The following is a 45,631-nucleotide window of genomic DNA, read 5'->3' on the forward strand; positions in this document are numbered from 1 at the left end:
CTATCGCACCCAAGTTCGTCGCAGGTAACCACTATGGTGGCGCCATGACGCTGCGACAGATCGACGCAACCGAACGCAGGGCTCGCCTGGCCGCACGACACTGCCTCGCTCCGGACTTTCGCGCGAAGGATGCCGTCGAGGCCGCGACCGGCATGGTCTGCCTGCACGGCACCGACCCGGCGACCGTCTATCTGTCGGCCTGGGCGCGCGTCGACGATTTCCAGGTCTCCGACCTCGACCGCGCGCTCTACGTCGACCGTTCGCTGGTCAAGCATCTCGCGATGCGGCGGACGGTCTTCGTCTTCCCACGGCACGTTCTGCCACTCGCTCAAGCCGGCGCGAGCAACCGGGTCGCGGCGGTGCAACGACGCAGCGTGGCCAAGGATGTCGAGGCCGCCGGTCTGCACACCGACGGTGAGCAGTGGCTGACCGAGGCGTGCGAGCACGTCCTCGAGGCGCTGTCCGGTGGCAGGGAAGCGACCTCCACCGAACTGCGCAAGGAGATTCCCCATATCGACAGTGCCGTCGACTACGGCACCGGGAAGTCGTGGGCCGGGAAGGTCGCCTTTGCTCCCCGCGTGCTGACGGTGTTGTCGGCGTCGGGAAAAGTGGTGCGCGCCTCCAACAATGGAGCGTGGCGAATTTCGCGGCCGAGTTGGGCCACCACGGAGTCGTGGCTCGGCGCGGAGATCGAACCGTGCACCGAGGACGACGGCGTGCGCGGCCTGGTGGAGTTGTGGCTGCGGCGCTTCGGTCCCGGCACCGAAGCCGACATCAAGTGGTGGCTCGGCTCGACGTTGAAGGCGGTGCGCGCGGCGCTTGCCGAATTACACGCGGTGGAAGTGGATCTCGGCGGACGAACCGGTTACCTGATGCCCGACGACGTGGACGAGACCCCGCGCGTTGCACCGTGGGGTGCGTTGCTGCCGGCGCTGGACCCGACGACGATGGGCTGGTTCGAGCGCGACTGGTATCTCGGTTCTTACCGGCAGGCGCTGTTCGACTCCAACGGGAACGCCGGACCCACCGCGTGGTGGGACGGACGGATCGTCGGAACCTGGTGGCAGGACGACGACGGTGCCGTCACCCTCCACCTGCTCGAGGACATCGGCGCGGAGGGTTCGGCGTTTCTCGAACAGGAAGCCGCCCGCCTCGACGACTGGCTCGGGGGTGTGCGCGTGATGCCGAGGTTCCCGTCGCCCCTGGCCAAGGAACTGTCGCAGGGCGGGGACTCCGGTCGCCGAACGCGTTAGGGACGGTCCCGCACGGCGAGCCGCCACAGCGACGTCACTTCCCGCTTGCGCGCGGCGTAGAGCGCATCCGACCGGTCCTCGATCTTGCCGTGCCGCGGCGCCACATCTCGGCGTTCGAGCACGACGAGACCGGCATCGCCGATCAGAGCGAGGAGTTCCTCGCGGGTCCGCAAGCCGAGATGCTCGGCGATGTCGGACAGGATGAGCCAGCCTTCTCCCGAGGGTTCGAGGTGCTCGGGCAATCCGCGAAGGAAGCCCCGGAGCATCACACTGTCCGGGTCGTAGATCGCGTACTCGATCGGCGATGTCGGCCGGGCGGGAATCCACGGCGGATTGCACACGACCAGCGGTGCCCGGCCCTCCGGGAAGAGGTCCGCCTGCACGACCTCCACCCGGTCGCTGTAGCCGAGCCGGTCGACGTTCGCCCGCGCGCAGGCGAGGGCTTTCGCGTCGATCTCTGTCGCGACGACCTTCTCGACGCCGCGGTGGGCGAGGACGGCGGCCAGCACGCCGGTGCCGGTGCCGATGTCGAACGCCTCGGTGAGCGAGGGCAGCGGGGTGTCGGCGACGAGGTCGACGTACTCGCCGCGAATCGGTGAGAACACGCCGTATCCGGGGTGGATGCGCGCGCCGAGGGCGGGGATCTCGACGCCCTTCTTCTGCCATTCGTAGGCGCCGATCGCGCCCAGCAGATCCCGCAAGGTGGTGACGGTGGGCTGATCGATCGGCCCGTACGCCTCGTGAACGGCCTGCCGCACGTCGGGGGCGCGTCGAAGCGGGATCGTCTGGTCCGCGTCGAACGGCACCAGCAGCATCCCGAGGATGCTCGCTCGCCGGGATTGCGTCTGCCGGTGCAGGTGGAACGCGGTGGCGGGGTCCGTCGACGTCTTGCGGGGCTTGCGCGTGGCCCGGGCGGCGACGGCGGTGCCGAGTTGGCGGGCGTTGTGGAAGTCGCCGCGCCACAACAGCGCCGTTCCCTCGCACGCCAGGCGGTATGCCTCGTCGGCGGTCATCGAGTCGTCGGCCACCCGGACCTTTTTCGGGGGCGTCGCTCCGCTGGTGGACCGCCACACCGCCGACTGCTCGGTGCCGTCCTCGGTCCAGCGGACGAACTCGGTTTCCATCGCACAACCATATGCACTGCCGTGATGTGCCCGACGACCGCACGGGCAGATGGTGACGCTGCGGACATAATGGGTGCCCATGGAGACCAGGACGCTGCCGGTGTACGAGGCCGGAGCGATCGACGTGCCGTTCGTCATCGCCGGCATGGACGAACTCGTCTCCCGCGACACGCGGTTCGAACCGCACTCACACCCCACCCACGAACTGCTGTGGAACGAACGCGGGGCGTCGAGTGTCACGGTGGGGGCACGGACCTGGACGGTGACACCGACGATCGGGTTGTGGATACCCGCCGGGCTGCTGCACTCCGGCATCACGCCCGCGGGCACGTGGTATCGCACGGCGCATTTCGGCATCGGCGCGACGCCCGCACTGTCCGAGCGCCCGGTGTCCGTCGAGATGACGCCGCTGCTCCGGTTACTGCTCGACCGTTTGACGCACGAGTCCCTCGAAAGTGAGTCGCGAGCACTGACCGAGAAGATGGTGATCGACGTGCTCGCCCCGTCGGACCAGGAACTGCTGGTGCAGATGCCGGCATCCCCGCTGTTGCGGCCGATCGTCGAGGCCGTCGATGCCGACCCCGGCGACCCGCGCACGCTCGCGGACTGGGCAACGGCGCTGGAGGTGAGTGCCCGGACCATCACTCGCGTGTTCCGGTCGGAGACGGGAATGAGTTTCGGACGGTGGACCGCAGCGGTTCGGGCACAGCGCGCCGCGATCCTTCTCGGCGCCGGTCTCGAACTCGGCGAGGTGGCCCAGATCATGGGTTATCGGTCGGTGAGCGCGTTCGGCGCGGCGTTTCGCCGAATCATGGGAAGCACACCGGGCACGTTCCGATTGACGGGGTAGCTGTCCCGAACGCGACATCGGATGTCCCGAACGCGCGATTGCGCCCGGACCGGACAAACATTACGGTTTAGGCAAACCTCACCTAATTCCCGCGGTTGCGGGAGTGTGGTCACCCCTTGCACGAGAGCGAGTAATACCCCATGCGTTCCAAGCGCTTCCTGACAGTGGCCGCGGCGGCAGTCGCGGTCACACTGGGCATGACGGCCTGTGGTTCCGACTCGTCGGAGTCCTCGGACACCGCGGCCTCCGAGACCGGACCCGGCGCATTCCCGGTCACGATCGAGCATGCCTTCGGCACCACCACGATCGACGAGAAGCCCACCCGCGTCGCGACCGTGAACTGGGCCAACCACGAGGTGCCGCTGGCTCTCGGCATCGTCCCCGTCGGTATGGCCGCAGCGAACTTCGGCGACGACGACAACAACGGCATGCTGCCGTGGGTCGAGGAGAAGCTCGAGGAACTCGGCGGCGAGACCCCGGTGCTCTTCGACGAGACCGACGGCATCGACTTCGAAGCCGTGTCGGACACCGATCCGGACGTAATCCTCGCGGCCTACTCGGGATTGACGCAGGAGACCTACGACACGCTGAGTGCCATCGCGCCGGTTGTCGCATTCCCCGAGGCGCCGTGGGCGACGTCGTGGCGCGACACCATCCTCTACAACAGCATGGGCCTCGGCATGGAAGACGAGGGCAAGGCCCTCATCGCCGACCTCGAACAGCAGATCGCCGACGAGGTGGCCTCGCACCCGGGCCTCGCGGGCAAGTCCACGATGTTCCTCACGCACGTCGACACCGCCGACCTGAGCCAGGTCAGCTTCTACACCGCCAAGGACACCCGTTCCGCATTCTTCGAGGACCTGGGTCTGTCCACTCCGAAGAGCGTCGCCGAGGCGTCGACCGGTGAGGAGTACTCCCAGAAGGTCAGTGCCGAGCGCGTCGACGTCTTCGACGATGTCGAGATCATCGTCACCTACGGCGACCAGGCACTGGTGGACGCGCTGAAGGCCGACCCGCTGCTCTCGCAGATGCCGGCTGTCGCCAACAACTCGATCGTGTTCCTCGACGGCTCCGGCCCGCTGGGCACGGCCGCGAACCCGACTCCGCTCGCTATCTCGTGGGTGCTCGGCGATTACGTCGACCTGCTCGCGAAGGCTGCCACCGGCTCACCGGAGTGACGGTAACCCAACCGGATTCGACGTCGGGCGCTCTCACCACGGGACGCCCGACGTTCGGTCGTCTGCTGTGGCTGCTGGTTCTTGCCGGTGTGCTCGTCGCGCTGACCGTGATGTCCGTCGTCATCGGTTCGCGCGACGTCGAATGGTCCGACATCCTCGCTGCGCTCGGCGGGTCGACGGACAACATCGGGCAGGGTGCCGTGGCCAAACGCATCCCGCGCACCGTGCTCGCGCTCCTCGTCGGCGCCGCTCTCGGCCTCGCCGGCGCGGTGATGCAGGGCGTCACCCGGAACCCCTTGGCGGATCCGGGAATTCTCGGAGTCAACATGGGGGCCTCGCTCGCGGTGGTCGTGGGCATGGCGTACTTCGGTCTGTGGACGCAGACGAGCATGATCTGGGTGGCGATTCTCGGAGCGGGCATCGCCGCCCTGTTCGTCTACACCGTCGGCTCTCTCGGGCGCGGCGGCGCGACACCCCTCAAGCTTGCGCTGTCGGGCGCGGCCACGTCGGCGGCCTTCGCGTCGTTCATCACCGCTGTCGTGCTGCCGCGCAACGACATCGCCGGCAGCGTGCGCTCGTGGCAGATCGGTGGTGTCGGCGGCGCGAGCTTCGACGCCGTCGGGCAGGCATTGCCCTTCCTCGCCGTCGGATTCGTGGTCTCGCTCCTTTCGGCGCGCAGCCTCAACTCGCTGGCACTCGGCGACGAGGTCGCGGCCGGTCTCGGTGAGCGAGTCGCGATCGCGCGGGGTATCGCGGCGCTGGGAGCGGTACTGCTCTGCGGCGCCGCGACCGCCATCGCAGGACCCATCGCTTTCGTCGGGCTCGTCGTGCCGCACCTGTGCCGCATGCTGATCGGGGTCGACAACCGATGGCTGCTGCCGTTCTCGGCGCTGACCGGCGCCGCCTTGCTCACCGCAGCCGACATCCTCGGCCGGATAGTGGCGAGGCCCAGCGAGATCGACGTGGGCATCATCACCGCCCTGATCGGGGCACCCTTCTTCATCTACATCGTCCGACGCCAGAAGATACGCGAACTGTGACCGCCACCCTCGATACCTCCACCTCCGGAACCGACACCGTTGCGGCAAACCGCGTTCGGCGGGGACGACGCAGACGCGGCATCATCGCGGTGCTGGTCGTGCTCGTGGCCGCCGCGTTCGCCGCGAGCCTGATGTTCGGCAAGACGTTCTATCCACCGTCCGACGTGATGCGGGTGATCCTGGGGGAGGACGTGCCCGGCGCGTCCTTCACCGTCGGCACACTCCGGATACCTCGCACGGTGCTCGCGGTGGTCGCCGGAATCTGCTTCGGCCTCGGCGGCGTGACCTTCCAGACGATGCTGCGCAACCCACTCGCCAGCCCCGACATCATCGGCATCAGTTCCGGCGCGAGCGCCGCCGCAGCCTTCGCCATCATCGTGCTCTCACTCGGCGGGTCGCAGGTGTCCGCGGTCGCGATCGTGGCGGGCCTGGCGGTCGCGGTGCTGATCTACGCGCTCTCGTTCCGGAACGGTGTGGCGGGCACCCGGCTGATCCTCATCGGCATCGGTATCGCCGCCATGCTCGACAGCCTCACGTCGTACCTGCTGAGCACGGCGGCGACCTGGGACCTGCAGGAGACCACCCGGTGGCTCACCGGCAGCCTCAACGGAACGACGTGGACCGCGACCGTTCCGGTGCTCGTCGCGCTGGCAGTGTTCGGACCGGTGCTGCTCGGTCAGACACGCAACCTGTCGATGCTCCTGCTCGGCGACGACACCGCGCAGGCGCTCGGCGTCCGGGTCGAGCGCACACGCATCGTGCTCATCATCGCCGCCGTGGGGCTGATCGCGTTCGCCACCGCCGCCGCCGGCCCGATCGCCTTCGTCGCGTTCCTGTCCGGGCCCATCGCCGCCCGCATCGTCGGACCGGGCACGTCGCTCGTCGTTCCCGCGGCCCTCGTCGGGGCGCTGCTCGTACTCGTCGCCGACTTCTGCGGTCAGTACGCGTTCGGCACCCGCTATCCCGTCGGTGTCGTGACGGGTGTGCTCGGCGCGCCGTATCTCGTCTACCTCATCATTCGTTCCAACCGCTCGGGAGGCTCGCTGTGACCGCAGCCCACACCCTCGTCGTCGAAGACCTCGAACTCGGATACGGCGGACGTACCGTCGTCGAATCCCTCGATCTGGTGGTGCCGCCGGCAAAGATCACGTGCATCGTCGGGGCCAACGCGTGCGGAAAGTCGACGCTGTTGCGGTCGATGTCCCGCCTGCTCGCGCCGCGCTCGGGGCATGTTCTGCTCGACGGCAAGGACGTGCACCGGCTGCCGGCCAAGCAACTCGCCCGCACTCTGGGTCTGCTCCCGCAGTCGCCGATCGCGCCGGAAGGAATCGTCGTGGCGGATCTGGTCGGACGCGGCCGGCACCCGCATCAACGGGTGCTCTCGCGGTGGAGTCGTGAGGACGATGCCGCGGTGGCGGATGCTCTCGCTGCGACCCACACGACCGAACTGGCCGAGCGGCACGTCGACGAACTCTCCGGCGGGCAGCGGCAGCGTGTCTGGATCGCCATGGCACTTGCCCAGCAGACCGATGTGCTGCTGCTCGACGAGCCCACGACCTTCCTGGACGTGAGCCACCAGATCGAGGTGCTGGATTTGCTCACCGATCTCAACCGGAGCCGGGGCACGACGATCGTCATGGTGCTGCACGACCTGAATCTTGCTGCGCGGTACGCGGATTACCTCGTGGCTATCGCCGCGGGTGATGTCTACGCGGCGGGTGATCCGTCCGACGTTCTCACCACCGAGACCGTGCGGGCGGTGTTCGGGCTCGACAGCCACGTGATCTCCGATCCGGTGTCGGGCAAGCCCCTGATGCTGCCGCTCGGACGCCACCACGTCGCGGAGGGCGCCACGGTCTGAGCGCTCGTTGCGCACTTAGCGCAATACTGATCTAATCACTGGCACCAGTGAAAGGATCGCCATGCTCACATTCCTGAACTCGACGGCGTTCACCGCCCTCGGCGCTCCCACCACGTGGGCGGAGGTCCTCGGTTTCCTCTCCGGTGCGTGGTGCGTGTACCTGGTGGGCCGGCAGTCCGCGCTGAACTGGCCCATCGGCATCGTCAACAACCTGGTCTGGATCTTGCTGTTCGCCACCGCCGGCCTCTACGCGGATTCGGGACTGCAGATCGTCTACATCGGGCTCGCGGTGTGGGGCTGGACCAACTGGGTGCGGGGGCACGACGGTGGGGTGCTGCCCGTGACCGGCACCAGTGGGCGCGAGTGGCTGTGGCTCGTCGGCGCGGGTATCGCCGGCACCGCCGCGCTGACCGTCCTGCTCGACACCGCCACCCCGTCGACCGTGCCGTTCTGGGATGCGGCCACCACCGTCCTCTCGCTGCTCGCGACGTGGGGCCAGGCCACCAAGCGGTGGGAGTCGTGGCTGCTGTGGATCGCCGCCGATCTGATCTACATCCCGCTCTATCTGCACAAAGGTCTCACCCTGACCGCACTGCTCTACATCGGTTTCCTTCTGCTCTGCGTACGCGGCCTCATCGCCTGGCGCAGCACCCGCGTGAGGACGCCCGAGTTCGCACGGGGGGCGTGATGTACCGGCACGCGCTCGTCATCGGCAAGTTCTACCCGCCGCACATCGGGCACCACCATCTGGTGCGCACCGCGGCACGGGTGGCCGACCGTGTCACCGTGGTCGTCATGGCGTCCGCCGCAGAGTCGATCCCGCTGGACCGGAGAGTGGCGTGGATGCGCGAGACGCATCGCGCCGACCGCGGAGTCACCGTCACCGGAATCGTGTGCGACGCCCCGATGGACTTCGGCTCGGACGCTGTGTGGGCGGCGCAGGTCGCCTGCATGCGCGCCGCGGTGCGGACGGTCACCGGCATCCCGGTCGACGCGGTGGTCTCCAGCGAGAAATACGGTGACGAACTGGCGCAACGCTTTTCGGCGACCCACGTGTGCGTCGACGTCGATCGCATCGCGTATCCGGTATCCGGAACGGCGTGTCGCGCCGATCTCGCGGGATGCTGGGACCACCTCGACTCGCCTGCCCGCGCGGGTCTGACGACGCGCATCGTGGTTCTCGGTGCCGAATCCACCGGCACGACGACGGTGAGCCGCGCGTTGTCGGAGCGCTACCGTGCCCGCGGCGGGGTGTGGGAGCGGACTCGGTGGGTGCCGGAGTACGGGCGACAGGTCACCGTGGACACCCTCGCTCGAATGAAAGAGCGTGATCCGGCCGCGTCGATGCACGCCCTCACCTGGACCGGCGACGACTTCGCGCACATCGCCGCGGAGCAGACCCGCCTCGAGGAGGAGGCGGCACGGACCGGATCACCGGTGCTTCTATGCGACACCGACGCGGTCGCGACCACCGTCTGGGAGCGGCGATACCTCGGCACGGAGAGCCGGCGCGCGTGGACGGAGGTCGCCGACCGGGATGCCCTCTACCTCGTCACCGATCACGTGGGAGTCCCGTTCGTCCAGGATGGGATCCGCGACGGGGAAGACATCCGGGCGGAGATGACGGAGTGGTTCGTCGAGATGCTCACGGCGACCGGCCGGTCGTGGGTGCTGCTCACCGGAACCCTCGCCGAACGCGTGCGGTTGGGGGAGCGGGTGATCGACCAGGCGCTCGGGCTGCGGATGAAGTTCGGCGCTCCGCTGTCGGCCGACCTGCCGTCCGGGGAGGTGGGCTGAGCCGCGGCCGAGCGTTTTGGTCAGTACACGTGACGGATCGCGTCCAGTGCATTCGTGCAGGGGATGTGGGCGGCACGCAACGCATCGACCATCCGCGACGGCGTGCCCGACGCCGTGCTGTCGAGGACACCACCGGGCGCTACCGCCCAGACGACCTCGCCGGGTTCGAACTTGCGGGTGGGGACCAGTCCCCGCTGAGGAGCAAGATCGCGCAACGCACTCCATTGCGCGACTTCTCCGGCGTCGGGATGGCCGATGAACAGCAACCGGTCGTGTGCCACGATGAGCCCTTCTTTGTTCCGCTTAGCTTCGGTAGGGATGTCGCGCCGAATGTGTTCTTCGTTACATCCGGCGTGAGACCGCGACGACAGCGGCCTCCGGCTTTGTCCCGAAACCGTCCTGCTGGGACGGCGCCGGGACATACCGTGATCCGGTGACGTGCGGTTCGACGACCCTGGACGGCCGGGCATCGTGACGGCGTGGGTGCTCCACGTCGACCTCGACCAGTTCATCGCTGCCGTCGAGGTTCTGCGTCGGCCCGAACTGGCGGGAAAGCCGGTGGTGGTCGGTGGCCGCGGCGATCCGACGGAGCGGGGTGTCGTCTCCACCGCGTCGTACGAGGCGCGTGAACACGGTGTGGGATCCGGGATGCCGCTGCGCGTCGCGGCGAAGAAGATCCCGGATGCGATCTTTCTTCCGGTCGACAAGGACGCGTACAACGAGGTCTCGGACGTGGTGATGAGCACCCTGCGCAGCTTCGACGCCGTCGTGGATGTGCTGGGGTGGGACGAGGCGTTCCTCGGCGTCGAGACCGACGACCCGGAGTCGTTCGCGCGCAGCGTCCAAGCCGGCGTTCTGGATGCGACCGGGCTGCACTGCTCGGTCGGCATCGGGGACAACATCCTCCGCGCCAAGATCGCCACCGGGTTCGGGAAGCCGCGCGGAGTCTTCCGCCTCACCCGCGACAACTGGTTCGCGGTGATGGGGGAGCGCGACCCCGCAGCACTGTGGGGTATCGGTTCTCGCACCGCGAAGAAACTCGCCGCGCACGGCATTCACACGGTCCGTGAACTCGCTGAAGCCCCGGTCGATGTCATGGCGCAAAATTTCGGGCCGAAGATCGGTCCGTGGCTGGTCGGTCTCGGTCGCGGGGCGGCCACCGCGACGGTCACGGGGGAGCCATGGGTGGCCAGGTCGCACAGTCGAGAGACCACGTTCCAGCACAATGTCGCCGATTGGGACGAACTCGCGCAGCACGTACGGCGGCTCGCTGCCCAGGCGACAGACGATATTCGTGCCGAGAACAGGGAGGGCGTCCGTGTCGGCCTGAAGATCCGGTACGCACCCTTCATCACGCACACGGCGAGCGCGCCGCTTCCCGGACCGACGTTCGACGCCGACCGGATCGGGGACGCGGCCGTCGCTCTGCTCGATCGGTTCGATCACGAACGCGAGGTGCGTCTGGTGGGCGTCCGGGTCGAAATGACCCCTCCGCGTTAGACCGGAGCGGTGAACCGTTCGGCGGGTGCGCCTTTCAGGAGTCCAGGGGGAAGAGAGCGACCCGTGAGCACGAGCAGCAGGTGCTGCGCGTCGCCGCTGACGGTGTCCCCCGATCCGTACTCCCAGTCGTGATCGTCGGCGCACAGGCGGATGCCGTCCAGGTCGGCTCCGAAGTAGCGGACACTCTCCGGTGAGACCGACCCGAGCAGCATCGCGATCCGCTCGTCCGGCACCCGCCGGTCGGCTCCGAGGGCGACGGTGATGTCGAGTCCGTGGATCACTTCGTGCCACAGCGCGGCGGAGGAGTCGCTGCGCGGTGGCTGCCAGGGATGCGCCACATTGCTGCGCAGGCACTCGAGCAGTTCGGTATCGGTCATCGCTCGCGCGTCCGCGCGGGCGCACGCGTCGGCGGCACGATCGAAGTCCCCGCGTGCCTTGAGCATGGCGAGCAGGAGCCGCGGTATGCCGTATCGGTACGGCATCGTCGTGTGCGCGACCACCTCTCGGACTCTCCATCCGCGGCACAGGGACGGGGCGCTCCACTGTTCCTCGGTGAGTTCTTCGAGCACGGAGACGAGATCGCGTCGTTCGGCTTCGACGAGCGGGTGTGCGGTCGCGGGCATGAGTGGGTCCTTCCGTCGATGGGGCCCGTACGGACTCTCTGCGTCCGTGCACGTACCGACTCGTGCGGGCGCGGGAAGTCATCGTTCGCACGAGTGACCTGCGCTGGCACACTGGGACCGGTGCACGCGCAAACCGCTCCCCGGACCAGGGGACCCCTTCGACCGGCCGAAGCAGCCGCTGCGGCGGTGTTCGGATCACTGACCGCGGTGCTGACCGTGATCACCGGATTCGTTCCGGTCGGGGTGGCGCAGGTGCTCGTGGCATTGCCGATCGCATTTCTCGCAGCTGCCGGACGGGTGCGATCCGTGGTCGCGGCCACTGTCGCGTCGGGTGTCGTGGCCCTCATCGCGGCGGGACCGTTCGCGGTGGCCACCGTGTTCGTCCTCGCAGCGGTGGGGGCGCTCGTCGGATTCGCCGACCGAAGGTGGGGCAAGTCGGCGGTGTTCGTCATCTTCGCGGGCGCCGTGCCGATCGGTCTGCTGCTTGCCGCCGGGGTGATCGGTCTGCTGCTTCTGTTCGAGCAAACCAGAGTGTTGCTGCTCGATGCGCTCGCGTCGTCGATGCGGGGAACGGTCCGGGCGTTCGAAGCCGCGGGAGCCGGCGACGACTTCGTCCGCACCTTCGAGCAGACCATCGACCTGATGGTGCGTTTGTGGTGGGTGTGGATCGGCAGCGCCGTGGTGGTCGGCATCGTCGGCACCGCTCTGCTGTGCTTCGGGATCTTCCGGCTCGTGTCGATGCGCAGCACGTGGAGTACACAGTCGGCCGAGTGGCCGTCCGGCGCCCACTCCGGTGAGCCGAACCCTCTCCCGGTGGCGCTTCGCCTCGTCACCTACCGCTATCCCGGTGCGAGCGTCGACGCGCTGTCCGACATCGACCTCACGATCGGTCCGGGCGAGTTCGTGGCGGTGGTCGGCAGGAACGGGTCCGGGAAATCGACACTCGCGCGCATCCTCGCCGGTCTCGAGCCCACCGCCGGGCTCGTCGACCGGCCCGGCCCCGTCGGCCTCGGGCAACCCGGTGGCACCGTGACGGTGTTCCAGCATCCCGAAAGCCAAGTGCTCGGCCGCACGGTCGAGGAAGACCTGCGCTGGGGAATCGACGACGTCGACGCCGAGGCGGTGCTCGCGAGGGTGGGTCTCGCCGGCATGGAGGACCGGCCCACCGAAGACCTCTCGGGTGGTCAGCTTCAGCGACTCGCCCTGGCCGGTGCGCTCGCCCGCCGCCCGTCGCTCCTCATCGCCGACGAGATCACCGCGATGGTCGACGCCGCCAGCCGGTCGGCGCTGATCGACCTGCTGGCCGAGGTTGCCAGAGAAGGCACCACCGTCGTGCTCGTGACGCATCTCGACGACGAGGCGGCTGCGGCCGATCGCGTCGTGCATCTTGCGGGAGGACGGATCGTAGCGGCACCCGCCGCGGAACCGCGTCCCGCGACGGTGGTCGCCGCCGCGCCGACGTTCCCGCAACCCGACCTCGAACTCCGCGACGTCACCTACACCTACGCGGACCGCACACCGTGGGCACACACCGCGCTGCGCGACGTGACTCTTACCGTGTGCCGTGGGGAGGGCGTGCTGGTGGTGGGTGCGAACGGCTCGGGCAAATCCACACTCGCGTGGATCATGGCGGGGCTGTACCGGCCCACACGCGGATCTTGTCTCCTGCAGGACACTCCCACGGCGGACCTGCGCGGCGACGTCGGGTTCGTCTTCCAGCAGGCCCGGTTGCAGCTTCAGCGTCCGACGGTCGCGAAGGAGATTTCGGAGGTGGCGGGCCTGCCCCACACCGACCGGCACTACGTTGCGGCGGTGCTGCACCGGGTCGGGCTCGGACCCGATCTCGTGGACCGCCCGATCGACCGGCTCAGCGGTGGTGAGATGCGGCGGGTCGCACTCGCGGCTCAGCTCGCGCGCACTCCCCGCGTCCTGATACTCGACGAGCCCCTGGCGGGCCTGGACGTGCCCGGACGCCGCGAACTGGTGTCGATCCTCGCTCACCTGCGAGCGGTCGACCACGTCACGATCGTGGTCATCTCCCACGACCTGCACGGAATGGAAGAGGTGTGTTCACGCACCGTGGTGCTCGAGGCGGGACGGATCGTGGACCAGATCGGTGTGGTGACGACATGAAAGAACGTGGCACGAAAGATCAGCGCCGGCCGCTGATCCTGTTGCGGCCCGTACCGCGTGTCACCGCACTTCACCGAGTCTGGGCGGGCACGAAGATCCTGGCGGCCGTCGCGCTGTCGGTCGTCGTGAGTTTCATCCCCTCCTGGACGGCGCTCGGGATCATTGCGGCGGTTCTCCTGACCGGCCTGCTGGTGGCCCGTATTCCGCGAGGAGTGGTCCCCACGATTCCGTGGTGGGTGTTCGCTTTCCTGGCCTTCGGTGCCGCGCTCAACGTTGCCGGTGGCGGACTGACGAGCTACGTGCGGGCGTTGCTGCTGGGGGTGTGCCTGCTGGTGCTGGCGTCGCTGGTCGGCTGGACGACGAGTCTGTCGCAACTGGTCGACGCCCTGCCTGTCCTCTTGGCACCGTTGCGGTTGCTGCGGCTCCCCGTCGACGAGTGGGTGACGGTGTGCGCGCTCGCGCTGCGGATGTTGCCGACGATCCGCGGCGAGATGCGCATGCTCTTCGCTGCACGCCGGTTGCGCGGACGGCCCGGCATCCGCAATCCCAGGGGGTGGTGGCCCGAACTGATCGACACGGTGGGCGCGGTGGCGTCGGTGTCCATGCGGCAGGTGCGCGACCTCGGCGACGCCTTGTCGGTGCGGGGCCCGCGTCCCGTCGTCCGGACCCGGCCCCGCCTCGGCGCGGGGGACGCGGTGACCGTCCTGATCGTGGGCGCGGCGTGCGCGGCGATCGTGGTCTGGGGCTGAGCGACGTCAGTTCGCCTGGGCGGACAGGCGAGTCAGGAGGGTCGGGACACCGGGGCCGTCGAGGTGGTCGCAGTAGGCGGGGCGACCGGCCATGACCATGGTCAGGGCGAGAGTCGTCCCGGTGACCGCCGGACCGGAACCGGCAGCGAACGTGCTGTCCGAGGCCTCGACCCGCAGACCGTCCACGGTGCTCCGGCTGTCGACCGCGAAGTTGCGTCGCGCGTAGAACTCGGCCACCGGGCGGACCACCTCGGGTGAGGGTGTGTAGGGCAGCCCCAGCGGATGCCGGATGTCCTGGGAGTGGACGATCACCTCACCGAGCCACGCCGCCGCCGGTCCGGGTGGCGCGGCCGTCGCAGCAACGACGTTGTCGAAGCGGCCGAGCGTCTCCGCGGGCGTGGCACCTTTGTGCTCGGCCATCCGGCGAGCGTTGTGGCGGTCGAAGTCGAACCGTGCACCCAGCACGCTTCGGTACCAGCGCATCGGCCCGATGCTCGCGACTGCGGTGAGATGCGCGAGAGTTTCTTCGACGGTCCACCGATCACACAGCGACTGCGTTGCCCACTGCGTGTCGTCGATCTCGGTCAGGTCGGCCGCGAGTGCGGCACGTTCGGCGCGGATGAGGGACCACGTGTGGGCGTTGCGTCCGAACATCGGGACCTCCCGTGGGTCAGGCGCTGGTCTTCTGGGCGCGCCGCGAGCGGACCCGGCGCTGCACCCCGTAGCCGACGACCACGACGACCACCGCGAGGACAACGTACTGGAGGATCTCCGCGTACGGCTCGACCTTCTGCCAGTTCTCCCCGAGCTGATAACCAGCGAACACGAAGATCGTGTTCCACACCAGACTGCCCGCGGTGGTGAAGGCGGTGAACTGCCACAGCGGCATTCGCGTTACACCAGCGGGAATCGAGATGAGGCTCCGGAAGACGGGAACCATGCGGCCGAAGAACACGGCCTTGCGCCCGTGCTTGCGGAACCACTCCGCCGTGCGGTCGAGGTCCTCCACGTCGACGAGGGGAAGTTTGTCCATCACTTTCCGCAGGCGGTCCTCACCGACCCACCGTCCCAGCGAGTACAACCCGAGCGCCCCGAGCACCGAGCCGAGGGTCGTCCAGAACAGCGCCCCGAACAACGTGAAGCTGCCGAGACTCGCAGCGAACCCGGCAAGAGGAAGGATGACCTCGCTGGGAAGCGGAGGAAAAAAGTTCTCGAGAGCGATCGCGAGACCGGCCCCGACACCGCCCAGCCGATCCATCAGGTCGAGCGCCCATCCGGCGAGTCCGTCGGTGGGCGCTGATGGAGAATCCGCAACACTCATCCGGTCAAGGTTACCGATCGGCTACGAGACGACTCGGCCGGGCGGGTGAGCGCCTTCTTCGCCAGGCGAGCCACGCGGGAAAGTTTGACCCGGTCGGTGCCGGGGAACCGGCCGACCGGCGTCGGAGCGTCGGTGCCTCGATCACCCGAGGGACGCGAGCAAGGTCCGGCATGCCTGTTCACAGCGCCGGCACGCGTCGGCGCAGATCCTGCAGTGCTCGTGGTGAGAGCTGTGCCGGTCGCATTCGTCTCCACACGCCTTGCACGCCGCAGCACAGGCTTCGAGGACCGCTCGAGTCACCGAGGCGTTGTCGCCGGTCTGCCGGGACAGCACCCGGCCGGTCGCTTCGCAGAGGTCGGCGCAGTCGAGATCGGTGCGAATGCACTGGGTCAGTTCTGCGACCGATTCCTCGGCCAGACACGCATCGGCACATGCCGTACAGGTCTGCGCGCATTCGACGCACGCCTCGATGCACGCAGCCAGTTTCTCGTGGTCGATCGCGCCCATGTCGTGCGGGTAGGTGCCGAGCATGCTCGCTGCGGTGCTCATGAAGAGTTCTCCTCTCGTCGTTTCCGGGGAGTGGATCACCGCCCGGGTCGACGGGTTGCGTACCCGAAGAAGTCGCGCTCTAACGGACGAATCGGATCTTCGTGGTTACTAGGAGGGCTTCGATTCCGACCGGTGCGTTGCGCGGATCGTCGGTGGCACGGGCCGGCGGTCCGCTAATGTACTCGAGTACATTCACGGCGTGAAAGGTAGTGGCTCGCAGGGTGAGTCCGGGTTCGTATGGCCGAGAAGATCGACTTCAAGAAGACGCTCGACGCCTACCGCGCGACGCGCGGTGAATTCCGCATCCTGGACGTGCCGGACATGCGGTACCTCATGATCGATGGCGTCGGCGACCCGAACACCTCACCTGCCTTCGCCGACGCGATCGAGTCGCTCTACCCCGTGGCGTTCACGCTGAAATTCGCGAGCAAGCGTGAGCTCGGCCGTGACTATGTCGTCCCGCCGCTGGAGGGGCTGTGGTGGTCGGAGGACATGGCGTCGTTCACCTCTGCACGCGACAAATCCCACTGGAACTGGACGTTGATGGTCATGGTTCCGGAATGGATCGAACGCGACCTGGTCGCCGCCGCCGTCGACCGGGTTGCCGCGGCGAGCACGCCGGTGCGACTCGGCGACGTCCGCCTCGAACCCCTCGCGGAGGGGCGGTGTGTGCAGACGCTCCACGTCGGATCGTTCGACGACGAAGCGGACGTCCTCGCGGAACTGCACGACGAGTTCGTCCCGGGCAACGGGCTGCGCATGGTCGGTAAGCACCACGAGATCTACCTGAGCGACTTCCGCAGGACCGCGCCGGAAAAGCTGCGCACCATCCTGAGGCAACCGGTCGGGGCTGCCCGGGAGTGAAGCGGACGGCATCTGCTCCTACACTTCGGCGACATGCATGACGGGAGAGCTGCCGTGGATCTGTCCGATGTCGACGCGTTGAGTTTCGATTGCTACGGCACATTGATCGACTGGGAGACGGGCATCGCCGCCGTCCTCGCGCCGTGGGCACAGGACGCCGGACTGGAACTGTCGGACGAGGAATTGCTTCTCGCGTACGCCGAGAACGAGGCGCAGGCCGAGCGCGACACTCCCGACGCGTTGTACCCCGCGATCCTCGCCGAGGCATTTCGGCGCACCGGCGCGGCACTCGGCGCGGAAGTCTCCGACGAGTGGGCGGCGCGGCTCGGCGCATCCGTTCCGGACTGGCCGGCGTTCCCGGACTCCGCCGAGGCCCTCGCGGAACTGGCCGAGGACTACACCCTGATCATCGTGTCCAATGTCCATCGCGACGGCTTCGCCGGTAGCAACGCGCGCCTCGGCGTCGAGTTCGACAAGATCATCACCGCCGAGGACGTGCAGGCGTACAAACCTGCTCTCGACCACTTCGAGGCGCTCGACGACGCCCTCACCGAATTCGGGATTCCGCGCGAGCGCCTCCTGCACGTGGCGCAGTCGCTGTTTCACGACCATGTCCCCGCCACCCGGCGAGGACTGCGCTCGGTATGGATCAACCGGCGCCACGACCGCCCGGGGTGGGGTGCAACACCGGCACCCACAGGCCAATACGCCTACGATCTCGAATTCCCGACCATGCAGGCATTCGCGGATGCGGCCCGCGCCGCGAAAGCCCGTGGCCCGGCACAGCACTGAGGAGCGTCGTCAGCGGGCGATGCCGTAGAACCGTTCGACCCGCACCCGCAACAGCAGGCGTCCCTCCGCAACCATGGCATCCCGGAACTCATCCCAGTCGGGGTGATCGCCCTGCACCGCCCGGTACAGCGCGACGAGCTCATCGACGGTGGTGTCGTGGGGATCCGCTGCCACATCGGACAATTCGGCGTGTCCTTCGGCTACGGCGTACGACCAGCCGTCCCGAGTGTCGACGAACACGCTCACGCGCGGGTCCCGCCGTATGTTGCGGGTTTTCGCCCGCGTGTCGGTGATCGAGACCGAGAACGTCCGCGCGAGGAGGTCGTAGGAGTACACGATGTTCGAGAGCTGTGGCCGACCGTCGTGTTTCAGGGTGGCGAGCGCCGCGATACCGCTGGATCCGAACAGTGCCTCGAGCGGCACCTCCGACTCTCGGCTCATGTGGGTCCTTCCTGATCGCGGTAGGTCCTGTGAACACATCTTGCCGCGCTGGCAGCTTCGCGCGGGGGCGGAAATCGTTATCTGCCAACGTAAGCATGCGGGATGCCCGGTGTCTGCCGCTCCGTTTCAACCTGGGTGATGTCGGACGGTGTCACGAATGCACTGTGCGAGATGTCGGCAGGTCTGTCGGACAGGAACACCCGGTGTGCTGCGCGCACTGGGTGCAGCTCGTCGACGTTCGGCTGGGTGAGAACCTGATCGACTCCGGATCATGAGAGTCTCGGACCGGTACGTGCACGGGCCACGGACGAGAGGATCGAGATGCTGGATTACACCAGGTACTGCGGGGAGATCACCGCACAGACCGAGTTGCTGTGCTCGGTGCTGCCGGGGCGGGACATGAATACCCCGGTGCCGACGTGTCCGGGCTGGAATGTGGGACAGCTCGTGCGGCATGTGGGATACGGCCACCGCTGGGCTGCCGAGGCAGTGCGTACCGGAGCGACGACGCCACCGGACGACTCGGCGATGCGTGAGCTGTCCTCGTACGTCGACGAAGATCCTGATCAGCTGGTGCCGTGGTTGCTTGCGGGCGCACTCGATCTGGAATCGTCTCTGCGCGAGGCAGGTCCCGAGCGGAAGGTCTGGACCCCGACGCCGGTCGGCCCGCAGACCTCGCAGTTCTATGCGCGACGCTTCACCCAGGAGACTGCAGTGCACCGTGCCGATGCCGTGCTGGCGCTGGGCGAGGGGTTCGATCTCAGCCACGATGTCGCACTCGACGCCGTCGACGAGTGGCTCGATCTTGCTGTGGTGACGTGGCCGAGGATGAGCGACCGCCGGCACGCGCTGCACGGACCCGATAGCACTCTCCATTTCCACGCGACCGATTCGCATGCGGAGTGGGTCGTGGACCTCACCGGCGACGAGTTCGTCTGGCGCCGTGCGCACGAGAAGAGTGCGGTGGCGGTGCGGGGACCGTTGGTCGAGTTGATGCTGGTGCTTTATCGCCGACGAGCAGTCGCCGACGCCGAGGTCGAGGTGTTCGGCGATGCCGCGCTGCTGGATTCATGGCTCGATGTGGTCGCGTTCGGCTGAACGGTCAGAGAATGTCCCGCAGGATGCCGGCGAGTTCCCGGGGCGCGTCGCTCTGTACGGAATGCCCGGAGCCCGGTACCACGTGCACATCCAGCCCGGGGACGCGTCGACGCGCCTCGTCGACGTCCTCTTCGGTGACGTAGGCCGAAGCGCCACCGCGCACCAGCGAGACGGGTCCGTCTAGTGCGGCGAGGTCGTCCCACAGCGGGGTGAAGTCGCGCATGGTGCGCATCCGGTCGTAACGCCACTCCCATCGTCCGTCGCTGCGCTGCCGCGTGTTGTGGACGACGCCGCGCCGGATCGACGACGGTGATCGGTGCGGTGCCGCCGCGGCGGTGAGGGCGACGATCTCGTCGAACGTGTCGAAGACGGCCGGTCCCGCCGCGAGAGCGACGGTTCCGCGTTGATTTTCGGCCATGCCCTGGTGCCGCCGGAACGATGCCGGGGTGACGTCGACGAGGACGGTGCGGCGCACGAGTTCCGGTGCGAGGGAGCCGAGCCGGAGGGCGGTCAAGCCCCCGAGCGACATGCCGACCACGGCCTCCGCACGAGGCGCCCAGCGGCGGACGGCGTGCGCCACCGCTTCGGCGTTCGGCCACGGCGAGTAGTCGCCGTCGTCGCGCCAGGAGGAGTGGCCGTGACCGGGGAGGTCGACGGCGAGCGCGGGCACCCCGAGTGCGAGGACCACCGAGTCCCAGGTGTGTGCGTTCTGGGCTCCGCCGTGCAGGAACACGAGGCGGGGAGAGACGTCGCCCCACAGCAGCGCGCTGGTGTGCCCGCCGTCGTGTTCGGCGCGCACCCGCCGCACGGTCGGCGGTACGGGGAGTTCGAGGCCCAACTCCGCGGCGTTCTCGGGAAGCAGCGCGAACTCGTCGGTGCGGTGCGGATCCATGAGGACTTCTCTACGCGACTACCGGGCGAGAAGCCAGATGTGGCTCGGCGCGAACGGAACCGCATGTTGTCAGGGAGTGGAGCGCGGCAGGGACGATCGCGCTGCGAGGCGCGGGCTCCGTCATGCCCCGGAGGACGGTCCGGAGTAAAGATCGGCGAACGCGCCGGGCGTCACGCCCACGGCGTTCTTGAAGTCGCGCACGAAATGCGGTTGGTCGGCGTACCCGAGGACGGCGGCGACCTCGGACAGCGAACCGGACTTCTCGCGCAGGCGGCCCGCGGCCTCCTGGAGGCGCCGCCGCTGGATCAGCCATTTCGGGGTAAGTCCGATGCGCCGGTGGACGAGTCGCTGCAGCGCGCGCTCGGAGAGACCGAATTCGTTGCGTACCTGTTCTACGCGCAACACGTCCGGGTTGTCCTCCACGAACGCCACGACACGGTTGACGAGGCGGCCCTCGTCGTCGACCGGCAGGTAGCGCCGGAAGACCTCGTCGTAGACGCCCATCACCGCGTGGTGAGCCTCGGGGGACCGCGGATCGCGGCGCATCATCTCGCGCACCCGATCGACGACACGGACGCCCGCGTCGCCGAGGACCTCCGGCACCTCCACGATCCGGTCGGTGAACGACGCGAGTGGCCCACCGGCCACGAGGGCACCCGCCGCGGGGGCGAGCATGACACCGGCGGCCCAGCCCTCACCTGTCAGAACGGTGGTCGACAAACCGGACTCGACACCGTAGAAGCGGGCGTAGTCCTCAGTGATCACGACCAGGCATACGGGATACCGCAGCACGTGCTGCGGAGCCTCCCGACCCGGAGGGACCCGCCACACGGGAATCCAGTAGCGCCGGACCACGTCGCCCAGATCGGGGGATGCCGGGTATCGGAAGATGGTGTGCGTTGTGTCGTTCGGGTGTCTCAAGTGTGCGCGCTCGATCGGCTCGCCGTCGTCTGGCTTTCCGGAGTCCCCGGTGTCGGATTTCATCAATACCTCGCACTGGGCGATCGATAGCGTCGCACCCATGAATACAACAGCGATCCGACACAGCGAAGCAGAACAGCGACTCGGCGCGGTCGTGGGCGCGTTGAAGGCCGAGGACTGGGACCGTCCGTCACCGTGCGAGGGGTGGACCGCGCGCGACGTCCTGAGTCATATCATCGATACCCAACGCGAATTCTTCACCGGCCGCGACCTCGACCTCGGTGATCGGCCCTCCCTCGACGACCCGGCCGGCGCATGGCAGAAGCACAACGCCCGGGTGGCGGACATCGTCGCGGACGACGCCCTCGTGAACACGCCCTATGACGGGTACTTCGGACCCACGACCATCGGAGCGACCTTCGACCAGTTCTACGTCTGGGACATGATCGTGCATCGATGGGACCTCGCCACCAGCGCAGGCCTCGAGGAGACGTTCAACGAGGCCGAACTCGAGCGGATCGAGGCCGGAGCGGACAGTTTCGGCGACTCGCTCTACATGGACGGGGTGTGCGCACCGGGTGTCGAGGCACCGGAGGGCGCCGACCGGTCGACTCGAGTGCTCGCGCGCCTGGGGCGCCGTCGCCCCGACGCCGTGTGAGAGTGCGGGACACGGCCGGCTCGCGGCCCGGCCGTTAGTCTCGGGCGTATGAGCGAACCGATCGTGGTGTCCGGACCCGTGCGTGAGGCGCTGGCCGAACGTCGCCCCGTAGTCGCGCTCGAATCGACCATCTTCACGCACGGCCTGACCCGGCCCCGAAACGTGGCGGTCGCACTGGCCGCCGAGCAGCAGTTGCGTGACGCGGGTGCTGTCCCGGCAACCGTGGGCGTCGTCGACGGGGTCCCCACGGTCGGCCTCTCCGAGGAGCAGATCGTCACACTCGGAGACGCCGAGAGCGAGGTGGTCAAGGTCGGGATACGCGACCTGCCGATGGCCGCGCTCAAGCGGACACAGGGCGGCACAACGGTCGCCGCGACCGCGTTTCTCGCGCATCACGCCGGGATCGGGGTATTCGCCACCGGCGGTCTCGGCGGCGTACATCGAGGCGCCGCCACCACCTTCGACGAAAGCGCGGACATCGTTGCGCTGGCGTCGATTCCGATTCTCGTTGTGAGCGCCGGTGTCAAATCGGTCCTCGATGTCCCCGCCACGCTCGAACGTTTCGAAACACTCGGGGTGGTGGTCGCCGGGTACCGCACCGCCCGCTTCCCCGGGTTCTACGTGCGGGACAGCGGCTGCGTCGTCGACGACATCACTTCACCCGAAGACGCGGCAGCGCTCGCCCGCGCCCGCGACGCTCTCGGGCTCCGTTCGGCGGTGGTGGTGGGCAATCCTGTGGACGCGTCGGCTCAGGTGGACCCGGAGTTGCACGACCGGGTCCTCGTCGAGGCGGAGCGTGAGGCAGCGGGCTCGGGGCTTCGCGGCAAGAGTCTCACTCCGTTCCTGCTCGAGCACATGCACCGCGCGACGGACGGCCGTACGCTCGAGACGAATATCGCCGCGTACCAGGGCAATGTCGCTCTCGGCGCGGCGATCGCGAGGGCATTGGTGTCCTGACACGCGCACGTCACCGCACCCGGAAATGTCGCCGCACCGGAAATGTCACTGCAGCAGAAATGCGGTGGTGGCGGGTGGCAGCGCGACGTCGCGTCGCCGGTAGATTTCGGCCGGGCGGCCGGTGCCTTCGCGGCGGAGTTCGCCCGTGGGTTCGAGCCCGTGCAGCAGATGCCGCCGGAACGTGTCCTTGGGGTAGCGGCGGTCGAAGACGATTTCGTAGAGACGGCGCAGATCCAGCACGGTGAACTCGTCGCCGAGAAACCGGGCCGGGTCCACGGCGGCCGAGTACCGCGCCCGCAGGTCGTCGACGGCCAATTCCACGATGGTGGCGTGGTCGAATGCGAGATCGGCGGTGCCGGTGACGGGGGTGAGCCGGGCTTCGGCCGGGATCTCGGCGACGGGAACGGCCGCTCCGTGCGCCATCGACAGCACCCACCCTCGATCGTCGCGTCCTGGGTCGTCGAGCATCGCGAGCTGGTGGAACTCGATCCCCGAGAGCGAGGCCTTGTCGCGCAGAGCCCGGCGAGCCGCGTCGGCGAGCCGTTCTCCGGGACGGAGAAACGTCCCGGGAAGTGCCGATGTGCCGTCGGGTCGCTCGATGACCAGTACTTTCAGCGTTTCGTCGACGGTGAGTACCGCGACGTCCACCGCCACGGACGGGCGCGGATAGTCGGTGAGGGACTTGCCCCGAGGATCGGTCCAGGCCTGCATCTCCCCATTCAATCAAATGTGCGCTAATATTTGCGCAGAATTGATCGAAGGGGAGACGGTATGAGGCTGACGACAGCACAGAACGACCGGGCGGCAGGGGTCCTGCTCGCCACCGCAGCGGGTGACGCACTCGGCGCGGGCTACGAATTCACCTATCCCACTCCGGAGACAGCGATCCGCATGATCGGTGGGGGACTCGGTCCGTTCGCTCCCGGTGAGTGGACGGACGACACGTCCATGGCGCTCGCGATCGCGGAGGTTTCCGCCACCGGAGCCGACATCGGTGCCGGCGACGGACTCGACGCCGTCGCCGCCGGGTTCGCACGCTGGTATGCGTCCGGGCCCAAGGACATCGGAAACCAGACCCGCGCGGTGCTGAGTACAGCGCAGCCGACCGCAGCGTCGATGACCGAGCGGGCGCGCGCCCTCCCCGGCAGGAAGGGCGGCAACGGGTCGCTCATGCGGACCGCGCCTGTGGGGATTGCCTACCTCGCCGACGGCGAGCGATGTGTCGCGGCAGCCCGCGACATCAGTCGTCTCACGCACGACGATCCCGAGGCCGTCGAGGCATGCATGCTGTGGTCGTTCGCGATCCGGCACGCCGTCCTCCACGGCACGTTCGACGGCGTCGACGCCGGTCTGGAAACGCTGCCGGGAGACGCGGCACGGCGCTGGTCGACCTTGCTCGACGATGCCCGCACAGCTTCCGACCCGCGGGTCTTCGACAACAACGGGTGGGTGGTCCATGCGCTGCAGACGGCGTGGTGGGCCGTGTGCCATGCCGACGCGACCGGCCCCGGTCATCTTCCCCAGGCACTCGAACTCGCCGTACGTGCCGGGCACGACACCGACACCACCGCGGCGATCGCCGGCGGGCTGCTCGGCGCCCGGTGGGGTGCGTCGGCGGTACCCGCGCAGTGGCAGCGGATCCTGCACGGCTGGCCCGGGTACCGGTCGCAGGACCTCGTACGCCTCGCCTTGCACACCGCATGGGCGGGCGCGGGCGACGACCGCCACCGGCCCGACGCCGAGATCGACTACGCGCAGTTTCTCGTCGAGGAGTGACTCGGCCCGCTCGTTGGGGTAGACATCCTTCGGACCGAATTGTGACGAAGGGATCCACGTGGCCGCACACATTGCTCTTCCCCGCGTGATGCGGATCGGCGGAGGCGCCGTCGACGAGATCGGTGAGGTGGTGGCCGGGCTGGGGCTGTCCCGGCCGCTCGTGGTGACCGACCGGTTCATGGTCGGGACCGGCGCAGTGGATCGCATGGTGTCACGGCTCGGCGCGGCCGGACTCGCAACGGCGGTGTTCGCCGATACCGTTCCCGATCCCACCACCGACTCCCTCGTCGCGGGTCTCGAGGCAGTCGCCGCCCACGACGCCGATTGCGTCATCGGTTTCGGTGGCGGCAGCCCGATGGACACCGCCAAGGCGCTCGGGTTGCTGGCCGTCCACGGTGGGCAGATGAGCGAGTACAAGGCCCCCCGCATCAACAACGGTCCGGCGCTACCTGTCGTCGCGGTTCCGACCACGGCCGGGAGTGGTTCGGAGGCAACGCAGTTCACCGTGATCAGCGACAGTGTCACCAACGAGAAGATGCTGTGCCCGGGCGCGGCGTTCCTGCCGATCGCGGCGGTGGTCGACTACCGGCTGACGTTGACGATGCCTCCGCGACTGACTGCCGACACCGGGGTCGACGCGCTCACCCACGCGATCGAGGCGTACGTCAGCAAGAAGTCCACTCCGTTTTCGGACACGTTGGCCCTCGCTGCGATCGAGACCATCGGAAGAGTTCTGCGACGCGTCTACGTGAACGGCAACGACGAAGACGCCCGGGAGCAGATGATGCTCGCGGCCACCCAGGCGGGGATCGCGTTCTCGAACTCGAGCGTCGCCCTCGTCCACGGGATGAGCCGGCCGATCGGCGCGCATTTCCACGTCGCGCACGGTTTGTCGAACGCGATGCTGTTCCCCGCGGTGACCGCCTTCTCGGTGCGGGCTGCCGAATCCCGCTATGCGGACTGTGCCCGCGCGCTGGGCGTCGCCACCTCCGGCGACCACGACGCCGCTGCGGCGGACAGCCTGGTCGCCGCGCTGGCGGAACTGTGCCGCGACGTCGAAGTGCCCACGCCTCGTGCCTACGGCATCGACAGACGTGACTGGGACTCGCTGATACCGCTCATGGCGGAACAGGCCCTGGCATCGGGATCGCCGAACAACAATCCGCTCGTGCCCACGGAGGAGGAGATCCGCGACCTGTACGCCCGGATCTACGACTGACAGCAGATCCGGGCGTGAAGGCAGGGGGAAACGGTTTACTCGGGTGCCTGGTCGTCGGGCTCGACAGGCTCGGTTTCCTCGCGATCCGAAGGGCTACCGGCCTTGCCTTCCCGCTCGTGCTCGGCTTCGACGCGTTCTTCCATGTCGTCCACCAGTCGAGAGATCTTCTCGCCGGTGAGGTCGTCGTTGTCGGCAGGGGTGCCCGGGCGCTCGGATTCAGCCATCGAAATCCGTCCTTTCGTGAAGTTGCCCGGCACGGGACCGCGCCCGTGCTCGGGACAGCACTTGCGATACCCGGGCAGATCGTCGACGAAACCGGCACGAGGCGAATCCACACCGGGCCGAATCCGGATCAGGGCGATTTCGGATCAGGGCGATCGGCACGCTGGCCGAGAGGGTGAGACCGGAGGAGGATGGTACGACCCCTGCCCGACGACGTGGAGATGAGCGCGTGACAGTCACCGACGAATATCTGGACAACAACAAGTCGTATTCGGCCGGGTTCACCGGCCCCTTGCCGTTGCCCCCGAGCAAGCACATCGCCATCGTGGCGTGCATGGATGCGAGGCTCGACGTGTACCGCGCCCTGGGCATAGCGGAAGGGGAGGCGCACGTGATCCGCAATGCGGGCGGCGCGGTGACCGACGACGTGATCCGTTCGCTCGCCATCAGCCGGCGGCTCCTCGGCACCGAGGAGATCGTGCTCATCCACCACACCGATTGCGGCATGCTGACCTTCACCGACGACGAATTCACGCGCGCCGTCGAGCAGGACACCGGGATCCGGCCGCAGTGGGCCCCGGAATCGTTCCGCGACCCCGAGGAAGATGTGCGTCAGTCGCTGCGCCGGATCGAAGTGAGCCCGTTCGTCACCGAACCGACCTCACTCCGCGGATTCGTCTTCGACGTCGCTACGGGCAGGCTGAACGAGGTGGCGCACGAACGGACCTCCTGACGAGGTCCCGACCTGCTCGCCGAGAGAAGACTCAGCTCGCCGACGACGAGGTCAACCGCGCAGCGAGGTTGTCCGGCATCGGCTCGTGCCGGAGATACATCCGCGCGAACTCGGCGGTGCCCTGAGTGATGGCCCGCAGTTCGACGGGGTAGCGGCTGAGTTCGATTTCGGGAACCTCCGCGCGCAGCAGGGCTGTTCCCGGTTCAGGAGATTCGGTGCCGAGGACGCGGCCGCGCCGTGCGGAGAGGTCGCCGAGCACCGCACCGAGGAACTCCTCCGGCACGATCACACGGACCGCAGCCACCGGTTCGAGAATGCGGACGGTGCTGTGCGCCGCCGCATCTCGCAACGCGAGCCCCGCGGCGGCCTGGAATGCGGCGTCGGAGGAGTCCACCGAGTGAGCCTTGCCGTCGACGAGCGTGACCTGCACGTCGACCAGGGGGCATCCGGCCGAGGCGACCCCCTTCTCGGCCTGTGCGTACACACCCTTCTCGACCGACGGGATGAACTGCCGGGGTACCGCGCCGCCGACCACGCGTTCGGCGAACACCACCCCGCTTCCCATCGGCAAAGGCTCGACTTCGACGTCGACCACCGCGTACTGGCCGTGCCCACCGGATTGTTTGACGAGTCGTCCGTGTCCGGGCGCGGGTGTCGCGAAGGTTTCGCGGAGCGCTACGGCAAATTCCACCGGATCGACTTGGACTCCGTGCCGGGTGCGGAGACGGTCGAGCACCAGTTCCGCGTGTGCTTCACCCGTGCACCACAGCACGATCTGGTTGGTGTCGGGATTGTGTTCGACGCGCACGCCCGGATCTTCCGCCGCGAGCCGTGACAGTGCCTGCGACAACTTGTCGTCGTCGGTGCGAGTGTGCGCCTCGATCGCGACGGGCAGCAACGGTGTCGGGGTCGGCCACATATCCAGGTGCGCAGGCTGATCCGGCTCGTGCAGTACGTCACCGGGCTGTGCGGTCGCGAGTTTCCCGACCGACACCAGGTCTCCCGCGACGGCCTCTCCGACGGGCCGCTGCTGTTTGCCGAAGGGACTCGACAGTGAGGGAATACGGTCGCGCGAATCGCGGTCGCCACCGGTGAGCGCAAGCGTCGAATCCGGACGGAGCGTGCCGGCGTAGACGCGCACCAGGCTGATCCGGCCGACGTACGAATCTCCCGCGACGCGGACGACCTGCGCCACCAGATCCGCGTCCGGGTCGCACGCAGGCGCACCGCGCGACCGCCGGGTGGGATCGGGGAAACCCGTGGTGATCAGCTCGAGCAACTCGACGGCGCCCACCCCGTATTCTGTGGCGGGAACCGCGGGATGTAGTGCGCAGGACAGGAATTCGCGTGTCAGCCCTTCTTCGAGCGAGGCGGTGTCGAGTTGTTCGCCCGCGATGAACCGCTCCATGAGCGTGTCGTCCTGCCCCGAGATGGCTTCCACCAGCGCTTCGCGTACGTCCTCGGACACGGGGGACGGGCCCGGTTCGCCGTAACGGCGTCCGGTCAGCAAACCCATCGAGCCGACCGGCCGGTCACCGTCGTACACGGGGTAGAACAGCGCGCGCAGCGTGTCCGGGCCGAGGCCGAACGCGTCGTGGCATTCGGAGAGGACGTCGTCGTAGCTGCGCCGGGCGATGTCCAGTTTGTTCACGACGATCGCGCGGGGAATCTTCTCCTCGTCGCACTCGCGCCACAACGCGCGGGTCGCGGCGGAGATCGGGTCGGTGGACGAGACGACGAAGATCGCGGCGTCGGCAGCGTGCAAGCCCGCCCGGACTTCGGCGTCGAAATCGGGGTGACCCGGAGTGTCGATCAGATTGATCTTGATGCCCTTCCATTCGAGCGCGAGCACCGTCAACTGCACCGACCGCTGATGTCTCTGCTCGATCTCCTCGTAGTCGGACACCGTGGTGCCCTCGGCGACCCGCCCGGCGCGTCCCACCGCACCCGTCGCGGCCGCCAGCGACTCGGCGAGGGTGGTTTTCCCGGTGCCGGTACACCCGACGAGCGCGACATTGCGGATTCGATCGGGGCTGTCGGCGACGGGCGCCTGCCTGCTGCGTGCTGCGGTGCGATCGGGCATCGGCGTGCTCCTCGGGTGGCCTGAGCACAGTCTAAGCGGGTTCTCCCCAGCTCACGGCCGAATATTGTCCTCGGTCAATCGGGTTGGCGGAGCGGCCTATCGGGCGATGTGCAGTCGTGAGAGAACAGAGCTTCGTACACTCGGTGCATGACGGTGGACGCGGTGTTCGACTCCGACGATGTGCGCCGCGCGGCCGCCGCCCTCCGGACGCCGGACATCGCGCGGTGGGCGGATCGTTTCGAACTGTTGTCCGACGTCAACCGGCTGCGGTTGCTGATGTGCCTGCACCATGCCCCGGGGATCTGCGTCACCGATCTTGCCGCGGCCCTCGAGATGACCGGGACCGCCGTCTCCCACGCGCTGCGTCTGCTACGAAATCGTGGCTGGGTCACCGCGGAGCGGGAAGGGCGCCTGGTGCGGTACCGGCTCGCGGACACCACGGTGCACGAACTCCTCCATTCCATCGGGGCCACGCACGAGCAGGCAGGCCATTCGCACACGCACCGCCACCGCACAGAGCGTTCCTGAGGCGGTCTCCGTCGTCATTCTCCGCCGTGCGTGTGTGCCTCGCGCGGCGTCAGGCTGAATCCCCACGGGAGCTCGAGGCGGTTCTGCGCGAGCAGACCGGAGTCGGACAGGATCGTCTCGATCGGGCCGTCCGCCGCGAGGCGTCCGTCGTTGAGGATCACCGCGCGGGTGCACAGTTGCGCCGCGTACGGCAGGTCGTGGGTGACCACCAGCATCGTCGTGCCCAGGCCGAGCAGCACCTCCGCCAGTTCCCTCCGGGACACCGGGTCGAGATCGTTGGACGGTTCGTCGAGCACGAGTACCTCGGGCCGGCAGGACAGCACCGTCGCCAGCGCGACTCGCCGCTGCTGCCCGGCCGAGAGATGCATCGTCGTGCGCCCGGAGTGTTCCTCCATCCCCACCGCCTCGAGCGCGGACTGCACCCGCGAGCCGAGTTCCGGTTCCGGCACCCCGAAGTTGGCCGGTCCGAACGCCACGTCCTGAGACACGGTGGGCATGAAGAGCTGGTCGTCGGGGTTCTGGAACACAAGGCCGACGCGGCTGCGAATTCCGCGCAGCGTACGGCGCGTCACGGGCGTTCCACCGATTCGTACGGTCCCGGACGACGGAGCCAGAACGCCGTTGAGGTGCAGCATGAGGGTGGTTTTGCCGGACCCGTTGGGACCGAGGACGGCGACCCGCTCGCCGGGCTCGACTGCGAGGTCGATACCGCGCAGTGCGTGACGGCCGTCGGGATACACGTGCTGCACCCCCTCGAGTTCGACGGCGGGGGACGTGCTCACAACCCGCCCCACGCTGCCGCGCACACCGCGCCGGCGAGTGCCGCGGGCATCAGGCCGAATGCCCACGCTGTCCGGGTCGCCGCCGATCCCGTGGCGGGCACGGCACCGGTGAAACCCCGGGAAAGCATCGCCCAGTGCACCCGCTCGCCGCGTTCGTACGCGCGCACGAACAACGACCCGACACCGCGTGCCGTCGCCCCGATGCGGTGGAGCATCCGCGGATCGTCGCCTCGCGAGCGCCGCGCGATATCCATGCTCTTCGCTTCGGCGGCGAGCAACGTGGCATAGCGCAGCATCAACAGCACCACGGTGGTGATGAGCGGCGGGACATGTAACCGTGTCAGACCACCGGGCAGATCCTGAACCGGTGTGGTCGCGGCGAGGATGAGGGACGCGAGCACACCCAAGGTGCCCTTCACCACGATGCCCCACGCCGCATACAAGCCCGGCACCGACAGGGACAGCCCCAGCCACTCCACGCGTGTCCCGGACTCCGCGAACGGCAGCAGCACCGCGAGAACCAGGAACGGCAGTTCGATGGACATCCGGGGCAACAACCACGACAGCCGGATACGAGCAGCGACGCAGACCGCCGCGACGATCGAGAAATACAGCGCGAACGCCCACATCGCTTCACGCGGTGTCGCGACCACCACGAACGTGAAGACGACCGCACCGACGATCTTCACCTCGGTGGGGAGCCCGCGGGCCGCCGCGGTGACGGCGGCCGCGCCGTTCTCGATCGTCGGCGTGCTCACGGCCCGGTTTTTCCGAGGGGCGCGTCGCTCCGGGCGGGCTTCCGGCGGCGTGCCAGCACCATGAACAACCCCGCTGCGAACACCAGCGTGGCGACCGCGCCGACGATCCCGGCCACGCCGGTGGTCCCTTCCCGTTCGGCGACGGCATAGTCGGCGAGCGGGCTCGTTGCCAATGCGTGGTCTTCGGCGCCGATCGCGGGACAGTCACCGGCGAGGGACTCGCTCGTATCGCTCTCGGCGATCTCGCAGCCCCGCACGGTCGCGGCTTCGAGCCCGTCGGGATTCGGGTCGGCGAACGAGGACACCACCCCGGCGAGGAGCAGCACCGCCGCACCCAGCACGATCAGAACGGCTTTTCGGCTCATACCGGACTCCGATCACCTTGACGCAACGGCCGGAGGAGATAGACCAGGTCGGGGCGCGCTCGTGCCACCGCCATCACCGTCACGGCCGTGATCACTCCTTCGCCCATGCCGATGAGGACGTGCACGCCGAGCAGGAACGGTGCGATGGTCCCGATCGAACCCGCGGTGCCGCCGACGGCGTATTCGACCAGGAAGCCCGCGGCCGCGACCACCGTGGCGACCACCGCGGCCACGAAGGATATGACTCCGAGCACCGCGACGCCCGAGGACCGGCGCAGCAGCGGACGCAAGGCGATGGCCGTTCCGTACCCGGCGGCGACTCCCAGCAACGCCATGTTGGTGACGTTGGTTCCGAGTGCGGTGAGCCCGCCGTCGGCGAACAGCAGTGCTTGCACGACGAGCACGACTGTCAGGCAGAGTGCGGCTGTCGCCGGGCCCACCAGGATCGCGGCGAGGGCCCCTCCGAGGACGTGCCCGCTGACACCGGGAAGCACCGGAAAGTTGATCATCTGCAGGGCGAACACGAACGCGGCGACGAGACCGGCGAGGGGAGCGGTTCGTTCGTCGAGTTCCCGTCGTGCGCGGGGCAGCGCCACCGCGAGCCCGAGCGCGGCGATCACGAAGAACACAGCCGATGTCGGTGCGTTGATCAGACCGTCGCTCATGTGCATTGCCGAGACGTCCATGGAGTTCCCTCCGACGTGGAAGATCATTCGACCCTACCTGCCCGACTGAACAGTCGGACAGGTTTTACGCCGACCCTCCGACGTGAAATATGCGCCGAGAAGGCATGATTCGGACATCTCGCACAACGAGGACGGCGTCACACCGGTCGACGCGGACGCTCCGCTCGCACCCGCCGGACGAAACGGCGCCGGGATATCGCGCCGGCGGCACGATCGTGCATGTTCGAAGAAACCCGGCTGTTCCTGTAGAATTCTCGGGTTGCTTCGGGTCGGGCACGGCGGGAGGTCGGGACGCCGTGCACCTGTTTTGTGCACGCAGAAAAGTCTTGTGCACGCAGAAAGTCCCGAAAAGGTATCGATGTCCCGCAGTTCACGTTCCGCCCCCTCGCATTTCCGTGTCATGCACGATCTGGTCGGGTCGGCGTACTTCCCGATCTCGGCGCTGGCCCGGCTACCGCTGTCCATGCTGGTGCTCGGCGTTCTCACCTATGTCGTCGCCTCGTCGTCCGACTTCGCCGCCGCCGGCATCGCCGCGGCGGTCACCGGCGTGGGAGTCGCGGTCGGGGCACCGCTGTCCGGTATCGCCTCCGATCGCTGGGGCCAGCGGCCGACGCTGCTCGTCTCGACCGCCGTCTATGTGGTCGCGGTCGTCGCGGTGCTCGCCGCGGGAAGTTCCCACGGCGCAGGCGAGGCGTTACCGCCGACCCTGCTGGCTGCCGCGTTCGTCGCCGGTCTCGTCGTTCCGCAGTGCGGTCCCATGACACGCGTGCGCTGGATTCGCGGTTTGTCCGCGCGCGGCGCGGACGAGGCGGTGGAAGAAGCCCAGGGGTACGAGGGAACCATGGACGAACTCGGATTCGTCCTCGGCCCCGCGGCGGTCGGCATCATCGCCGCGGTGTTCGGTGCTGCCGCACCGTTGTATGTCCTGATCGCCCTGACGGCCGTCGTCGTGCCCTGGTTCGCGGTACACCCCAGTGCCCGATTCGCGGCGCCCGTGCACCGGTCCGGACCGGTCGGCGGCAGCGCCCCGGCCACCGGACCCGCCGCAGTGTCGTGGGGTCCGGTGGCAATTCTGCTGACCGGAATGCTCGGTATCGGAACGATTTTCGGGTCGCTCGCCACCATCACGACCGTCTTCGCCGACGAGACCGGGCACCCCGGCAGCGGCGGACTGATCTACGCCGCGCTCGGGCTTGCCTCCGGCGCAGCGGCGTTGAGCGTGTCCCGGTGGAGTGGACGCCTCACCGTCCCCGTGCGGTGGCTGGGGTGCGCGGTGCTGCTGGTTCCCGCACTGGCGTTGCTGTGGCTGCCGAACGCGCCGTGGCAGATGGCCGTTGTCCTGTTCCTCATCGGCGCGCCGATCGGTCCGGTCCTGGTGACAATTTTCAGGGTGGCGGGCGACTACACGCCGGCACGGCGACTCGGACTCGTCATGACGTTGCTCAGCGCCGGGATCACCTTGGGCACCTCGATCGGTAACTGGGTCGGCGGCGAACTCGCCGATGCCGGCGGGCACTCGGCCGCCACCTGGGTGGCGCTCGGCGCGGGGCTGGCTCTGTTCGCGTCCGGGGTGGTCTTCACCGCCGTGGGGGCGCCCCGCGCGCCCCCCCCCCCCCCCCCCCCCCCCCCCCCGGGGGGGGGCGGGGGGGGGGGGGGGGGGGGGGGGCGGGGCGGGGGGGGGTTCCCCGGCGGTGCGCCCCGGCGCCGCGACCCGCACGCCCGAACCGCCGCCGACCCGGGAACTGCTCGGGTCCGTCCACTGATCCGCTGAGGAGTCAGTAGACGTCGCGCACGTACCGCTTCTCCCGTTTGAGGGTGGTGACGTACTCGGCGGCCTGCTCCGGGCTCATCCCACCGTGCTCGGCGACGATCGCGTGGAGCGCGGCGTCGACATCCTTCGCCATGCGGGAGGCGTCACCACAGATGTAGAAGTGACCGCCTTCCTCGAGCCACGCGAACAACTCTGACCCGTGTTCTGTCATGCGGTTCTGCACGTAGATCTTCTCGGCCTGGTCGCGGGAGAACGCGAGGTCGAGCCGGGTGAGTACTCCCGACGCTGTGAACTCGGCGAGTTCGTCCTCGTAGATGTAGTCGGTGTCGCGGCGCTGATCGCCGAAGAACAGCCAGTTCTTTCCGGTCGCGCCGCGCGCCCGCCGCTCCTGGAGGAAGCCGCGGAACGGGGCGATACCGGTCCCGGGCCCGACCATGATCATCGGCACGGCGTCGTCGGACGGGACACGGAACGCCTTGTTCTTCGTGACGAAAATGCCCACGGTGCCGTCACCGACGCGGTCCGCGAGATAGGTCGAGCAGACGCCGTGCCGCTTGCGGTCGTCGTCGCCGTACCGCACCGACGCGACGGTCAGGTGTACCGAACCGTCGCACGCGTTCGGACTCGACGAGATCGAGTACGCGCGGTGCTGCAGCGGCCGCAACAGCGACAGGAACTCCTCGGCCGACAGTTCCGGTGCGGGTTCGAGCAGCAGCACGTCGAGTATGTCGCGGCCCCACAGCCATTCGTCGAGTGCGGCCTTGTCGCCGTGCCGCAGCACATACGTCAATTCCTCGTTGCGGGTGCGCTTCTCGATTTCCTCGAGCAGGTCGACCGTCGGCGCGGTGATCTCGAAGTCGTAGGTCAGCAGATGCGTGAGGGTGCTGCCGAAACCGGCGGGTACGACGGAACCGTCGAGGCGCAACCGGTCGAGCAGCGTCCGCACGAGCGCGGGGTCGTTGAGGGGGACGACGTTCAGCGCGTCGCCGGCCTCGTACTCGATGCCCGACTCGCCGAGCGCGAACTCGTAGTGCCGGATCTCCTTTGCCGAACCCGCACCCGACAGCAGCCGGTTGGTCGTGAGCGTCGCGGGGTAGGGGTTCTTGCGGGTCCACTGCGACTTCGGACGTGCCGGTGCCGTCGGTGCGGGTGCGGCGGGCGAACCCGGCCCCACGATTCCCTCGACCGCCGCGACGAGCGGCATCGTCTCGCTGATCCACGCGGCGGCGGCATCCTCGAAATCGACGTCGCAGTCGACGCGCGGGACGATGCGCTGCGCTCCGAGTTGTTCGAGACGGGTGTCGAGCAGTTTGCCTGCCTGGCAGAAGCCGTCGTAACCGGTGTCGCCGAGCGCGAGGACCGCGAAGTGCATGCGCTCGAGCCGCGGGGCCGAGTCCGCGGACAGAGCGTCCCAGAACAACTCCGCGTTGTCGGGCATCTCGCCTTCGCCGTACGTGGAGGTGACGATCAGGACGTGCCCGGCCGAGGCGAACCGGTCGAGATCCATATCGTCGAGTGCACACACCACCGGAGCGAACCCGTGCGTGCGCGCCGCGGCGGCCGCGTCCTCGGCCACCGCTTCGGCATTGCCCGTCTGCGAGCCGTAGAGCACATGCAGCACGGGCGCCGCACCGGCGGTTCCGGCATCGTCGGCGGGACCGCCGGAGAACAGCCGGGTCTGCATACCGGCGAGGAAGCCGGCGAGCCACGACCGCTGGTCGTCGGTGAAGGGCGCATCGAGGGGGATGAAAGGAGTTGTCATGCGGGGACTCCCGTCGTGGAGGCGAGGACGTTCGGCACGGCGTTGCGGGCGAACAGTTCTTCGTAACCGGGCAAACGACCGATCGCGTCCAGATTCTTGCGGCTCTGCAGGAGAATCCAGCCGTATGTTCCGGGGGCGTCGACCGAACGGACATTGCGCAGTGCGAGCGCCTGCTTGTAGTCGCCGAGTCGCTTGTCGGCGACCAGCACCGCCAGTTGCTCGTCGGAGTGATCGGCGATCGCGGCGAGTGCGTACCGTTCGAGCTTCGCGACGAGGAAGAAATCTTCGGTGAGCAGCAGATTGCGCGCAGCCTTCTGCACCGCCGGATCCGAGACGTCCGACGCGCCCGGAACCTTCTGCAACGCCATCTCCTGCGCGGCGGCGAGCACCGTGTAGTTGTTCAGCAAGGCATACATCGTTTCGGTATCGGTGCCCGACGGGGTCAGTCCACCGGCGACGGGCGCACCCGAGCGGTAGCTCTCCTTGAACTTGCGAACCTGATGGGCCACCAGCGCGGACGCAACCTCGGAGGCGAGTTCCCTGCGCGACGCGGCGGCCAGGATCTCGTCGGCGTCCTGGTACTGCAGCAGTGCGCGCGGCATCCCGTAGGCGAAGTGGTGTTGCTCGGTCTGCCAGTTGTCCAGCAGGAACCGCGCTTTCACAGATCCGGTCGACTCGACGTGCAGGTGCAGCAGCCGAAGCACCGCGGCGCTGTGCAGCGCGGCCTGCGGATCGTCTCCGGTGATGGACCCGAGCAGGATCGAGTCGGCGCTGGCCTTGGCGGGCAGCAGTCCGTCCGGGTCGTACTGGTAGACGAAACCGCCGGACATGCCGTTGCCGAGTCCCTTGCCGAATCCGCCGAGGTTGAGTACCGCACCGTTGGTCATGTACTCGCAGGCGAAATCGCCGACACCCTCGACCACGGCCGTCGCGCCGGAATTGCGGACTGCGAAACGGTCACCTGCCTCGCCTTCGACGAGCAACCGGCCACCCGTCGCCCCGAACAGGGCGAAATTGCCGATGAGTACGTTGCCGCCGCGCTCATCGCAGCCGCCGCCGGGGGAGCGCAGGACGATCTGCCCGCCGCACTGACCCTTGCCGACACCGTCGTTCGCGGTGCCGATGTGCTCGAGGTGCATACCGTCGTTGCAGAACGCGCCGTACGACAAGCCCGCCGATCCGGTGGTGGTCACGGTGACGGTGCCGTCGCGCAACCACCCGCGTCCGCGCTCGTCGCGCAGCACGGACGGAAGGTCGTCGAGATCGTCGTGGTTGAGCATCCGCTCGATGTCGATCGCCAACTGCGCGCCGACGCTCTTGTTGTTGTTCGTCAGGCGGACCCCGTCGCCGAGAGTCACGGTGCTCTCGCGTGCCTCGATCAGGGCCTCCCGCAGCCGGACCAGCCACGCGTCGTCGAGCGAGTAGTCCTTCTCCAGGTAGACGGGGTTGTCGACGCGAACCTCGGGCAGGACCGTGAGCATGGCGCGCAGGTCGAGCTGCCCGATGCTCGAGGGGTGATCGAGCAGGTGCAGCAGGTCGGCGCGGCCGCGGGCATCGCGCAGCGAGCGCAGGCCCAGCCGGGCGAGCACTTCGCGCGTTTCGTGGGCGATGTTGAGCAGGTACTGCGCCATCGCGCGCGGGTCGCCGTCGAAGACCTCGGGATTGGTGGTCAGTCCGGCGGGGCACTTGACGTTGCAGTTCTTCGCCATGACGCATCCGAGCATCATCAGTGCGGTGGTGCCGAACTCGAAGCTGTCGGCTCCCAGCATCGCGGAGACGATGACGTCCGACGCCGTCTGGTGCGCACCCGAACACCGGAGCACGACCTTGTCCCGGAGTCCGTTCGCGGTCAGGGCCTGATGAACTTCGGCCACGCCGATCTCGGCGGACCGGCCCGCGTACTTCAGGGACGTCACCGAGGCGGCCCCGGTGCCGCCGGTGTTACCCGCGACGTTGATGACATCGGCGCCGGCTTTGGCGACGCCGACGGCGATCGTGCCGATACCTTCCGAGGACACCAGCTTGACGACGACGCGCACCCGGGCGGCCTTGCAGTCGTGGATGAGCTGCGCGAGGTCCTCGATGGAGTACGTGTCGTGGTGTGGCGGAGGCGAGATCAGTTCGACACCCGGGGTCGCACCACGGGCGGCCGCGATCTCGACGGTGACCTTCTTCGCGGGAAGCTGGCCTCCTTCACCGGGTTTGGCACCCTGCGCGATCTTGATCTCGATCTCCTCGAGCATCGGATCGGCGAGGTACCCGGCCCAGACACCGAAGCGGCCCGAGGCGAACTGCTTGATGCGGGAACCGCGAATCGTGCCGTATCGCGAGATGTGTTCGCCCCCTTCGCCGCAGTTCGACATGCCACCGACCATGTTGGTTCCGTGCGCGACGGCTTCGTGCGCGTTGGAGTTCAAGGCGCCGTGGCTCATCGCACCCGAGGCCAGGGCGCGGGTGATCTCGTGTGCGGGCTGCACCTGATCGAGACGCACCGCCGCCGGAGCCTGACGGACCAGACTCAGGTAGTCGGCGGCGTCACCGACCGCGTGCACGGTGAGAGTGTCGCCGTAGCAGCGGTGCGAGACGATGGCGTCGCCGAACCGCGCGACGAGAGACCGGCCGAGCGCTGCGGGCCGGGTGTGGTCGTCGGCGAGCGGTCCGGTCAGCCGGAGCACGAACTCGTTCTCGCCCACGCGGGCCGCGGCCAGGCCGCGCACGCGCATCGAGTTGTTGCCGTACCGCGAGAACCGCCCCATCTCTTTGTGGAAGTCGTCGGTGGTGACCGCGTAGGTGATGTCGGACGGCAGGGCGAGGACATCGCGCAACGCGGCGGGGCGGCGGGAGCGCTCCTCCGCCATGGTCCGCGCGAATGCCCGGTAGCCGGGGGTGATCTCGAAGGAGTCGATTTCGGCGTCGGTCAGTGCCCGGAAACCGCCGTAGCGGTACGCCTCGTCGTCGAGACCGTGTGCGTCGGAGAGGCGGTGCAGCGGCAACAGGCGCAGCGAGTCCGTCAGGTCCGGCTCGGCCTCGCGCACGGCGGGCACGGCGAGGGGTTCTTCGGTCATGTCGACGAATCCGCGCACGGCGGTGGTGCCGAACGAGTGTCCCGCCCCTTCGGCGCGTTCCTTGAACAGGCCGAGCAGGGGGACGTCCGCCTCGGACTCGACGGCCGCTGCGCGTCGATGCCAGTCGGCTACGGCTTGGGCGACGGTGGTGAACCCGACGCCTCCCACCGGGGTGGCCACGTTCGGGAACCAGCGGCGGAGCACCTCGTCGTCGGTGTCGAGGTAACTGGGCTCGAAGAACTCACCGCCGATGTACGACTCGACGGTGCACAGCCCGACCCTGCCCATCGTCTTCATCAGCGACTTCTCCGCGGCCTTGCGGAACTTCAGGAACGCGAGGTCGGCTTCGTCGCCGTACTTCTCCTCCGCGCGCATCTGCACGGTGAGCGGGTACACCGCCGCAGCGCCGAAACCGAGGGTCGCGGCGATGTGGTGCGAGGAGCACAGCTGACCGGACTCGACGATCACCGACACGCGCAGGCGCACGCCGTCGTCGATGAGTCGTTGGTTGACCGCGGCGATCGCGAGAATCATCGGCAGCGCGGCGCGGTCGGTGGCGACGTGCCGGTCGGTGAGGACTGCGATGCCGCCGGACTCCCGCGCGAAATCGGCGATGCGGTCGGCAACCCCGTCGATCGCGGCGGCGAGTTGAGCGGCGTTGGCCTTCGTGTCGTCGAAAACCGGGGTGTAGAGCATCTCGAAGCGCCGCACCGGGGTGTCGGTCTGCTCCCGGATCCGAAGCATCTCGAGGTGGGTCAGGATCGGGGTGGGCACCACGATCTGGGTCGCGGTCGACGACGGTGCGCCGCTGCCGGGGCGTGCCCCCAGCGCGACGCGCAGGGTCATGCCGTCGGCCTCACGCAGGGAATCGAGCGACGGGTTCGTCACCTGGGCGAAGCGCTGCGAGAAGTATTTGGCGACACCGCCTTCCTGATCGGACAGGGCGTTGATGGCGTTGCCGTACCCCATTGCGGAGATCCGTTCCTGACCCGATGCGAGCATCGGGTCGAGCATGAAACGGAACGACTCCTGGTTGAGTGCGTACGAGACGTACCGCTGGTGCCGCCCGAGATCGCCGTTGTAGCGCAACGGTGATCCCGCCTTTTCCGCGGGGACGGGCGGGAGCGCCTCGATCTCACGTCGTGCGGCATCCACCAGAATCGAGTAATCGCGCTCGGCCGCAAGTAGTTCGAGCGCTTCGACGGTGCCGTACGAGCGCCGGGTGCGATGGTCGAAGTACAGCATGCCGCCGGCCTCGATGCGTCCGCGGCGCAGTACCGTGCTCGGCGCGAAATCGAACTGGCCGGCCTCCGACGTGACGGCGAGGTAGTCGGCGGTCTCGACGGACCGCAACGGGCGCAGGCCGAGGCGGTCGAGACGTGCGCCGACCACGGTGCCGTTACCGAAGATCAGCGCCGCAGGACCGTCGTTCTTCTCCTCGTAGAGGGAAAAGAACTCGAGCATCGCACGTACCTGCGGGGACAACGTGGTGTCGTTCTCCCACGCCGGCGGCATCATCTGCACGACGGCGGTGACCAGGTCGAGACGGTCGAATGCGATCCGGGACGCGAGAGTCTGGTCGAAACGGCAACTGTCGGACTGGCCGGGAGGCCGGACGATGTCGCGGCCCATCGCCCGGGCGAGCGCACCCTCGAACAAACGATTCTTGCGGTCGGTGTTCAATTCACCGTTGTGCGCCATGAGCCGGAACGGCTGCGCCATCGTGGGGTGCGGGTCCGTGTTGGTGGAGAACCGCGTGTGGAAGAACAAGGTGTGCACCGAATGCCGCGGATCCGTCAGGTCCCGGAAATAGGGGATGACCTCATGGGAGTTCAAGCGTCCCTTGAGAACCTGGGTACGGCAACTGAGCGAGAGCGGATACAGCCCCGTGAGATCCGGATCGGGGTACGCGTGCGCCTCGACATCGAGGAGCACGTCGTGCAGGAGGCGGTCGAACTCGTCGGCCGACGCGCAGGTGTCGGGGCGGGTGAAGATCCACTGCCGGATCGGCAGTTGGTGCCGGACCGCGGCGGCGCGCAGCACGCTGTCGTCGACCGGGACGTCGCGCACCGCGAGGACCGGGATTCCGGCGTGGGCGAGTGCCGCCGAGATCAGGCTCTCGGCAGCCGCCCGGGCCGCGTCCTCGGAGGGGAGAAAGAAGTTGCCGACGCCGAAATGATCTTGCTGCAGCGGTGTTCCGGCGATCGCGGAGAAGAATTCCACCGACAGGTCCACGTTGACGCCGGCCCCGTCGCCGACCCCCTCCGCGGACATGCCGCCCCGGTGCGGGACCACGCAGAGCGCCTCGTGCCCGCGAGTGAGGATGTCGTGGGTCTGCACACCGTCTTTGCGGGTGATGAAACCTACGCCGCAGCTGCTCTTGTCGAGACTGCTGTCGTACAGCCCGGTGTTGTCGGCGTTCGTCAACGGAATGCCCTCCTCGGCGGATCGAGTGCGACGTCGTCCGACAGTGAGGGACGCGAAGGGGGAGGCGAAGATTCGCACTGATCCGCGATCGCACAGAGCTCTGCCGGAGACGGTGATGAAAGGCAGACGACGTTGTCCGGATGTGCCGAGCGATGCGACGGTGGAGCGCGCGAGCAGCGAAACAAATTGTAGCCTACGTGTTAACGCCGTGTTCGGCGCCGTGCATCACACCCGCCGTGCATCACACCCGCCGCGCTCACCTCCGGATGTCCCGCCCGGCAGCGCGGGCACCGATCCCGTCGAACAGCCGGCCCACCGACGCGACTTCCTTCGATACGCTGCGCCGGAGAGACGCACGACACACACGGAGGCGCGCATGACCGACATTCTGGACCGCACGCAGATCTACATCGACGGACAGTGGGTGGCATCGGACGGGCCCGGGCGCATCGAGGTCCGCGACCCCGCAACGGAAGAGGTCATCGCCGAGGTGGCCGAAGGAACCGCCGGCGACGTCGATCGGGCCGTGGCCGCTGCCAGGGCTGCATTTCCCGCGTGGTCCTCCCTCAGCGGTGCGGCGCGCGGCGCCCACCTCGAGAAGATCTCCGCCCTCGCGAACGAGCGTGCCGCGGACCTGACCGCGACCGTCTCCCAGGAGATGGGGATGCCGATGAGGCTCGCCGCCGCGGTCCAGGTGGGTATGCCACTGAAGAACATCGCGAGCTATGCGGCGCTGGCCGCGGACTACGAGTTCGACGACCGGCAGATCGGCAACGCACTCGTGGTGCGCGAACCGATCGGGGTCGTCGGCGCCCTCACGCCGTGGGACTACCCGCTGCACCAGGTGGTCCTCAAGGTGTTCGCGGCACTCGCGGCCGGATGCACCGTGGTCCTCAAGCCGACCGAGGTGGCGCCGCTGGTGACCTACGCGCTCGCCGACATCGCGGACGAGGCCGGTCTGCCGCCCGGGGTCTTCAACGTGGTGAGCGGATACGGTCCGGTCGTCGGTGAGGCCATCGCGGCGCACCCGGACGTCGACATGGTGTCGTTCACCGGTTCGACCCGCGCCGGTAAGCGGGTCGCGGCGGTCGCGGCGGAGACGGTGAAGAAGGTCGCGCTCGAATTGGGCGGCAAATCCGCCAATATCATCCTCGACGACGCGGATCTCACCGCGGCCGTCGCCGACGGCGTGAGCAAGTGCTTCCTGAACTCCGGCCAGACCTGCACAGCCCTGACCCGCATGCTGGTCCCGGCCGAGCGAATGCCGGAAGTCGCCGCGCTCGCCGAGCAGGTGGCACGGAAATTCACCGTCGGACACCCGGGCGACGCCGCATCGAAGCTCGGCCCGCTCGTGAGTTCGACGCAGCAGGCGCGTGTGCGGGCGTACATCGACACGGGCGTCGCCGAAGGCGCAGAACTGGTGCTCGACGGCCGCGACACCGGGCTCGGCACCGGATATTTCGTCGGCCCCACGATCTTCTCCGGAGTCACCGAAGAGATGACGATCGCCCGCGAGGAGATCTTCGGGCCCGTGCTGTCCATCATGGGTTACCGCGATGAGGACGACGCCGTGCGTATCGCGAACACCAGCGAGTACGGCCTGTCCGGAGGCGTGTGGTCCGCCGACCCGCAGCGTGCCGAGGCGGTAGCGCGCCGGATTCGGACCGGTCAGGTCTACATCAACGGGGGAGCGTTCAACACCGACGCCCCGTTCGGCGGCTACAAGCAGTCCGGCATCGGCCGGGAGGGCGGCGTGTCCGGTCTCGAAGAGTTCCTCGAGATCAAGACAATCCTGCGTTGATGCCGCCCGGTCTACCGCGCAGATGACGGCTCCCGGCACGACGCAGCCCCCGCACCGTGGGTGCGGGGGCTGGAAGTGGCGTGACGGGTCTCAGCGTCGGCGCGTGCGCCCGAGGCGCAGCAGCGTCATCGCGAGCGTGTTGCCGTCGGCGCCGAGTTCGTGGAATCGGTCGAGAACCGCCATCTCCTCGGCCTGCGCCTCGCGGGTCGCGCCGGACTTCTTCGCGACAGCACCGATGCGTTGTGCCAGCTCGGCGCGTCGCTTGATGACGTCGAGAATCTGGGCGTCGAGCTCCTGAACCTGTTCGAACAACGTCCCCAGTTCAGCTTCGGTCGTCGACGCTGCGCCCTGGGTGCCGATGCCAGGCGAATCAAGCTGGACAGTCATGCAGACTCCTCCGGTCTCGTCTGAATCGTCAGAGATAATGTCGTGTTCCTCGCCGGAGGTGTTACTCGGCCATACCAAAAAATCTCCGGAACCCGTATTCGCCACTGTTCCGACCCCCTGAAAACGCCGTGTGAACTGGCGTAACACTACAACTGACCAGTAAGTATGGTAATCGTCACATTCTCGCCTGCCAACCGAATTGCCGACCGCGAGACCCTTCGCCGTCCGTGGCTCCCCGGATCACCGACCCGCGGCGGCGCCTACCCGTTCAGGTAGCGTCGGGCTCCGACCGGCGCGGGCCGGGGGCGTCGGGGCTCCTGGCAGACCCGGAGGGGAGACCGATGCGACGAACATACGTTCGGCGGGGTGAAGACGGAGAGGCCGACAGCATTCGGACGGCTCCGGAACGCCCCCCCGAATGGCCGACGCAGAAATGGAACGTGCCGGCGACCGTGGCGACGGGAGCCGCTGCACTGACCGGGCTCGGTGCGCTGTGGGGAGGGTTGCGAGCTGCGGAGTCCGGCGCCGGAGGCGAGTCGCGATTCTTCGTGATTCTCGCGGTGCTCATGCTTCTCACCGCGTTGTTCGGAGCGGTGTACTGGTGGCCGGAGCGACGCGAGCCGAAAGTGCGGTACACGGAGACCTCCGGTCGCGGAACCACCGAGGTGCAGGCCCGCACGGCCGTATTCCTGCTGCTGGTCGCGATGGTCGGATGCGCGGCGGCGCTGTCGCTCGGCGCCGCGGTCGAAGTGCTCGTCACCAACGGTGGTGTGCCGCTGGTCAGCGTCGTGCTGGCAACGCTCGGGTCGGTCTGCGTCGTGTTCCTCGGAGAAGTGGCACTCGGCAGGATCCGCGCCGGAGGGCTGACACTCGGCCCCGACGGGATCAGGCACCGCGGCTGGTTCGTGGAGTCGTATCTGCCCTGGGTGTCGGTGGCGCGCCTCCGCGCCGTTCATCACGGTTATCCCGAAATGTGGGTGGAGGGCACCGAGACCGCCGCGTGGGCACGTCGCCGGACGAGCAAGATCTTCCGCCTGGAATCGATACCCGCCTCCCCGCGGATCGTGGTCGACTCCCGGCGCTTCGATATCGACGCCTCGCTCCTGTATCGCGTTCTCGAGCTCTACGTGGGGCGCCCGGACATGCGTGCCGAACTCGGTACCCCGGATGCGGCGACCCGCGTACGCAGCGGTGACCTCGCTGCTCCGGAGAAGAAGGACGGTAGCGATGGCGGGCATAGGCACCCGGTGTCGTAATATCCGTCACGGATTTCCCTCGTGCGACCAGGCCACATCGGATTGCGGTTCGGAGCGTCGGCGTCGCGGACAACGGTGTTCGATCAGATAGGACGAGAACATGAGTACTCCGGAACCGATCGTCATCATCGACGGCGCACGTACGCCGATCGGTAGCTTCGGTGGCGCCTTCAAGGATGTGCCCGCCCACGAACTCGGCGCCACGGCTGTGCGCGAGGCTCTGAAGCGTGCCGGGGTGGCACCGGAGGACGTCGACGAAGTCATCATGGGATGCATCGGCCAGGTCGGGGCGGACGCCTACAACGCGCGCCGCGTCACCCTCGCCGCGGGACTGCCGGTCGAGACACCGGCCCTGACGGTCAACCGCTTGTGCGGCTCCGGGCTGCAGGCCGTGTGGTCTGCGGCGCAGGAGATCCGCTGGGGCAGCGCCGACATCGCCGTGGCGGGTGGCGACGAGAGCATGTCGCGCATGCCGTTCTACGACTTCGGTGCGCGCAACGGCTACAAGCTCGGCAATCGTGAGCTCGTCGACGGCACCGTCGGCATGCTGACCGACCCGTTCAGCAACCTCCACATGGGCGTCACCGCGGAGAACGTCGCCCGCGAATACGGCGTCGACCGCGACCAGCAGGACGCCTTCGCTGTCGAATCGCAGCGCCGTGCCGCGACCGATGCCGCCAAGGCCGTGTTCGCCGAAGAAATCACCCCGGTGGAGATCGGTGGGCGCAAGCCCGTCACCGTCACCGAGGACGAGCATCCCAAGCCCGGCACCACCGTCGAAACACTCGGGAAGCTGCGCGCCGCCTTCACGAAGGACGGCACGGTGACCGCCGGTAACGCGTCGGGCATCAACGACGGTGCCGCCGCGCTCGTGCTCGCGCGTGAGTCGGCCGCCCGCGAGCGCGGACTCGAAGGCTCCGTGGTTCTCGAGGCCGTCACCACCGCCGCGATGGACCCGCAGCTCATGGGCTACGCGCCGACCTTCGCCCTGCGCAAGCTGTTCGAGCAGACCGGCACGTCGCCGGCCGACATCGGCACCGTCGAACTCAACGAGGCGTTCGCGTCGCAGGCGATCGCCGTGATGCGCGACGCCAAGCTCGATCCGGAGAAGACGAACCCGTACGGTGGCGCGATCGCCCTCGGTCACCCGGTGGGAGCAACCGGCGCCATCCTCACCCTGCGCGTCGCGAAGGACCTCGTTCGCCGCGACCTCGAGCTGGGCATCGTCACCATGTGCATCGGTGGCGGGCAGGCTCTCGCGGCTCTGCTGCGCCGTGTGAACTGACGACCGCGTGAACTGACGAGCGCGTGAACTGACGACACCGCCGCATTCAACGGAACCGGGGCCGGGGGCCGCGATACCCCCGGCCCCGGCCCGGGGCCCGGCGGGGAGGGGCCCCGGGGCGCGG

Annotated in this window: 43 protein-coding genes; 24 read left to right on the plus strand and 19 right to left on the minus strand. The window is 68.2% G+C overall.

The features are described from left to right. Positions 1 to 1,253, plus strand: a 1,253-nt coding sequence (locus TVH25_RS06565) for a winged helix DNA-binding domain-containing protein (RefSeq protein ID WP_422423625.1), incomplete at its 5' end; no start/stop codon positions are given. Here TVH25_RS06565 and TVH25_RS06570 read toward each other — a convergent pair. After that, on the minus strand, positions 1,250 to 2,377 hold the full coding sequence (locus TVH25_RS06570; RefSeq protein ID WP_422423627.1) for a methyltransferase: 1,128 nt from the start codon (positions 2,375 to 2,377) through the stop codon (positions 1,250 to 1,252). The two genes, TVH25_RS06565 and TVH25_RS06570, sit on opposite strands and share 4 nt — an antisense overlap. A gap of 79 nt (positions 2,378 to 2,456) precedes the next feature. Here TVH25_RS06570 and TVH25_RS06575 point away from each other — a divergent pair, with 79 nt between their 5' ends. The 7 genes from TVH25_RS06575 (at position 2,457) to TVH25_RS06605 (ending at position 9,103) form a co-directional block, all read left to right on the plus strand. Next, positions 2,457 to 3,227, plus strand: coding sequence for an AraC family transcriptional regulator (locus tag TVH25_RS06575; RefSeq protein ID WP_422423628.1), 771 nt, complete (start codon positions 2,457 to 2,459; stop codon positions 3,225 to 3,227). A 140-nt stretch (positions 3,228 to 3,367) separates the two neighbouring features. Continuing rightward, positions 3,368 to 4,405, plus strand: a complete 1,038-nt coding sequence (locus TVH25_RS06580) for an iron-siderophore ABC transporter substrate-binding protein (protein ID WP_422423629.1) — start codon at positions 3,368 to 3,370, stop codon at positions 4,403 to 4,405. Further along, positions 4,402 to 5,445, plus strand: coding sequence for a FecCD family ABC transporter permease (locus tag TVH25_RS06585; RefSeq protein WP_296550046.1), 1,044 nt, complete (start codon positions 4,402 to 4,404; stop codon positions 5,443 to 5,445). Before TVH25_RS06580 ends, TVH25_RS06585 begins: the two co-directional genes overlap by 4 nt. Beyond that, positions 5,442 to 6,494, plus strand: a complete 1,053-nt coding sequence (locus TVH25_RS06590; protein WP_422423630.1) for a FecCD family ABC transporter permease — start codon at positions 5,442 to 5,444, stop codon at positions 6,492 to 6,494. Before TVH25_RS06585 ends, TVH25_RS06590 begins: the two co-directional genes overlap by 4 nt. Beyond that, positions 6,491 to 7,306 carry an ABC transporter ATP-binding protein gene (locus TVH25_RS06595; protein WP_169652734.1) on the plus strand — a complete coding sequence of 272 codons (816 nt, stop codon included), beginning with the start codon at positions 6,491 to 6,493 and terminating at the stop codon, positions 7,304 to 7,306. Before TVH25_RS06590 ends, TVH25_RS06595 begins: the two co-directional genes overlap by 4 nt. Positions 7,307 to 7,367: 61 nt before the next feature. Next, positions 7,368 to 7,994: a nicotinamide riboside transporter PnuC gene (pnuC, locus tag TVH25_RS06600; protein WP_422423631.1), complete on the plus strand. Its 627-nt coding sequence runs from the start codon at positions 7,368 to 7,370 to the stop codon at positions 7,992 to 7,994. Beyond that, positions 7,994 to 9,103 (plus strand): AAA family ATPase, encoded by a 1,110-nt coding sequence (locus tag TVH25_RS06605; protein WP_422423632.1) that lies wholly within the window; start codon positions 7,994 to 7,996, stop codon positions 9,101 to 9,103. The genes pnuC and TVH25_RS06605 overlap by 1 nt, the downstream gene beginning before the upstream one ends. A gap of 20 nt (positions 9,104 to 9,123) precedes the next feature. Here TVH25_RS06605 and TVH25_RS06610 read toward each other — a convergent pair whose 3' ends face one another. Beyond that, complete coding sequence (locus TVH25_RS06610) at positions 9,124 to 9,384, minus strand: hypothetical protein (RefSeq protein WP_378527507.1); 261 nt, start codon at positions 9,382 to 9,384, stop codon at positions 9,124 to 9,126. 190 nt (positions 9,385 to 9,574) lie between these two features. On the opposite strand from TVH25_RS06610, the gene TVH25_RS06615 reads away from it, so the two are divergent. Then, complete coding sequence (locus TVH25_RS06615) at positions 9,575 to 10,603, plus strand: DNA polymerase IV (protein ID WP_296551573.1); 1,029 nt, start codon at positions 9,575 to 9,577, stop codon at positions 10,601 to 10,603. Here TVH25_RS06615 and TVH25_RS06620 read toward each other — a convergent pair. Further along, positions 10,600 to 11,226 (minus strand): maleylpyruvate isomerase family mycothiol-dependent enzyme, encoded by a 627-nt coding sequence (locus tag TVH25_RS06620; RefSeq protein WP_378527505.1) that lies wholly within the window; start codon positions 11,224 to 11,226, stop codon positions 10,600 to 10,602. The genes TVH25_RS06615 and TVH25_RS06620 overlap by 4 nt on opposite strands. 186 nt (positions 11,227 to 11,412) lie before the next feature. On the opposite strand from TVH25_RS06620, the gene TVH25_RS06625 reads away from it, so the two are divergent. Both TVH25_RS06625 and TVH25_RS06630 read left to right on the plus strand, forming a co-directional pair. Next, entirely contained in the window at positions 11,413 to 13,359 is a 1,947-nt protein-coding gene (locus TVH25_RS06625) for a DUF2232 domain-containing protein (protein ID WP_422423633.1), read from the plus strand. Next, a complete protein-coding gene (locus tag TVH25_RS06630) occupies positions 13,356 to 14,108 on the plus strand; it encodes an energy-coupling factor transporter transmembrane component T family protein (protein WP_169622409.1) in 753 nt (250 codons plus the stop codon). The genes TVH25_RS06625 and TVH25_RS06630 overlap by 4 nt, the downstream gene beginning before the upstream one ends. A gap of 6 nt (positions 14,109 to 14,114) precedes the next feature. Here TVH25_RS06630 and TVH25_RS06635 read toward each other — a convergent pair whose 3' ends face one another. The 3 genes from TVH25_RS06635 to TVH25_RS06645 all read right to left on the minus strand — a co-directional run bounded on the left by TVH25_RS06635 (position 14,115) and on the right by TVH25_RS06645 (position 15,978). Then, the gene (locus TVH25_RS06635) at positions 14,115 to 14,762 is read right to left on the minus strand and encodes a maleylpyruvate isomerase family mycothiol-dependent enzyme (RefSeq protein WP_169622410.1); all 648 of its coding nucleotides are present in this window, start codon (positions 14,760 to 14,762) and stop codon (positions 14,115 to 14,117) included. A gap of 16 nt (positions 14,763 to 14,778) precedes the next feature. Continuing rightward, complete coding sequence (locus TVH25_RS06640; RefSeq protein WP_169652740.1) at positions 14,779 to 15,429, minus strand: DedA family protein; 651 nt, start codon at positions 15,427 to 15,429, stop codon at positions 14,779 to 14,781. Between the two features lie 141 nt (positions 15,430 to 15,570). Then, complete coding sequence (locus TVH25_RS06645; protein ID WP_169652741.1) at positions 15,571 to 15,978, minus strand: four-helix bundle copper-binding protein; 408 nt, start codon at positions 15,976 to 15,978, stop codon at positions 15,571 to 15,573. A 237-nt stretch (positions 15,979 to 16,215) separates the two neighbouring features. Between TVH25_RS06645 and TVH25_RS06650 the strand changes: the two genes are divergently transcribed. Beyond that, the gene (locus TVH25_RS06650; RefSeq protein WP_422423634.1) at positions 16,216 to 16,842 is read left to right on the plus strand and encodes a GyrI-like domain-containing protein; all 627 of its coding nucleotides are present in this window, start codon (positions 16,216 to 16,218) and stop codon (positions 16,840 to 16,842) included. Positions 16,843 to 16,875: 33 nt separating this feature from the next. After that, positions 16,876 to 17,634, plus strand: coding sequence for a haloacid dehalogenase type II (locus TVH25_RS06655; protein WP_422423635.1), 759 nt, complete (start codon positions 16,876 to 16,878; stop codon positions 17,632 to 17,634). 9 nt (positions 17,635 to 17,643) lie between these two features. Here the strand turns inward: TVH25_RS06655 and TVH25_RS06660 are convergent, their stop codons facing one another. Then, on the minus strand, positions 17,644 to 18,075 hold the full coding sequence (locus TVH25_RS06660) for a PPOX class F420-dependent oxidoreductase (protein ID WP_422423636.1): 432 nt from the start codon (positions 18,073 to 18,075) through the stop codon (positions 17,644 to 17,646). A gap of 321 nt (positions 18,076 to 18,396) precedes the next feature. Between TVH25_RS06660 and TVH25_RS06665 the strand changes: the two genes are divergently transcribed. After that, positions 18,397 to 19,173 carry a maleylpyruvate isomerase family mycothiol-dependent enzyme gene (locus TVH25_RS06665; protein ID WP_422423638.1) on the plus strand — a complete coding sequence of 259 codons (777 nt, stop codon included), beginning with the start codon at positions 18,397 to 18,399 and terminating at the stop codon, positions 19,171 to 19,173. Positions 19,174 to 19,177: 4 nt separating this feature from the next. Here the strand turns inward: TVH25_RS06665 and TVH25_RS06670 are convergent, their stop codons facing one another. Both TVH25_RS06670 and TVH25_RS06675 read right to left on the minus strand, forming a co-directional pair. Continuing rightward, a complete protein-coding gene (locus TVH25_RS06670; protein WP_169652745.1) occupies positions 19,178 to 20,065 on the minus strand; it encodes an alpha/beta fold hydrolase in 888 nt (295 codons plus the stop codon). Between the two features lie 120 nt (positions 20,066 to 20,185). Next, entirely contained in the window at positions 20,186 to 21,049 is an 864-nt protein-coding gene (locus TVH25_RS06675) for a helix-turn-helix domain-containing protein (protein ID WP_422423639.1), read from the minus strand. Between the two features lie 37 nt (positions 21,050 to 21,086). Here TVH25_RS06675 and TVH25_RS06680 point away from each other — a divergent pair, with 37 nt between their 5' ends. Both TVH25_RS06680 and TVH25_RS06685 read left to right on the plus strand, forming a co-directional pair. Beyond that, complete coding sequence (locus tag TVH25_RS06680) at positions 21,087 to 21,644, plus strand: TIGR03086 family metal-binding protein (RefSeq protein WP_422423640.1); 558 nt, start codon at positions 21,087 to 21,089, stop codon at positions 21,642 to 21,644. Positions 21,645 to 21,692: 48 nt separating this feature from the next. Beyond that, a complete protein-coding gene (locus TVH25_RS06685) occupies positions 21,693 to 22,601 on the plus strand; it encodes a pseudouridine-5'-phosphate glycosidase (protein ID WP_422423641.1) in 909 nt (302 codons plus the stop codon). Positions 22,602 to 22,646: 45 nt separating this feature from the next. On the opposite strand, the gene TVH25_RS06690 is transcribed toward TVH25_RS06685, so the two are convergent. After that, on the minus strand, positions 22,647 to 23,312 hold the full coding sequence (locus TVH25_RS06690) for an NrtR DNA-binding winged helix domain-containing protein (protein ID WP_422423642.1): 666 nt from the start codon (positions 23,310 to 23,312) through the stop codon (positions 22,647 to 22,649). 60 nt (positions 23,313 to 23,372) lie between these two features. Between TVH25_RS06690 and TVH25_RS06695 the strand changes: the two genes are divergently transcribed. Next, positions 23,373 to 24,377 (plus strand): ADP-ribosylglycohydrolase family protein, encoded by a 1,005-nt coding sequence (locus TVH25_RS06695; RefSeq protein ID WP_422423643.1) that lies wholly within the window; start codon positions 23,373 to 23,375, stop codon positions 24,375 to 24,377. A 58-nt stretch (positions 24,378 to 24,435) separates the two neighbouring features. Next, complete coding sequence (locus tag TVH25_RS06700) at positions 24,436 to 25,596, plus strand: iron-containing alcohol dehydrogenase (RefSeq protein ID WP_422423644.1); 1,161 nt, start codon at positions 24,436 to 24,438, stop codon at positions 25,594 to 25,596. A gap of 35 nt (positions 25,597 to 25,631) precedes the next feature. Here the strand turns inward: TVH25_RS06700 and TVH25_RS06705 are convergent, their stop codons facing one another. Then, on the minus strand, positions 25,632 to 25,820 hold the full coding sequence (locus TVH25_RS06705; RefSeq protein WP_072700161.1) for a hypothetical protein: 189 nt from the start codon (positions 25,818 to 25,820) through the stop codon (positions 25,632 to 25,634). Positions 25,821 to 26,047: 227 nt separating this feature from the next. On the opposite strand from TVH25_RS06705, the gene TVH25_RS06710 reads away from it, so the two are divergent. After that, positions 26,048 to 26,551 (plus strand): beta-class carbonic anhydrase, encoded by a 504-nt coding sequence (locus TVH25_RS06710; RefSeq protein ID WP_422423645.1) that lies wholly within the window; start codon positions 26,048 to 26,050, stop codon positions 26,549 to 26,551. A 31-nt stretch (positions 26,552 to 26,582) separates the two neighbouring features. On the opposite strand, the gene TVH25_RS06715 is transcribed toward TVH25_RS06710, so the two are convergent. After that, positions 26,583 to 28,634 (minus strand): elongation factor G, encoded by a 2,052-nt coding sequence (locus TVH25_RS06715; RefSeq protein ID WP_422423646.1) that lies wholly within the window; start codon positions 28,632 to 28,634, stop codon positions 26,583 to 26,585. A gap of 147 nt (positions 28,635 to 28,781) precedes the next feature. Between TVH25_RS06715 and TVH25_RS06720 the strand changes: the two genes are divergently transcribed. Continuing rightward, complete coding sequence (locus TVH25_RS06720) at positions 28,782 to 29,162, plus strand: ArsR/SmtB family transcription factor (protein WP_296551551.1); 381 nt, start codon at positions 28,782 to 28,784, stop codon at positions 29,160 to 29,162. Positions 29,163 to 29,176: 14 nt separating this feature from the next. Here TVH25_RS06720 and TVH25_RS06725 read toward each other — a convergent pair whose 3' ends face one another. The 4 genes from TVH25_RS06725 to TVH25_RS06740 are packed head-to-tail and all read right to left on the minus strand — an operon-like array spanning position 29,177 to position 31,753. Then, positions 29,177 to 29,944, minus strand: coding sequence for an energy-coupling factor ABC transporter ATP-binding protein (locus TVH25_RS06725; RefSeq protein ID WP_296551549.1), 768 nt, complete (start codon positions 29,942 to 29,944; stop codon positions 29,177 to 29,179). Next, the gene (cbiQ, locus tag TVH25_RS06730; protein ID WP_422423647.1) at positions 29,941 to 30,702 is read right to left on the minus strand and encodes a cobalt ECF transporter T component CbiQ; all 762 of its coding nucleotides are present in this window, start codon (positions 30,700 to 30,702) and stop codon (positions 29,941 to 29,943) included. Before cbiQ ends, TVH25_RS06725 begins: the two co-directional genes overlap by 4 nt. Next, on the minus strand, positions 30,699 to 31,067 hold the full coding sequence (locus TVH25_RS06735; RefSeq protein WP_296551546.1) for a PDGLE domain-containing protein: 369 nt from the start codon (positions 31,065 to 31,067) through the stop codon (positions 30,699 to 30,701). Before TVH25_RS06735 ends, cbiQ begins: the two co-directional genes overlap by 4 nt. Then, positions 31,064 to 31,753 (minus strand): energy-coupling factor ABC transporter permease, encoded by a 690-nt coding sequence (locus tag TVH25_RS06740; protein WP_422423654.1) that lies wholly within the window; start codon positions 31,751 to 31,753, stop codon positions 31,064 to 31,066. The genes TVH25_RS06735 and TVH25_RS06740 overlap by 4 nt, the downstream gene beginning before the upstream one ends. Positions 31,754 to 32,153: 400 nt before the next feature. On the opposite strand from TVH25_RS06740, the gene TVH25_RS06745 reads away from it, so the two are divergent. Further along, entirely contained in the window at positions 32,154 to 33,524 is a 1,371-nt protein-coding gene (locus TVH25_RS06745; protein ID WP_422423648.1) for an MFS transporter, read from the plus strand. A 4-nt stretch (positions 33,525 to 33,528) separates the two neighbouring features. Here the strand turns inward: TVH25_RS06745 and TVH25_RS06750 are convergent, their stop codons facing one another. Next, complete coding sequence (locus TVH25_RS06750; protein WP_422423649.1) at positions 33,529 to 35,286, minus strand: sulfite reductase subunit alpha; 1,758 nt, start codon at positions 35,284 to 35,286, stop codon at positions 33,529 to 33,531. Then, a complete protein-coding gene (locus tag TVH25_RS06755; RefSeq protein ID WP_422423650.1) occupies positions 35,283 to 40,778 on the minus strand; it encodes a glutamate synthase-related protein in 5,496 nt (1,831 codons plus the stop codon). Before TVH25_RS06755 ends, TVH25_RS06750 begins: the two co-directional genes overlap by 4 nt. Positions 40,779 to 41,154: 376 nt before the next feature. Here TVH25_RS06755 and TVH25_RS06760 point away from each other — a divergent pair, with 376 nt between their 5' ends. Continuing rightward, positions 41,155 to 42,579, plus strand: coding sequence for an aldehyde dehydrogenase family protein (locus TVH25_RS06760; RefSeq protein WP_422423651.1), 1,425 nt, complete (start codon positions 41,155 to 41,157; stop codon positions 42,577 to 42,579). Between the two features lie 90 nt (positions 42,580 to 42,669). Here the strand turns inward: TVH25_RS06760 and TVH25_RS06765 are convergent, their stop codons facing one another. Next, entirely contained in the window at positions 42,670 to 42,966 is a 297-nt protein-coding gene (locus tag TVH25_RS06765; protein ID WP_169622434.1) for a chorismate mutase, read from the minus strand. A 440-nt stretch (positions 42,967 to 43,406) separates the two neighbouring features. Between TVH25_RS06765 and TVH25_RS06770 the strand changes: the two genes are divergently transcribed. Next, positions 43,407 to 44,222 carry a hypothetical protein gene (locus TVH25_RS06770; RefSeq protein ID WP_422423652.1) on the plus strand — a complete coding sequence of 272 codons (816 nt, stop codon included), beginning with the start codon at positions 43,407 to 43,409 and terminating at the stop codon, positions 44,220 to 44,222. A gap of 100 nt (positions 44,223 to 44,322) precedes the next feature. Next, a complete protein-coding gene (locus TVH25_RS06775) occupies positions 44,323 to 45,507 on the plus strand; it encodes a thiolase family protein (RefSeq protein ID WP_169652756.1) in 1,185 nt (394 codons plus the stop codon). Positions 45,508 to 45,631: the final 124 nt, after the last annotated feature.

Origin of the sequence: Rhodococcus sp. 7Tela_A2, assembly GCF_049311045.1 — a bacterium.
GTDB lineage: Bacteria > Actinomycetota > Actinomycetes > Mycobacteriales > Mycobacteriaceae > Rhodococcus.

What these genes read in the sequence shown, in the direction of transcription:
- TVH25_RS06630 (WP_169622409.1), top strand. Translation starts at nt 13,356, where the DNA reads ATGAAAGAACGTGGCACGAAAGATCAGCGCCGGCCGCTGATCCTGTTG.
- TVH25_RS06665 (WP_422423638.1), top strand. Translation starts at nt 18,397, where the DNA reads ATGCTGGATTACACCAGGTACTGCGGGGAGATCACCGCACAGACCGAG.
- TVH25_RS06735 (WP_296551546.1), bottom strand. Translation starts at nt 31,067, where the DNA reads ATGAGCCGAAAAGCCGTTCTGATCGTGCTGGGTGCGGCGGTGCTGCTC.
- TVH25_RS06760 (WP_422423651.1), top strand. Translation starts at nt 41,155, where the DNA reads ATGACCGACATTCTGGACCGCACGCAGATCTACATCGACGGACAGTGG.
- TVH25_RS06685 (WP_422423641.1), top strand. Translation starts at nt 21,693, where the DNA reads ATGAGCGAACCGATCGTGGTGTCCGGACCCGTGCGTGAGGCGCTGGCC.
- TVH25_RS06705 (WP_072700161.1), bottom strand. Translation starts at nt 25,820, where the DNA reads ATGGCTGAATCCGAGCGCCCGGGCACCCCTGCCGACAACGACGACCTC.
- TVH25_RS06580 (WP_422423629.1), top strand. Translation starts at nt 3,368, where the DNA reads ATGCGTTCCAAGCGCTTCCTGACAGTGGCCGCGGCGGCAGTCGCGGTC.
- TVH25_RS06675 (WP_422423639.1), bottom strand. Translation starts at nt 21,049, where the DNA reads ATGAAATCCGACACCGGGGACTCCGGAAAGCCAGACGACGGCGAGCCG.
- TVH25_RS06645 (WP_169652741.1), bottom strand. Translation starts at nt 15,978, where the DNA reads ATGAGCACCGCAGCGAGCATGCTCGGCACCTACCCGCACGACATGGGC.
- TVH25_RS06775 (WP_169652756.1), top strand. Translation starts at nt 44,323, where the DNA reads ATGAGTACTCCGGAACCGATCGTCATCATCGACGGCGCACGTACGCCG.
- TVH25_RS06605 (WP_422423632.1), top strand. Translation starts at nt 7,994, where the DNA reads ATGTACCGGCACGCGCTCGTCATCGGCAAGTTCTACCCGCCGCACATC.
- TVH25_RS06720 (WP_296551551.1), top strand. Translation starts at nt 28,782, where the DNA reads ATGACGGTGGACGCGGTGTTCGACTCCGACGATGTGCGCCGCGCGGCC.
- TVH25_RS06655 (WP_422423635.1), top strand. Translation starts at nt 16,876, where the DNA reads ATGCATGACGGGAGAGCTGCCGTGGATCTGTCCGATGTCGACGCGTTG.
- TVH25_RS06670 (WP_169652745.1), bottom strand. Translation starts at nt 20,065, where the DNA reads ATGGATCCGCACCGCACCGACGAGTTCGCGCTGCTTCCCGAGAACGCC.
- TVH25_RS06570 (WP_422423627.1), bottom strand. Translation starts at nt 2,377, where the DNA reads ATGGAAACCGAGTTCGTCCGCTGGACCGAGGACGGCACCGAGCAGTCG.
- TVH25_RS06745 (WP_422423648.1), top strand. Translation starts at nt 32,154, where the DNA reads ATGCACGATCTGGTCGGGTCGGCGTACTTCCCGATCTCGGCGCTGGCC.
- TVH25_RS06660 (WP_422423636.1), bottom strand. Translation starts at nt 18,075, where the DNA reads ATGAGCCGAGAGTCGGAGGTGCCGCTCGAGGCACTGTTCGGATCCAGC.
- TVH25_RS06635 (WP_169622410.1), bottom strand. Translation starts at nt 14,762, where the DNA reads ATGTTCGGACGCAACGCCCACACGTGGTCCCTCATCCGCGCCGAACGT.
- pnuC (WP_422423631.1), top strand. Translation starts at nt 7,368, where the DNA reads ATGCTCACATTCCTGAACTCGACGGCGTTCACCGCCCTCGGCGCTCCC.
- TVH25_RS06680 (WP_422423640.1), top strand. Translation starts at nt 21,087, where the DNA reads ATGAATACAACAGCGATCCGACACAGCGAAGCAGAACAGCGACTCGGC.
- TVH25_RS06715 (WP_422423646.1), bottom strand. Translation starts at nt 28,634, where the DNA reads ATGCCCGATCGCACCGCAGCACGCAGCAGGCAGGCGCCCGTCGCCGAC.
- TVH25_RS06650 (WP_422423634.1), top strand. Translation starts at nt 16,216, where the DNA reads ATGGCCGAGAAGATCGACTTCAAGAAGACGCTCGACGCCTACCGCGCG.
- TVH25_RS06765 (WP_169622434.1), bottom strand. Translation starts at nt 42,966, where the DNA reads ATGACTGTCCAGCTTGATTCGCCTGGCATCGGCACCCAGGGCGCAGCG.
- TVH25_RS06740 (WP_422423654.1), bottom strand. Translation starts at nt 31,753, where the DNA reads ATGGACGTCTCGGCAATGCACATGAGCGACGGTCTGATCAACGCACCG.
- TVH25_RS06695 (WP_422423643.1), top strand. Translation starts at nt 23,373, where the DNA reads ATGAGGCTGACGACAGCACAGAACGACCGGGCGGCAGGGGTCCTGCTC.
- TVH25_RS06620 (WP_378527505.1), bottom strand. Translation starts at nt 11,226, where the DNA reads ATGCCCGCGACCGCACACCCGCTCGTCGAAGCCGAACGACGCGATCTC.
- TVH25_RS06575 (WP_422423628.1), top strand. Translation starts at nt 2,457, where the DNA reads ATGGAGACCAGGACGCTGCCGGTGTACGAGGCCGGAGCGATCGACGTG.
- TVH25_RS06750 (WP_422423649.1), bottom strand. Translation starts at nt 35,286, where the DNA reads ATGACAACTCCTTTCATCCCCCTCGATGCGCCCTTCACCGACGACCAG.
- TVH25_RS06690 (WP_422423642.1), bottom strand. Translation starts at nt 23,312, where the DNA reads ATGCAGGCCTGGACCGATCCTCGGGGCAAGTCCCTCACCGACTATCCG.
- TVH25_RS06640 (WP_169652740.1), bottom strand. Translation starts at nt 15,429, where the DNA reads ATGAGTGTTGCGGATTCTCCATCAGCGCCCACCGACGGACTCGCCGGA.